Source organism: Paenibacillus sp. E194, from assembly GCF_000935845.1.
Classification (GTDB): domain Bacteria; phylum Bacillota; class Bacilli; order Paenibacillales; family Paenibacillaceae; genus Paenibacillus_B; species Paenibacillus_B alvei_B.
In genome coordinates this window covers 1-51,434 of the sequence record NZ_JMDX01000009.1, presented here as the reverse complement: position 1 = coordinate 51,434, position 51,434 = coordinate 1, and the positions used below count along the sequence as shown (strand labels likewise).

Annotated in this window: 41 protein-coding genes and 5 tRNA genes; 36 read left to right on the top strand and 10 right to left on the bottom strand. The window is 46.2% G+C overall.

Annotation, left to right across the window (positions count from 1 at the left end; genetic code table 11):
- Both AZ66_RS02580 and AZ66_RS02575 read left to right on the top strand, forming a co-directional pair.
- Window positions 1-1,158: alpha/beta hydrolase family protein (locus tag AZ66_RS02580; protein WP_044353473.1), on the top strand; the 1,158-nt coding region annotated here is incomplete at its 5' end.
- Window positions 1,159-1,305: 147 nt separating this feature from the next.
- Entirely contained in the window at window positions 1,306-2,331 is a 1,026-nt protein-coding gene (locus AZ66_RS02575; protein ID WP_044353466.1) for an alpha/beta hydrolase, read from the top strand.
- A gap of 64 nt (window positions 2,332-2,395) precedes the next feature.
- Here AZ66_RS02575 and AZ66_RS02570 read toward each other — a convergent pair whose 3' ends face one another.
- On the bottom strand, window positions 2,396-4,135 hold the full coding sequence (locus tag AZ66_RS02570; RefSeq protein ID WP_052648350.1) for an ABC transporter substrate-binding protein: 1,740 nt from the start codon (window positions 4,133-4,135) through the stop codon (window positions 2,396-2,398).
- Window positions 4,136-4,267: 132 nt separating this feature from the next.
- Here AZ66_RS02570 and AZ66_RS02565 point away from each other — a divergent pair, with 132 nt between their 5' ends.
- From AZ66_RS02565 to AZ66_RS02505, 13 genes are all read left to right on the top strand, one after another.
- A complete protein-coding gene (locus tag AZ66_RS02565) occupies window positions 4,268-4,795 on the top strand; it encodes a GNAT family N-acetyltransferase (RefSeq protein WP_044353464.1) in 528 nt (175 codons plus the stop codon).
- Between the two features lie 160 nt (window positions 4,796-4,955).
- Window positions 4,956-6,752: a flavocytochrome c gene (locus AZ66_RS02560; RefSeq protein WP_044353463.1), complete on the top strand. Its 1,797-nt coding sequence runs from the start codon at window positions 4,956-4,958 to the stop codon at window positions 6,750-6,752.
- A gap of 179 nt (window positions 6,753-6,931) precedes the next feature.
- On the top strand, window positions 6,932-8,758 hold the full coding sequence (locus AZ66_RS02555) for an adenine deaminase (RefSeq protein WP_044353462.1): 1,827 nt from the start codon (window positions 6,932-6,934) through the stop codon (window positions 8,756-8,758).
- A 387-nt stretch (window positions 8,759-9,145) separates the two neighbouring features.
- Entirely contained in the window at window positions 9,146-10,006 is an 861-nt protein-coding gene (locus tag AZ66_RS02550; protein WP_021254307.1) for a MurR/RpiR family transcriptional regulator, read from the top strand.
- Window positions 10,007-10,200: 194 nt separating this feature from the next.
- Window positions 10,201-11,115 (top strand): N-acetylmuramic acid 6-phosphate etherase, encoded by a 915-nt coding sequence (gene murQ / locus AZ66_RS02545; RefSeq protein ID WP_044353461.1) that lies wholly within the window; start codon window positions 10,201-10,203, stop codon window positions 11,113-11,115.
- A gap of 45 nt (window positions 11,116-11,160) precedes the next feature.
- Window positions 11,161-12,576, top strand: a complete 1,416-nt coding sequence (locus tag AZ66_RS02540) for an ABC transporter substrate-binding protein (protein ID WP_044353460.1) — start codon at window positions 11,161-11,163, stop codon at window positions 12,574-12,576.
- Between the two features lie 89 nt (window positions 12,577-12,665).
- Window positions 12,666-13,568, top strand: coding sequence for a carbohydrate ABC transporter permease (locus AZ66_RS02535; protein WP_044353459.1), 903 nt, complete (start codon window positions 12,666-12,668; stop codon window positions 13,566-13,568).
- A 20-nt stretch (window positions 13,569-13,588) separates the two neighbouring features.
- Window positions 13,589-14,449 carry a carbohydrate ABC transporter permease gene (locus tag AZ66_RS02530; RefSeq protein ID WP_021254303.1) on the top strand — a complete coding sequence of 287 codons (861 nt, stop codon included), beginning with the start codon at window positions 13,589-13,591 and terminating at the stop codon, window positions 14,447-14,449.
- A gap of 108 nt (window positions 14,450-14,557) precedes the next feature.
- Window positions 14,558-15,526, top strand: coding sequence for a GNAT family N-acetyltransferase (locus tag AZ66_RS02525; RefSeq protein ID WP_044353457.1), 969 nt, complete (start codon window positions 14,558-14,560; stop codon window positions 15,524-15,526).
- A gap of 2 nt (window positions 15,527-15,528) precedes the next feature.
- Window positions 15,529-16,233, top strand: a complete 705-nt coding sequence (locus tag AZ66_RS02520) for a PIG-L deacetylase family protein (protein WP_044353456.1) — start codon at window positions 15,529-15,531, stop codon at window positions 16,231-16,233.
- 37 nt (window positions 16,234-16,270) lie between these two features.
- The gene (locus AZ66_RS02515) at window positions 16,271-17,413 is read left to right on the top strand and encodes an exo-beta-N-acetylmuramidase NamZ family protein (protein WP_044353455.1); all 1,143 of its coding nucleotides are present in this window, start codon (window positions 16,271-16,273) and stop codon (window positions 17,411-17,413) included.
- A gap of 41 nt (window positions 17,414-17,454) precedes the next feature.
- Complete coding sequence (locus AZ66_RS02510; protein WP_044353454.1) at window positions 17,455-18,375, top strand: N-acetylglucosamine kinase; 921 nt, start codon at window positions 17,455-17,457, stop codon at window positions 18,373-18,375.
- Between the two features lie 417 nt (window positions 18,376-18,792).
- The gene (locus AZ66_RS02505; RefSeq protein ID WP_044353453.1) at window positions 18,793-20,268 is read left to right on the top strand and encodes a serine hydrolase; all 1,476 of its coding nucleotides are present in this window, start codon (window positions 18,793-18,795) and stop codon (window positions 20,266-20,268) included.
- 64 nt (window positions 20,269-20,332) lie between these two features.
- Here AZ66_RS02505 and AZ66_RS02500 read toward each other — a convergent pair whose 3' ends face one another.
- On the bottom strand, window positions 20,333-21,019 hold the full coding sequence (locus tag AZ66_RS02500) for a M50 family metallopeptidase (RefSeq protein WP_331436880.1): 687 nt from the start codon (window positions 21,017-21,019) through the stop codon (window positions 20,333-20,335).
- Window positions 21,020-21,468: 449 nt separating this feature from the next.
- On the opposite strand from AZ66_RS02500, the gene AZ66_RS02495 reads away from it, so the two are divergent.
- From AZ66_RS02495 to AZ66_RS02470, 6 genes are all read left to right on the top strand, one after another.
- Window positions 21,469-25,446 carry an S-layer homology domain-containing protein gene (locus tag AZ66_RS02495; RefSeq protein WP_044353452.1) on the top strand — a complete coding sequence of 1,326 codons (3,978 nt, stop codon included), beginning with the start codon at window positions 21,469-21,471 and terminating at the stop codon, window positions 25,444-25,446.
- A gap of 262 nt (window positions 25,447-25,708) precedes the next feature.
- Entirely contained in the window at window positions 25,709-26,881 is a 1,173-nt protein-coding gene (locus AZ66_RS02490) for a LolA family protein (RefSeq protein WP_044353451.1), read from the top strand.
- A 224-nt stretch (window positions 26,882-27,105) separates the two neighbouring features.
- Window positions 27,106-28,314, top strand: a complete 1,209-nt coding sequence (gene alr, locus AZ66_RS02485) for an alanine racemase (protein WP_331436879.1) — start codon at window positions 27,106-27,108, stop codon at window positions 28,312-28,314.
- A gap of 262 nt (window positions 28,315-28,576) precedes the next feature.
- Complete coding sequence (locus AZ66_RS02480) at window positions 28,577-28,858, top strand: CopG family ribbon-helix-helix protein (RefSeq protein WP_019422582.1); 282 nt, start codon at window positions 28,577-28,579, stop codon at window positions 28,856-28,858.
- 3 nt (window positions 28,859-28,861) lie between these two features.
- The gene (locus AZ66_RS02475; protein WP_019422581.1) at window positions 28,862-29,212 is read left to right on the top strand and encodes a type II toxin-antitoxin system PemK/MazF family toxin; all 351 of its coding nucleotides are present in this window, start codon (window positions 28,862-28,864) and stop codon (window positions 29,210-29,212) included.
- Between the two features lie 295 nt (window positions 29,213-29,507).
- A complete protein-coding gene (locus tag AZ66_RS02470; protein ID WP_442950266.1) occupies window positions 29,508-31,706 on the top strand; it encodes a Tex family protein in 2,199 nt (732 codons plus the stop codon).
- 241 nt (window positions 31,707-31,947) lie between these two features.
- Here the strand turns inward: AZ66_RS02470 and cmpA are convergent, their stop codons facing one another.
- The gene (gene cmpA / locus AZ66_RS31170) at window positions 31,948-32,067 is read right to left on the bottom strand and encodes a cortex morphogenetic protein CmpA (RefSeq protein ID WP_021254410.1); all 120 of its coding nucleotides are present in this window, start codon (window positions 32,065-32,067) and stop codon (window positions 31,948-31,950) included.
- 266 nt (window positions 32,068-32,333) lie between these two features.
- Between cmpA and AZ66_RS02465 the strand changes: the two genes are divergently transcribed.
- The 9 genes from AZ66_RS02465 (at window position 32,334) to AZ66_RS33250 (ending at window position 37,539) form a co-directional block, all read left to right on the top strand.
- A complete protein-coding gene (locus tag AZ66_RS02465) occupies window positions 32,334-32,813 on the top strand; it encodes a SprT family protein (RefSeq protein ID WP_044353447.1) in 480 nt (159 codons plus the stop codon).
- Between the two features lie 93 nt (window positions 32,814-32,906).
- On the top strand, window positions 32,907-33,722 hold the full coding sequence (locus AZ66_RS02460) for a uroporphyrinogen-III synthase (protein ID WP_044353446.1): 816 nt from the start codon (window positions 32,907-32,909) through the stop codon (window positions 33,720-33,722).
- Window positions 33,723-33,815: 93 nt separating this feature from the next.
- Window positions 33,816-33,891 (top strand) — tRNA-Asn (locus AZ66_RS02455).
- A gap of 4 nt (window positions 33,892-33,895) precedes the next feature.
- A tRNA-Ser gene (locus tag AZ66_RS02450) sits at window positions 33,896-33,984 on the top strand.
- A 287-nt stretch (window positions 33,985-34,271) separates the two neighbouring features.
- Window positions 34,272-35,705 (top strand): magnesium transporter, encoded by a 1,434-nt coding sequence (gene mgtE / locus AZ66_RS02440; RefSeq protein WP_044353444.1) that lies wholly within the window; start codon window positions 34,272-34,274, stop codon window positions 35,703-35,705.
- A 196-nt stretch (window positions 35,706-35,901) separates the two neighbouring features.
- Window positions 35,902-35,976, top strand: a tRNA-Glu gene (locus AZ66_RS02435).
- A gap of 51 nt (window positions 35,977-36,027) precedes the next feature.
- Window positions 36,028-36,103 (top strand) — tRNA-Lys (locus AZ66_RS02430).
- A 49-nt stretch (window positions 36,104-36,152) separates the two neighbouring features.
- A tRNA-Leu gene (locus tag AZ66_RS02425) sits at window positions 36,153-36,238 on the top strand.
- A 608-nt stretch (window positions 36,239-36,846) separates the two neighbouring features.
- Window positions 36,847-37,539: a BclA C-terminal domain-containing protein gene (locus AZ66_RS33250; RefSeq protein WP_331436878.1), complete on the top strand. Its 693-nt coding sequence runs from the start codon at window positions 36,847-36,849 to the stop codon at window positions 37,537-37,539.
- 153 nt (window positions 37,540-37,692) lie between these two features.
- Here AZ66_RS33250 and AZ66_RS32335 read toward each other — a convergent pair whose 3' ends face one another.
- Window positions 37,693-37,812 (bottom strand): hypothetical protein, encoded by a 120-nt coding sequence (locus AZ66_RS32335; RefSeq protein ID WP_231586705.1) that lies wholly within the window; start codon window positions 37,810-37,812, stop codon window positions 37,693-37,695.
- A gap of 434 nt (window positions 37,813-38,246) precedes the next feature.
- Here AZ66_RS32335 and AZ66_RS02410 point away from each other — a divergent pair, with 434 nt between their 5' ends.
- On the top strand, window positions 38,247-38,972 hold the full coding sequence (locus AZ66_RS02410; RefSeq protein WP_044353441.1) for a hypothetical protein: 726 nt from the start codon (window positions 38,247-38,249) through the stop codon (window positions 38,970-38,972).
- Window positions 38,973-39,443: 471 nt separating this feature from the next.
- Here the strand turns inward: AZ66_RS02410 and AZ66_RS02405 are convergent, their stop codons facing one another.
- From AZ66_RS02405 to AZ66_RS02380, 6 genes are all read right to left on the bottom strand, one after another.
- Window positions 39,444-40,313: a polysaccharide deacetylase family protein gene (locus AZ66_RS02405; RefSeq protein ID WP_044353440.1), complete on the bottom strand. Its 870-nt coding sequence runs from the start codon at window positions 40,311-40,313 to the stop codon at window positions 39,444-39,446.
- An 88-nt stretch (window positions 40,314-40,401) separates the two neighbouring features.
- Entirely contained in the window at window positions 40,402-40,620 is a 219-nt protein-coding gene (locus tag AZ66_RS02400) for a hypothetical protein (RefSeq protein WP_138187730.1), read from the bottom strand.
- A gap of 94 nt (window positions 40,621-40,714) precedes the next feature.
- The gene (locus tag AZ66_RS02395) at window positions 40,715-41,893 is read right to left on the bottom strand and encodes a hypothetical protein (protein ID WP_044353438.1); all 1,179 of its coding nucleotides are present in this window, start codon (window positions 41,891-41,893) and stop codon (window positions 40,715-40,717) included.
- Between the two features lie 65 nt (window positions 41,894-41,958).
- Window positions 41,959-42,789 carry a carbohydrate ABC transporter permease gene (locus AZ66_RS02390; RefSeq protein ID WP_044353437.1) on the bottom strand — a complete coding sequence of 277 codons (831 nt, stop codon included), beginning with the start codon at window positions 42,787-42,789 and terminating at the stop codon, window positions 41,959-41,961.
- Between the two features lie 9 nt (window positions 42,790-42,798).
- Window positions 42,799-43,746, bottom strand: coding sequence for a carbohydrate ABC transporter permease (locus AZ66_RS02385; RefSeq protein WP_021256400.1), 948 nt, complete (start codon window positions 43,744-43,746; stop codon window positions 42,799-42,801).
- Window positions 43,747-43,883: 137 nt separating this feature from the next.
- The gene (locus tag AZ66_RS02380) at window positions 43,884-45,218 is read right to left on the bottom strand and encodes an ABC transporter substrate-binding protein (RefSeq protein ID WP_044353436.1); all 1,335 of its coding nucleotides are present in this window, start codon (window positions 45,216-45,218) and stop codon (window positions 43,884-43,886) included.
- Between the two features lie 387 nt (window positions 45,219-45,605).
- Between AZ66_RS02380 and AZ66_RS02375 the strand changes: the two genes are divergently transcribed.
- The 5 genes from AZ66_RS02375 (at window position 45,606) to AZ66_RS02355 (ending at window position 51,405) form a co-directional block, all read left to right on the top strand.
- Window positions 45,606-45,926, top strand: coding sequence for a PadR family transcriptional regulator (locus tag AZ66_RS02375; RefSeq protein WP_021256398.1), 321 nt, complete (start codon window positions 45,606-45,608; stop codon window positions 45,924-45,926).
- On the top strand, window positions 45,923-47,281 hold the full coding sequence (locus tag AZ66_RS02370; RefSeq protein ID WP_044353435.1) for a DUF4097 family beta strand repeat-containing protein: 1,359 nt from the start codon (window positions 45,923-45,925) through the stop codon (window positions 47,279-47,281). Before AZ66_RS02375 ends, AZ66_RS02370 begins: the two co-directional genes overlap by 4 nt.
- Before the next feature lie 235 nt (window positions 47,282-47,516).
- Window positions 47,517-49,433, top strand: coding sequence for a heavy metal translocating P-type ATPase (locus tag AZ66_RS02365; RefSeq protein ID WP_044353434.1), 1,917 nt, complete (start codon window positions 47,517-47,519; stop codon window positions 49,431-49,433).
- Between the two features lie 132 nt (window positions 49,434-49,565).
- Window positions 49,566-50,210, top strand: a complete 645-nt coding sequence (locus AZ66_RS02360; RefSeq protein WP_036618993.1) for an SGNH/GDSL hydrolase family protein — start codon at window positions 49,566-49,568, stop codon at window positions 50,208-50,210.
- A 217-nt stretch (window positions 50,211-50,427) separates the two neighbouring features.
- A complete protein-coding gene (locus AZ66_RS02355; protein ID WP_082061413.1) occupies window positions 50,428-51,405 on the top strand; it encodes an AraC family transcriptional regulator in 978 nt (325 codons plus the stop codon).
- Window positions 51,406-51,434 lie beyond the last annotated feature (29 nt).

The following is a 51,434-nucleotide window of genomic DNA, read 5'->3' as shown; positions in this document are numbered from 1 at the left end:
GCCAAACAAATTACGACGATGCTCGGACAGCCAACCCAACTGATTCAAGCCACACAAATTGAAAATGATGTGCACCGCAATGTTACCGTCTCCTTCAAGACTGGCAAGGGTTCTGTATTATCCGTGGTGCTCCGTTATGCCAAAAATGGCTTAGTAGATGATATGTATTTCAACTTTACGCCGCAAGGTCAATATCAAGCCCCATCCTATGATGATAAGGATGCTTATAAGGAAGAGTCGATCGTAATCGGAGAAGGAGAGTTCAAGCTGCCGGGCACATTGACCGTGCCAGCGTCAGGAGACGGGAATTACCCGGTTCTGGTGCTTGTGCATGGATCGGGTGCGAATGATCGAGATGAATCAATCGGCAGCAGCAAGATGTTCCGTGACTTGTCCGTTGGCCTTGCCAAGCAAGGAATCGCAACGATTCGTTATGAGAAGCGGACGCGTGAATATTCGTATCAGTCCAGCGCCGTTCCGCGCTTTACGGTGAAGGAAGAGACGATAGATGATGCCCTTCATGCGGTTGCTTGGGCGTCCCAAGACAAGCGGCTTAACAAGCAGCAGATCTTTGTGCTTGGCCACAGTCAAGGTGGAATGCTCGTACCTAGAATTCTTGCCCAGGATACGGCGAAGGCGGTACGAGGAGCGGTAATTGCAGCAGGACCTTCTGGCCCGCTTGAGGATCTCATGCTGACGCAATTCGAAGGCCAATTGGCTCGCGCGAAGGAAGCGAAGCTTCCAGAGCAGGCAATTGCTCAATTGGAAGCACAAGTAGCAGCTTGGAAGCAGTCCCTTCAAATCATTAAAAATAAAGAGTATACAGTAGACAACTACCCAGCAAATCTGCCAATCGGTACACCTTCTTGGTGGTTTGATTTCCGCGACTATTATGGTGGAGACATTGCGAAGAATCAGCAAGTTCCGATGTTCCTCATCCAAGGGGACAATGATGTCCAAGTGGGCAAGGAACATTTAGATGGCTGGAAGAAGGCGCTGTCGGCTCGTACCAATGTCGCATACAAGCTGTATCCGAAGCTGAACCATGTTTTTGTACCGTATGACAAGCCTTCGACCGGAGAAGAATATATGCTGCCGGGCAATGTACCGCTTGATGTTATTACTGACATGGCGAAATGGATAAAATCTCAATCCTAATGATGGCGTTATATACGTCAATGTAGGATTTGGTTTACAAACAAGAGCGTAAAGGCCTAGGCTGCTAGGCCTTTACGCTCTTTGAGATTTATAAGATATAGATTCAGCGTTATAATGGATCAATAATCAAAAGGGGGGATGGATGCCATGGGACGAACGAAAAAACCACGAAAATTCAGAGTTTGGATTCTAATCTCCCTTGTCCTCATTATTTTGATTCCCTACATATTGGTGAACAGCACACCTGCATTAACGGCGCTGTTTGTAAGAAAACTATTTGAGACTCCAATCGCGACCCAGCCAGCAGGGTATGCTTCGTATAGCAGCCAAGTGCATGTTCAGCATGATTTGACCTATCCATCGAGGTATAAGGACAACCGATTCGATATATACTTGCCGCAATCTTCAAACGCCGAAGAAGCGAAATCATACCCGACTATTATCTGGGTGCATGGCGGTGCGTATGTTGGAGGGGATAAGAAGGATCTTGCGATTTTTTCCACCATGTTAGCAAGTCAAGGCTATGTGGTATTGGCGATGAATTATGAGCGCGCACCAGAAGCCAAATATCCTACACCTATTTTGCAGCTGGACGAATGTTATCAATATGTAAAGGCAAATCCAGATCGCTTCCCGATTGATACGAATCGGCTGTTCTTTGCTGGAGATTCGGCAGGAGCACAGATTGCCAGCAATTATACAGCCATTCAGACAAACTCAGATTTGGCACGTCAAATGGGTATGGAGCAAGCAGTGCCACGAGACACAATCAAGGGAATGCTGCTTTATTGTGGCCCTTTCGATCTTCAACTGTTCCACAGTACGAAGTATTCGCTGCCTGTGCAATTTTTCTTGAATCAAGTTGCTTGGAGCTACATCGGAGAGAAGAATTGGCATGAAGTGGAGAAGGTGAAGTTAGCTTCGGTTGTAAACTTTGTGACGAAGGATTATCCGCCAACCTTTATTACCGATGGCAACAAAAATTCATTTGAGGAGCACGGTAGAGAGCTGGCTGCAAGGCTGGAGGCAGTGAATGTCCCGGTTCATTCGCTCTTTTTCGAACAGGATGAAGCGATTACCGAGCATGAATTTCAATTTAAGTTAGATACCGAGTCTGGAATGAAGGCATTGGAGCAATCCTTGTCATTTTTGAGGCAATACACAAGAAAATAATAAAAAACAGGAGCCAGCATGTACAAAATAAGACAATGCACACTGCGCTCCTGTTGGTTATATATTAATTTTTCAACGGTGGAGTCCATAAATGATACAAGTCAGCAAATCCAAATGAATCATATTGAACATGCTGCAGCATAGGGTGAATGGGGCGCTCGTGCTGCGGATGATGCATGAAACCAATGCAGGCTTCATCAACCACGTATTGGACGATACGATCAATTCGTCTTTCTCTCTCCTCCGTATTTTCATGCTGGAACAAAAATAACTGGCCATCAATCCATTCAAGCTGTTCATCGCTCAAATAACGACGGAAAGCCAATGCCTCGCTGCGGAAAGCAGCAAGCACTGACAGATGCGGATCAAGTGATGACACCTCACCGGACAGGATGATATCCATGTGCGGATCGTTAGTCAAATCATGGACATCGTTAAAGGAGTAGGGATGAAGTTCGATATGGATTCCGATACATAGCGCCCTTTGTTGAATCCATCCTGCTTCCTCCCATGCCTCTGGGATATCCAGCATATATAGCCGTAGCTTTTCGCCGCTATAGGAGCTGGCTGCTAGCCATCTTTTCGCCTCAGTTAGACTTTTCCTATTCAAAGTGCTTTTCCACGGGAAAAAATGAGAGGCAGGGATAAGCCCAGTTCTGCCTAACTCCTTCCACATGGTTTCCATGTCCAGCAATTCGTTCAACGCTTTCCGCAGCATGCGATCCCGCATGGTAGGAGAGTGCTTTGTATTAAACATAGCAAACCGATATCCAAGTTCCGTGGGACGGTCATATGCCGGGTTGAACGGAACTGTTTCAGTGCTAGGGATGTCATATTGGATAAGATGTGCCCGTTCCGGGGGCATTTGCCAACAATGGATCTCATCCATATAAGCGCGCTCGCGAAAATACGAATCAAATGCATGCAGCACAACTCGATTTTGCTGGCAGGATACAATTCGATATGGCCCTGTGCCGATAAAGAAGCTATCCGTATTCTCCCCATCTTCGGGCAGGATGATCATCGGTGTTGACGCCAGATAGCGTCCAAACAAAGGATTCGAGCGATGAAATATAATTCGAGCCACGAGTGGCGAAGGACATTCTATAGATTCGATATCCCGGGCAAGCCAGCGATTGGGACAGGCTGAATGCATGAGCCTCTCCATGCTGAACTTGACGTCCCGACTCGTCAAAGCGCGATGGTGATGGAACCGTACCTGCTTGCGCAAATATATCGTCCATGTTAGCCCCTGCTCTTCGACCTCCCACCCAATTGCTAAATGAGGCACAAGCTCATTCTGATCTGCATCATATCGGAGCAGCGTATCCCCGATTAACGAGGCAAGCATTGAATCATAGGTGATCGATACGAACGCAGGATCAAGATTCGTTACCGGATAGGTCGTAATGGCATGCAACACATCCTTGCCTACTGTTGTAGGCTGCAGTCCAAACTGCTCTTGTATAGGCTTTTGCAAATCACCGATCCACTGCCGTGGAAAAGGGAGCTGAAGCACATGGAGCAGCTGCTCCATGTCCTGTTGCTGAAGACAGAGCTTGATGAAATCAAGCAGATCCTCATAAAAATCCGTAATGAAGCAAATCTCGGATTGATTTCCTCTGCCGCGTCCGGGAATGTAAGTACAATCATACTCAGATACCAGCTTATGTAGCTTTCGTTTTGCATTTTTCCGGCTGCAATGCCATACATTCTCTAGTTCTTGCAGCCGCAGTACTGCGATACGTTCATGTTCACGCTCGTAGAGATATGCGCGCAATGATAAATAATCCAGATGAAGCAATTGACTCACCTCACTAAAAGGGGACATGTAAGCAAGGATTATACCCTTTTTTCCTCTTTTTGCAAGACTGATAATAGGGATAAAGCAATTATTATTAGTTTTCTAACAAGCGAAAAGCAGGGAGGTATTCCTATGTTCACAACACAAAGAATCCGATTGCGCAAAATGACGGAGCAGGATGCACAGGTGTATCATAGCTGGAGAAACGATACAAGGGTGATGGAGACAACGAATCCGCATATGGATGTATATGCCCCTGAGGATACTGATGCTTTTGTTCGGAGTGTTATCCTTGGATCTTCGAGTTCGAAATCGTATATCATTGGTGACGCAGACACGGAAACGCCCATCGGAATCATGTCGCTCATCTCAATCGATTACAAAAATCAAAATGCGGAGCTAATTATTGATATCGGCGAACCGGATTATTGGGGGAAAGGGTACGGTCAGGAAGCATTGCAGATTTTACTGCACTATGCCTTCAACGAGTTGAATTTGCATCGATTGTCCTTGCGGGTGTTCGATTTTAACGAAAGAGCGATTAGACTGTACTCGAAAATAGGCTTCAAGCAAGAGGGAGTAATGAAAGAGGCCTTATTCCGCAACGGAGCTTGGCACGATATTATCCATATGGGACTGCTGCAATCGGAGTACATGTAGCAAAGTCTACTTCGAAAATAATGAAAATAAACGATATACTAGGTGAAAGTGATAACTTTCACTTTTAACATTCAAAATCCATGCTACTATTATCCATGTACGGTACATCTTTCGCATGCGCAGCGGATCACCAGTATATACAAATGAGGGGTATAACAACATGAAGAGCATTCGTAAGGCCGGAACTTGGCTGCTCATTTTATGTCTTATTGTAATGGTAGCAGCTTGTGGCAATGGAAGTAGCAAGGAATCGCAAGGAACCGCACAGCAGGAACAAGGCAAGACCATTACATCTGTCGGGGAAGGTGATGGCAAGCACGGTGCGATCAAGGTAGAGGTTACATTTGACAATAATGAAATTACGGACATTAAGGTACTCGAACAGAAGGAGAACGAAGTTCTGGCCGAGCCTGTATATAAACAATTGAAAGAAAATATGATCAGCACCAATACGGCTGAAGTAGATGCGATCAGCGGCTCCAGCATGACAAGCCATGGCTTCATTGATGCAGTCAAAGATGCTGTATCTAAAGCTGGAATTACACTCATTGCCAAGAAGGCCGATTCCTCCAACAAATCCGAGGAGCCTGCGGAACAAACCTATGACATCATTGTGGTTGGTGCAGGTGGAGCGGGATTCAGTGCGGCAATTGAAGCGAAGAAGGCAGGGGCTTCTGTCGTACTATTGGAGAAGATGCCAACCGTTGGCGGCAACACGTTGATTTCCGGCGGGGAAATGAATGCAGCGAACACATGGGTTCAACAAAAGCTTGGCATTAAAGATGATGTCGAATTGTTTATTAAGGATACACTGAAAGGCGGCGACAACGTCGGTGATCCAGAGATGGTGCGCGCGATGGCCGAAAATGCGACCCAGGCAGCAGAATGGCTGAAGGATGAAATCAAGGTTGAATTTTTGCCGGATCATCTCTTCCAATTCGGTGGACACTCCGTGAAGCGCGCGCTTATTCCACAGGGACATACAGGAGCAGAGCTGATTACGAAGCTGAAGAAGCATTTGGATGGGGCTGGCATTCCGCTGAAGACAGATACGAAAGTGGAAAAGCTGCTCACAGACGGCTCTGGCAAAGTAATCGGCGTAGAAGCAACAGGCGCTAAAGGAAGCAAGCTGACATTCCATGCGAACAAGGGTGTTATCATTGCATCCGGCGGCTTTGGTTCCAATGTAGAGATGCGTAAGAAATATAATCCGGAGTATGACGAGAAATACATGACAACAGATGCTCCTGGCTCTACAGGTGACGGTATCGTGATGGCTCAGGATGCAGGGGCAGCATTAACGAACATGGACAGCATTCAGACGTATCCGGTCTGCGATCCAGTAACAGGTGTTATTTCACTCGTAGCGGATAGCCGCTTCGATGGCGCAATCCTTGTGAACCAAAGCGGTAAGCGGTTTGTTGAAGAGCTTGAACGCCGCGACGTTATTTCCAAGGCAATTTTGGCGCAAGAGGGAAAATACGCTTACCAGCTGTGGAACGAAGATATTGCGAATATTAGCAAAACGCATGAGGTGCACAAGGACGAATACGACGTGCTCGTGAAGGAAAGCATGCTGTATAAAGCGGACACGCTGGAAGACGCTGCAAAGTTCTTCAATATCGATCCGGCTGCATTGAAGGCAACGATTGAGCGGGTCAACGGCTTCGCGAAAGCGGGAGACGATAAGGACTTCCACCATCGTGCTGGCCTGAAGGACATGAGCAAGGGCCCTTATTATATTGAAAAAGCAGTTCCATCCGTTCACCATACGATGGGTGGCGTGGTAATCAACAAGACGACTCAAGTATTGAATGAGAAGGGACAGCCGATCCCAGGCTTGTTCGCAGCAGGTGAAGTAACAGGTGTCATCCACGGCAAGAACCGTCTCGGCGGCAACGCGGTTGCGGATGCCATTACATTCGGCCGTATTGCAGGACAACAGTCAGTGAAATAAAAGTTAGGTAGATGTGTTTATAGTGAAGCCTGATTATTAACAAGCTAATCATAGTAAATGGAAGTAGGCCGCAGCTTTGCTGCGGTCTTTTCTTATAGAGAATATTTTCCTAATCTACTATAATGGGAAGATGGCATCATGTATAACCATATTTTTCTTACAAAGGAGACATCGACACAATGGGATCCGCATCACTCTTTGCAAGACCGCATCTAGCAGAATGCGTGCCTGACCTCGTAGCAACGGCAAGAGGAGATAAGAAAGCGACGCTTGTCATTCAGCATGCCAAGCTGGTCAATGTGACTTCTGGAGAAATATTGGACGATATGTCCATCGGCGTACAAGGTTCAAGGATTGCATTTGTAGGAAAGGATGCAAGCCATCTTATCGGAGACACGACAAAAGTTATTGATGCACAAGGCCGTTATGTAGCGCCCGGTCTGCTTGACGGGCATTGCCATATTGAGAGCAGCCAGATTACGCCAACGCAATTTGCACGAGCTGTATTGCCCAAAGGGACGACAGGCGGTTTTTTCGATGCGCATGAGATTACGAACGTTCTCGGACTTCCGGGATTGAAGCTTATGCTTGATGAAGCGAGAACGACTCCACTCGCAGCATACATGCAGGTCGCTTCCTGTGTGCCTTCTACCGGCCCAGAGCTGGAGACGGCAGGCGCTTCGATTGGCCCGGCCGAGGTAGCGGAGGCCTTTACGTGGGGCCCGGACATGATTGCGCTTGGCGAAGTCATGAACTTCCCGGGCGTCGTATTCGGCGAAGAAAAAATGATTGGGGAAATTCAAGCTGCCTTGCGCGCAGGCAGAGTAGCTGATGGACATTATACATGGCCGGTTCAAGACTGGCGGTTGCCAGCATATGCCGCAAGCGGGATTACGGGTTGCCATGAAAGCGTGAATGCTGAGGATGTTATCGCACGCGTGCGGCTGGGCATGTATGCGAAAATGAGACGCGGTTCCGCATGGCATGACGTTGCGGAGTCCATCAAGGCCCATACTGAGCACAATATCGACTCGCGCCGCATGATACTCGTCACCGATGATCGGAGTCCGGAGTCGTTAGTAGATGAAGGACATATGGACTTCGTTGTACGCCATGCGATTGCGCAGGGAGTGCGTCCTGTGACAGCATTCCAGATGGCAACCATTAACACGGCGGAACGATTTGGCGTGGCGCGGGATGTAGGCTCGATTACGCCGGGTTCGTTCGCGGACATGATTATGCTGGACGGCCATATTTCCGACGTGAATGTAATCATGACGATCGCTGCCGGACAAGTAGTCGCTGAGCATGGCCGTATGGTCGTCGAACTTCCAGAGTTCCATCATCCCGAATCAGCGATTCGATCCGTACACTTGGCTCGTCCGGCAAAGGCAGATGACTTCGTGATTCAAGCACCGATTACGGGCGGTGTTGCAACCGCTCGTTCGATTCAAGTGAGGGAGAATCATGTGGACACGAAGGAATTGCATGTGTCTGTTCAGGTTGAAGACGGAGTCGCATTATTACGAGATCAAGAGGATTTATGTAAATTGGCCGTCATCGAGCGCCACCGCGGTACGGGCAAGCAGGCAGTCGGCTTCGTATCCGGTGTTGGGTTCCAGGAACCGGCTGCATTGGCTTCGACGGTAGCACATGATTGTCATAACGTCATGGTCATCGGCAACTCCGATGAGCTTATGGCGAAAGCAGCGAATGTGGTTGCCGATATGCAGGGCGGTATCGCGCTCGTTACCGAGACGGAGATCGTAACATTGCCGTTGCCCGTTGCCGGCCTTATGTCGAATGCGCCGTTCGAGCAAGTGGCGGAACAGTCGAAGGCAGTTAGCGAAGCCTTGAACAAGGCAGGCTGCACGATGAACTATGCGTTCATGACCTTATCGCTGCTTGCCCTCGTTGTCGTTCCCGAACTCCGCTTGTCGGACATCGGTCTCATCAAAACGACGGAACAAGGTTTTGTTCAGGTGCCATTGTTCGTGGAGCAATAAAAGATAGCATTCATCTTTATAGACAGTGATTTCAGTCAGGCGTCTTTCCAACAGGAAAGCGCCTTTTTCTATATATTCTTTTCTTATGAGATTAACGAATTAGAAAGGTGGGAACTGCATGCGGCGACACTTGCAACTGCTCCTATTATCGTCCAACTATTCTTGCATACGTTACAGGAACGGGCAGATAAAGATAGAACGGTACAAGGCAATGGTTGAAAAACTATTTCCTTTTTATGTAACTACTCCCTGTATAATTTTTGGAAATTTTACAAATGTGCGATGAAAGTCATTGCATTCCGGCAAGATGCAAGCTAGAATAAAATATAATACCAAAATGATAGTTTTGTTTCGAAATAAAATTTCTTGGCGAGTAGGGATAGACAAATGTCGATACATGATAATATTTTAATAAAAATCCGTGATATGAAGGATAGTCTTACGCCAGTAGAACGCATCGTTGCTGAGTATGTACTTGCCAACCTAGAGGAGATACCGCACTTGTCGATCAAGAACTTGGCGCAGCTGACGAAAACCAGTGATGCATCCGTGCTTCGCTTCTGCAAGACGATGGGCTATTCCGGCTACCGCAGCTTTATCGTCAGCATCTCCGCATCAATCGGATCGATGGATGACGAGCAGAAGGATCAGTATACAGACATTCAACCAGGGGATGATTTAGATACGATCATCTCTAATATTTCACGCAACAATAGCAAATCCATCGAGGATACGCTCTGCGTCATTGACCGGAAAGAAATCGGCCGTGCCGTGCAGGTGCTGCGCGAGAGCAATCGGGTTGTGTTCTTCGGTATTGGTGCGTCAGGGCTCGTTGCGATTGATGGGGAGCAGAAGTTCTCGCGCATCAACAAAATGTGCCATGCATATACGGACGGGCATAGTCAGTTAACGGCGGCTACACTGCTCGATAAGGGCGATGTGGCGATTTTTGTCTCGAATTCAGGCGACACGATTGATATTCTGGATTCGTTGGAAATCGCCAAGAAAAATGGCGCCTGTATTATTGCGATAACGAAGTATACGAAAAGCGAGCTGGCGGATAATGCCGATATCGTGCTGAGCATATCCACGCCTGAGGTTACGATTCGCAGCGGTGCGATGGGCTCTCGTATCGCAATGCTAACGGTTATCGATATTCTTTTTGCAGGAGTAGCGAGTGCGGAATATAAGAATGTGAAGAAGTATTTGACGAAAACACATAATATTTTGGCCAGCAAGCATCGTTGATACGAAGAACAGATCAACATGGCAGACATCGGCAGAGCACGTGCGCCGGTGTCTTTTTTTGTTGAAAAACAAAATAAAACACCAATAATTTATTTTATAATAAAATTTTATTTCAAAAACTGTTGACCATGATGGCATTTAGGTCTAAGATGGATATATAAGCAAGTTATACAAAACAGGATAGGAGGATGGCTATGGATGAGTATCTGGCGGGTCTAACGACAGAAGAAATCAATCCAGAGACATTAGTGATAGACGAGTGCACAACCGATCAGATGCTGCGCCTCATGAATGAGCAGGATTCGAAAGTTCCGCAAGCGGTTGCAGCAGAGATCCCGCAAATTGCCAAAGCGGTCGACACCCTGCACAATGCGCTCAAAAATGGCGGTAGAATGTTCTATGTCGGGGCTGGATCTTCCGGCAGACTCGGCGTCCTCGACGCTTCAGAATGTCCACCCACTTTCGGAACTGACCCTTCGCTAGTGCAAGGACATATCGCTGGGGGAGACACTGCACTGAGATGGGCCGTTGAAGGCTGCGAGGATGATGCAGAGGAGGGGATGGCATTAATCGAGAGATGCGGCGTGACGGACAAGGATGTGGTTGTTGGCATTACAGCGAGCGGAAGCGCACAATTCGTAATTGCTGCCTTGAGAAAGGCGCGGGAAATTGGTGCGGCGACGATCGGAGTAGTGAATAACAAGAAATCCAAACTAGAGAGCGTCTGCGATGTATGCATCTCACCTGTTGTAGGGCCGGAAGTCATTATGGGATCGACAAGATTGAAAGCGGGTACAGCCCAGAAGTTGGTACTGAATATGCTGACAACTTGCACGATGGTTAAACTTGGGAAGACCTATAATAACTTGATGGTTGACTTGAAAGCGAGTAATATCAAGTTGCGCGACCGTTCAGTTCGGATTATCCAAGCGGTTACAGGCGTTGATGCGAAGACTGCGACTAGCTATTTAGAAAGCGCTTCCATGAACTGCAAACTAGCCATCATGATGATTAAGACAGGACTTGACGCAGCTGAAGCGGAACGGGCATTAGAGCAGAGTGAAGGTAGTTTGAAAAAAGCAATTGGCACGTTTACAAAAGCGGTATAGAAATCATTCGATATCCTTGAGGGGGGCTTTATCAATGAGAAAAAAATGCGTGTATTAGCGTCCATCTGTGCTTTTACCTTGGCAATTTCCTTGCTGTCGGCTTGCGGAAGTTCCAATGATGCAAAATCCGGAGAACAGGCGAACGGAGGCAAAGGTGGAAAAGATACAATTACAGCTTTGCTGCCACCAGTATCTGGTAAGTTCCAAGATAACTTCAAGCAAATGGAGAAGGAATTTAGCGAGTTGTACCCTGACTTGACGCTGAAGATTGAGCCAGCAAGCTGGGAAGATGTGACGCAGAAGCTTGATACACAAGTTAACGCGGGCAGCCCGCCAGATATTGCATTCATCCCGTCTGCAGGGATTCCAAAGTATATCCAGCAAGGCATGCTAATGGATATGACAGGTGTAGCAACGCCCGAAATGATTGCAGACTATGACAAAATTCCGCTTGAATACATGAAGAGTGGTAACGGACTTTACGGCTTCCCGGCATATATGGAAGTTCATGCCTTGGGCGGTAACAGAGAGTTCTTGGAGAAGGCAGGAATCGATTGGAAGAAAGTTCAGCAAGACGGCTGGACGTTTGATGAGTTCCGTGAGGCTGTGAAGAAGGGCGTCGTGAAGGAAGGCGACAAGACGTCCCGCTATGGCTTTGTATTCGCTACAGCAGGTGTAGCTTCCAAGGATTACTTGGGGATTCTGGTTAAAAATGCAGGCATGCCTGCATTCTTCGATAAAGACATGAAATACGCTTACACAAGCAAGAACTTCCTTGAAGTGTTGAAAGATATTCGTGTACTTATTGATGACGGCTCCATGCCGAAAGAACTTAGCTCTGTAGACGCTGGGAAACGTTGGAATATGTTCCTGACAGGGCAAACGATGATTACAGGTAAAGGTCTTGCTACTTTCGAAAACAATTCAAAAGAAAACAACGAAAAAATCGCGAAAAAAGATGGCAGCGAAGTAAAAGGCAGCATTCCGGTCGAATATACGGTGCTTCCGGTTCCAACCTTCTTGGGTCAGGAGCAGAAATCCGCAGTTGCAGTAGATGGTTATGTAACATTCCGTGGAAAGAATGAGCCAACGGCTGAGCATAAAGCGAACGTAGTAAAAGCTGCGTACTTCCTTGCAAGCGGTAAAGTAGCAGCAACAACGAACAATGATCTCTTTGCAGCACACATTACGGAATCGGCTAGAAAAGAAGCAGAAAAAATGCCAATCGAAAGAGACGAGTTCAATGAAAAGGCTGTAGAAAAATTGCTTAGCCATGCAACTCCTGCACGTCCAGACATCCCAGCAGATCTGGCTGCAAAAGCAATTAAATTGGAAACAGAAGTGATAGTACCTAAGCTGCAAGCATTGATCGCAAATGAAATTACACCAGAGAAAATGTACGATGCTGTGAAAGAGGCAGCCATTGCAGCGTTCGGTGAAGACGGAATTGTGAAGGACTAAGAAGAAGTCAGCTTCGGATAGCCGTATGATACGACGTACGGCTATCCGGAAATGTTTATGACATTGCGTATTGAAAGGGGTTTCGCATTATGGCCCAATTAGCTAAGCCGTTGAAGAAACGGAAAATTAGAGGAGATTCCGGTTGGGGATATGCGTTTATCGCGGTTGCATTGGTTGTATTCGCAGTCTTTACCGCATATCCGGTAGTAAGTGCCTTTATTATTAGTTTTCAGGATTATAAACCGCTAGGATCTACATGGGTAGGATTCGATAACTATATTTCTTCCTTTAAAGATCCGCTCTTTTGGAAGTCAATTAAGAATACGGTTGTGTATACGGTACTTACGGTTCCCGTTGCATTGATGATCTCGTTTGCGGTCGCCATTCTCATCTTGCCGCTCAGCAAGAAGCTGCAGACGACGTTCAAGGCTGTTTACTATTTGCCTGCTGTTGCATCAGGCGTTGCCATGTCCGTTGTATGGCTGTGGATCTTCGATCCAATGGAATCCGGGATTATGAACCAGCTATTGGGGCTGTTCGGCATCAGCAATTTGAACTGGCTCGGATCAAGCGCGACTTCAATGTTCTCCTTGGTTCTGATGTCCTGGCTGGCAAGCCATGGTACAAGCATCATTATTTATTTGGCAGCATTGCTCGGTATTGATGATAGTTATTATGAGGCAGCAGAATTGGATGGCGCTTCTTTCCTGAAGAAGCTGTGGTACATTGTCATTCCTTGCTTGAAGCCAACTACGCTGTTCTTGTTGGTAACGGGTGTTATCGGCTCTTTCCAAGTATTCCAGAACGCTTATCTGATGACAGGCGGCGGCCCAGACAACTCGACAACAATGGTCGGATTGCTCATCTTTGACAACGCATTCAAATACTTTGAATTCGGTAAAGCTGCAGCGCAATCTCTCGTGTTGGCTGGAATTATCGCTATTATATCGTTCGCTCAGTTCAAATTTATGGGTAAAGACGTGGAGTACTAAGGAAAGGGGAGAAGCCAACGATGTCACTTTACAATCCGCATAATGGAAATCCGGCGGCTAAACATACGAGAAACGCTGCCATCATATTCATACTTTTACTATTTGCTTTGGCAACGATCTTCCCTATTTATTTTATGCTTATTTCTTCCTTTGGGGATCCCGTCGAAGCTGGGGCGATGAGCTATTCGCTCTTTCCATCCAAAATATCTTTTGAATCGTATAAGTTCTTCTTTGATTACAGTGAATACTCACTGCGCTGGTTATTGAACTCATTATTTGTGGCGGCTGTTGTTACGGTATCAAACGTGTTCTTTGCAAGTATGGCTGGCTATGCCTTCTCCAAAATTAAGTTCAAAGGCAGAACAGCATTGTTTACATTGCTTCTCGTTGCGATGATGATTCCGTATCAGGTAACACAAGTGCCGTTGTACATCTTAATCGTTAACATTTTCCAAATTCAAAATACGTACAGCGCTTTGATTTTACCTGGTCTCGTTACTGTATATAATATCTTCCTTTCGAAGCAGTTCATGAGCAGTATTCCGAATGAGGTACTGGAATGTGCAAAGATTGAAGGCTGCAACCAGTTCCAAGTGTATTTCAAGATCATTTTGCCTTTGTCTAAAACAGTACTCGCGGTAATGGCGATCCTGACGTTTATGGATAGCTGGAATACGTTCTTCTGGCCATTCTTGGTTACCAATACGATGGATATGCAGACGATTCAGGTAGGCCTCAAAAACTTCAGATTTGCCAACACGACTTACTTTGCGCCGATGATGGCAGGGGCTACAATCTCAGCGTTGCCTATGTTTATTCTCTTCTTCAGCTTGCAGAAGTACTTCTTGCAAGGGGTAACCGTAGGTGCGGTGAAAGGCTAATGTTCAAAAAAGGTCGCCAACCTTTTTGAACTGGATTATAGTCCTGCAATCTAATCCTGAACCTTCATCGCTGCGATGAAGGTTTAATGTTTAATTGGAGGTCCTGCGATGCTTGTCAAATGGGACAACAAATATAGGGAAGACGTTATCGCATTATGGAATGAAGAGGCAGTTCGCGATGGATATAAAGAGATTACAGTAGCCAGTTTCCATGACATATTTTGTTCTAACCCATACTTCGATTCGGAGAACACATTCGTTCTACTTGATGATGAAGGCGGTGTGCAGGGCTTCGCTTGCGGCTGTACAGGAGATGATCTGCCGCTAGGTCACGATGCTGGCTATATTACGTGCATTATCTTGTCTCGGAATTACCGTACAGACGAGTACTATTCACAGATGCTGGATGCAGTTGAGGGACGTTTCCGTGAGCTTGGGAAGAAGCAGGCAGATATCCTGTTCTTCAATCCAATGATGCTCCCTTGGTATATTCCGAATACACCGCAGCATGAGCATAACAATGCGCCTGGGGTGCCTGTCGGAAGTGAACTCTATCATTACCTGCTGCAGCATGGCTACTTCGAGCGAGCGGTTCAACAAGCGATGTATCTGCCATTGGCTAGCTTCGAAGTTCCGGAGCAGATCACGAACAAAGAATTGGCAGCGGCAGCAGATGGCTACGCGGTGGAGTTGTACGAACTTAATCGTCATCGTGGGATTGAGTCGATGCTTGAGGAACTGCACAACCCATTTTGGACCAGGGAGATTAAGCAAGCAGCTGCTGACAGTGTTCCCGTAGTGATTGCAGCCTATCAAGGAGAAGCAGTTGGCTTCGCAGGGCCGGTCATTCGTCAGCAGAGCGGTAGGGGATATTTTGCAGGCATTGGCGTGAGCCCGCAACATGAGGGACATGGACTTGGAACCATTTTGTTTTTCAAGCTTTGCGAAGCATTTCGCAGCATGGGAACGGAATATATGTCGTTGTTTACAGGCAGTACCAACCCTGCGCTTCGCATTTACGAGAAGGCAGGTTTCCAGACAGTCAAATCATTTTCGATCATGAGGAAGGAGTTGTAGGTATGAGCGAGCAGCGTCGAACGATTCTAGCAATTGGTGGACATGTGGGGGATATGGAGCTGACGGCTGGCGGTGTATTGGCAAGTCACGCACTTAAGGGCGACCGTATTGTCACTTTGGCTTTGACAGCAGGAGAACGTGGGGTTCCAGCCGGACAAGATATGGCGGAATATCGCGAGCAGAAGGTGAACGAAGCGAAGGCATTCGCGGAAATGCTCGGCGGTGAAGCGATCGTATTCGAAATCCGAGACGGGGAACTGAAGGATAATGAAGAAATGCGCTTGAGAGTTTGCGATGTCATTCGTCAGGTGCGTCCGAACATCATTATTACGCATTTCAAGAACAGCATGCACAAGGATCATATGATGACCCATCGCATTGTCAATGATGCACGCTTCTTCGCTGGGCTGGCATCGTTCGAGCGAGAACTCCCTGCATTCTTCGCTTCTACACTCTATTATGCAGAAAATTGGGAGGATGCAGTCGACTACAAGCCTTATGTGTACGTGGACTTCTCGCAAGAAGCTTACGACTTGTGGGTGAAGGCAGTGTCCTTACATTGGTTCGTAACGGGCAGCAAGTCATTCCCATATCTCGAATACTACAAGCACCTGGCTCGGGTCCGCGGTATTGAGGCACGGAAGCAATATGCGGAAACGTTCATGGTTCCAGCAGAGACAATGTGTGTTCGAAAATCGGAATTGTAAAAGTGGCAAGTGAACGCGCACTTAGAGGGAGGCACCTATGATCCGCAACGGTATTGATTGCATTGGAGAATATACGGAGCTATTCAAAGGCAAGAGAATTGGACTCATTACGTCGCCGACCGGATTGAACAATCAATTCGAATCGACGATTCAAATTATGCATGACAACTTCAATCTTGTGGCGATGTTCTCACCAGAGCATGGCGTTCGTGGGGACTTAGCTGCCGGGGCACAGGTTGAGACGTACACCGATCCGTTTACAGACGTTCCTGTGTACAGCTTGTATCGCAAGGATTCCAAGCGACTCAGTCAAGAAATGCTGGATGAAGTGGACATGGTTGTATACGATATTCAAGATGTTGGCGCACGCTATTATACGTTTATTTATACGATGCTGTACGCGTTGGAAGATTGCGCGAAGGCAGGCAAGGAATTCGTTGTTCTGGATCGGATTAACCCACTTGATGGCATGACGGTTGAAGGGAATATCTTAAAACCAGGGTATCAATCCTTCGTCGGCAACTATCCATTAGCGGTACGGTATGGTTTGACCGCGGGCGAGGTCGCTCTGATGGCGAACGAACAAATGGGTTGGAACTGCAAGCTTCATGTCGTACGCTGTGATGGCTGGGAGCGGTCGATGCAGTTCACAGATACAGAGCGTCCTTGGGTTATGCCGTCTCTGGGATTGCCGCGTTATGATTCAGCACTGTTGTACCCCGGGACTTGTGTATTCGAGGGAACGAATATATCGGAAGGAAGAGGAACGACAGCGCCATTCGAAATGATCGGTGCACCGTTCATTGAGGCAGAGAAGCTGGCAGACGAGATGAATCGTCAGAAGCTGCCGGGCATTATATTCCGTCCAGTATACTTCAAGCCATCCTTCTCGAAGTTCGAAGGAGAGCAATGCGGCGGGGTGCAGATCCATGTGCTCGACAATCGCGCGGTGCAGCCGTTTGAAGCGGGAGTTAAGCTTATGTTCACTATTAAGCGCAATTATGAGCAGTTCGCCTTCTTGCCGCCAGTGAAGGAGAATTCCAGACCGTTCATCGATTTACTCTGCGGAGACAAGTTGTATCGTGAGGAATCTCTTGATGTAGAAGCGATGCTGGAGCAATTCCGTGAAGAGAGCAGGGAATTCAGAACCATGAAGCAGCAGTATCATTTGTATAAATAGAAATCTTCCTTTACAAGGAAGATGAAGGATGTGAGCTTACGTTGACATACGTAGCGGGCTTAGACGGCGGCGGTACGAAGACGGCAGTAACAATAGCGGACGAAAGTGGAGCAGCCATGCATACCTTCACATCTGGTGCCATTAATATCAATGGTCAGGATGAAGCGAGTGTGCGCACAAGCTTGCAAGAAATATTTGAGACGATCGCCAGCGTATGCGGCGGGTTGGGCAACTGTGCGCAGGTGTGCATTGGTGCAGCCGGAGTCAGCAACCCGACAGTCGTAACAAGGCTGGAAGCCATTGTCCGAGATTGCGGATATGAAGGTGGGCTGATCATTACCGGTGATCAAGAGACAGCCTTGTACGGCGCCCATGATCGTGAATATGGCATCATTCTTATTGCAGGCACAGGCTCCATTTGTTATGGGAGAAATGAAGCGGGTCAGTCTCATCGCGCAGGCGGATATGGCCATCTCATCGATGATGAGGGCAGTGGTTATAGTATTGGGCGTGACTTGTTGTCCATCGTTGTACGGGCACACGACGGACGCATACCGGCATCGCCGATTACAGATATGGTTATGGAACAGCTGGGGATTGAGTCTATGCAGCAATTGATTCGATTCGTATACGACAAGCAGACGAATAAGAAGGATATTGCAGCTCTTGCACCGATATTATCGCGGGCATGTGTGCTTGGCGATTCTGCGGCTCTGGAGATTGCTCACAAGGCGGCAAGTTCGCTCTGTGAACTTGTTATCCCGGTTGTAGAGAAGCTGTCTCTGCAGTCAGGAAAAGTTGCCATGGCGGGAAGCGTACTGCTGAAGAACAGCAATGTGCGGGATGCCTTCATAGCCATGCTCAAGGAACACTATCCCAATATGGACTGCATTACACCGAAGAAAGATGCTGCGCACGGCGCAGTCATCATGGCATTATCTAAGCTTGCAGCCTGCTCCTAGGAGGGTGAGCTTATTAGAAAAACATATGTAATCAATTTTCAAGATCGCGGTGGATCGTATCTTCTATGAAGAGCAGATACGAGTCGGCCGCGATTTTTATTTTGGCAAGAAAGTAATGTTTACGTAAGAAATAAGAAACTGTTGTATCAATCATAACGAATGGATTGGTTGATTGATATATTCCAACACAGGGGAGATACGCGTGCTAATTGGGGTATCTTCACAGGGGTGCTCGCTGTCACTTCCGGAATTGGTGCCTTGATTACTAGGAAGCGATCGTCGGAGAGTTTGGAATATAATAACTGTCGGCAATGGGTGGAACCCATTACAATATGCAATAAGGATAAGCCTGTTCAACATCATGAGTGGCAGCAAGTAGGACAAGGCTGCATTGATGCTAAAGAGGAGTGTACATCCATGGTTCACACAAAGAAGGCAACAGAGCTCTTGTTAGGCTTAGATACACTAATTGTAGAGCAATTGGAGATATGGAAAGTACCCGGTTTATCGCTCGCAATTGTGAAGGACGGAGAGATAATCTTGGCGGAAGGATTCGGTTATCGGGATGTGGAACGCAAGCTACCTGTTACACCAAATACGATGTTTGCCATTGGCTCTTGTTCGAAAGCATTTACTGCAATGGTAGCCGCTCAGCTTGTAGATGATGAGAAGCTTGAATGGGATACACCTGTGCGCACGTATCTCCCTGACTTTGATATGTACGATTCGATGGCAGCGGAGCGAATTACGATGCGAGACATGTTGTGTCATCGTACCGGCTTGCCGCGGCATGATAATATGTGGTACGGCTCTTTCTTGACTCGCGAGGAGATAATCAAGCGAATCAAATACCTCGAGCCTAATGTCGATTTCAGGTCAACTTGGCAGTATAACAATATTATGTATACGGCTGCTGGATATATAGCAGGGCATGTAGCGGAGTGTACTTGGGAACAGCTTGTTCAAGAGCGAATATTGGATCCATTGGAAATGAAGGAGAGCGGCTTTTCCGTGAATGAGTTGAAGTTGCATGATAATGCGGGAGTTCCCTACATCGAACAGGAGGGGCAGCTTCGAGAAGTTGAGTATCGCAATTTCGATGCGATTGGACCTGCTGGTTCTATTAATAGTACAGTCATGGACATGAGTAATTGGTTGATTGCTAATCTTGAAAATGGAGCTTTCAAAGGGAAGCGTATTATTTCAGAGAAGAATCTTGTGACCTTACATTCTCCACAAATGTCTTGCCCACCCATGTTGCTCGGAAAGAAGGAGTTTCCATTAAGCTGTTATGGATTGGGTTGGGGATTCGAATCATATCGTGGATACCGCATGCTTCAGCATGGGGGTGGCATCGACGGATTTACTTCGCACATCTCTTTCCTACCCGATGAAAGGATCGGCATTGTTCTGCTGACGAACAGACAAGGTACCATGCTTCCTACATCTTTAGCATTGACTGTCTATGATAGGCTTTTGAATCTTGATCCTATTGAATGGTGCGAACAACTCCGTGGGGATATTCAGAAATGGGAAGCACAACGAAAACAAATGGCAGCCGAAAGCGCTGCATCAAGAGGAGAGGCCGTGTTGGTTTCTTCAACCACACTCCAGAGGTATGAAGGACACTATGAGCATCCGGGATATGGAATCGTAAAGGTTCAAGTCGTTGAGAATGGACTTCAGGCTGATTTTCATTTAGGCTGTTTTCGAATGAGTCAGACTGGGGAGCATGTATTCACGATACATTCAGAAATGTTGGGGGTAACAGCGAATATAAAATTTGCTGCCGACGAGGAAGGGAATATAATTCTGCTAAGTGCTCCGCTCAATACAGAACCCGGTGCAAAAGATATTACATTCAGACGAACAAAAAACTCATCGATTACATAAAGAAAGGAGCTTCCCAGCATGGTTGATACAATCATACTGGGAAGCTCCTTTACGATTAGAAGGGTCACATTTTTCCTCTTCGTGTGCCATGGAACAAGATGCCCATTGATACTCTTGCGCACCATAGCGATATAGCGGTAAACAGCAGCGCCCACACGATGGCTGGAATATAGGTAACATGACTGAGATTCGCAGCATCTCCTGCCCCACGTGGCATGTTCATGGACAAGTAGACAAGATATGCGGAACTTATGACCGATTCCACGAGACAAATGAACGCAGATAGTAAATAGTAACCGCTCCGAAGCCACGGAGGTGCGAACTTCCAGATGAGGCCTGTCAGTACGACGAAGCCAGCGCACCACATCATCCCGTAACCATTACGGACAAATAGAATCAAGCTGATGAGCGCTAAGGACGCGATAGCGATCAGTCCAGCGGCTTCTTGCTTGCGAGCATGCAAATAGAACAGCAGTACAGCAAATAACGAAGCGCCGATGTAACCAGCAAGGGAGATCGGAATGGCCTTCCACGTCGACGTATAGGCAGAATAAGTAACGCCGCTCTGATTACTGAATAAATGAATGTACATCACTTTGCCTGAGAGTACTAGGGTCATAAGGGCATGAGACAGCTCGTGAATTAACGTATCCACATTGCGAAAGAAGCTTGAGAACGGGATGAACCGCGTCAAGCAAGCGGTAGCTACAATAAATAAGATAACTTTTGTCCAAGAACGGATGACAATCACTTCCTTCTATGTTGACATTCTGAAAAGAAAAAATGATCATGAACACTTGTATTTCCAATTACATACTATTCTACAGCCAACGGTACAATACTTGCTACCTTTCATTTTGGATTTCAATTATGTCTTATTTATGAATATGCATATAGAACTAGTGAAAAGCGTAAATGATAGTTCAATAGTATGATACTATATTATTACAATTGTATGTTCCAATCTATTTCAAGAAAGTGAGAAGCTCTTTCATTCTATAAAATATGAATACATGATCATTATTTTAATAATGCTATGTGCTCTATTTATTTTAGATTATCTCTACGGTACGCTGCTTTGCTGAAGATTGTGAACCCACAGTTGTGAAATTGTTCTCATTGAATGAAATAGGATATGTAACATATATTTTGGTTGTTTCAAAGAGAATAGTACATATATCAACTAGGGAGAGTAAAAACGTGAGTAAACCAACGAAGAAAGTAATGTGCATTATGCTAGCGTTGATAATGACGCTATCGTTAATCATGCCAGTGTCTGCAGCTTCATTTAAAGATACTCAAGGGCATTGGAGTCAAGCTTCCATCGACAGATGGAATGAATACGGAGTGATAACTGGAGATAGAGAATCATTTAGACCAGATGCTCCCGTTACAAGAGCTGAATTTGCAAGCATCTTAAATAATGTGATGAAGTACATTGAAAAAGAAGAGAATCGTTTTACTGATATAGAGCTTGCAAAATGGTATTCGGATTCGATGATAAAGTTACATACGGCAGGTGTAATGGAAGGGGAGAACGGCAAAGCATTCCCCCAAAGAAATGTAACGCGCCAAGAAGCGGCTGTGTTGATCACTAAGGCTTTTAAAATCGAAAAAAAGGATATGGAACATATAGCATTTACAGACGAAATGAACATAGCGGATTGGGCTAAGTCATCGGTTCAGGCGCTTGTAGCTAAAAAAGTCATCAACGGTATGCCAGATGGTTCTTTCAGACCACAAACCCATCTGACTAGAGCAGAAGCGGTAACCATTCTTGATCATTTGATGCAGAAGTTGATTGTGAAGCCAGGCGAGTATTCGAATGACGTAGCAGGGAATTTGGTCGTCAATTCGGCAGATGTTGTATTAAAAAACATGAAGATATCCGGAGATCTCTATATCGCGCAGGGGGTAGGCGAAGGAGAGGTTACTCTAAATGATGTAGAAATAGCAGGAACTGTCTATGTATTCGGTGGCGGAGAACACTCCATTATTTTTAATAATGTTGATGTAAAAGGTGCTTTAGTAGTTAATCGCTATCATGGAAAGGTACGTATACTGGCAACCGGTAGCACTTCCGTATCCGTTACCACATTAGAAACCGGAGCGATCCTGGTAACGAAAGAACTTACTGGTGGCGGTTTCGAGGTTGTTGAAATACCGGCTGATGTTGTTGCAGGCCACCAAATTGTTCTCGACGGGAACTTCAATAAGATCGTAAATCAATCTGAAACGGCTCAAATTACCGCTAACGGGAAAATTAAAGATTTAGTAGCTGAGGCCAATACGAACATAAAAGGCAAAGTGGATGTCAGCAAGGTAACATCCGCGAGCGGTATAAATGCAACGATTAACGATAAAGCAATTCAGGTGTCTGATAAAAAAGAAAATGCAAACAATGAGAATAAGTCCAGTAAGGAAAGTCATTCAAATGATCGAGATAATTCTAATTCAAATGGTGGTAATACCGACAATCACAATGTATCTGTAAGCGGCATCTCCATTAATGAAAAAAATGTATCATTAACTACAGGGGAATCCCGGCAACTAACAGCAACTGTCGTACCGAGTAACGCCACAAATCGCAAAGTCATGTGGCAAGTGGAAGATGGAAGTACAGATGTTGTCACAATTGATGGCACTGGCCTTATAATTGCAATCTCAGAAGGAACAAAAACGATTAAAGCCATAACAGAAGACGGCGGGAAAATAGATCAAATCTCTGTAATAGTCACACATCCTTCGTTATCTTTCTCAGTTGCCAAGTATGAAGGACAGGTAATTGATCCAAGCGCACTGATCGATCAAGCGATAATTTCAAACAGTTCTTATATTTCAATTAAGGAAGTCAAGAAATCGGTTTATAAAAAGAACCATTATGAAGCGATGATCGTTGCTGATAAGGCTATGGCACAATCAAAGGATCCGGCAGGTAACTATACGTATATTACCGTTACTCTAAAGGATAATCAGGGTGCTGTCATCAGAGATACAGCGGGAATTTCGGTAACAGGCTCAACTTACGCACCGGTATTCGGCAGCGAACTATCGGAACCGTATAAGGAAGGTAGCTTCGTTCTCAAAATAGATGCCGGACAACCAGAAGCGATTAAACGTATTAATTTGAATGTTACATCGAACGGATATGCGGACACCACGTTATCCATTATTTATATCCCTGAGGGAACGGCATATCTTACAGGAATTGAACCAGTAACCGGAGATATTAAAATCGGCTCTCAAATTACGGCAGGTAAGGTGCATTACGAAGGTGTTCCCGTTAATAGCTCTCTATTGTACAAATGGCTACGAGCCGATAGTGAAGATGGAACATACGCGGAAATCATCGGGCGCACAGATCCTGTATACACGTTGACGGAAGAAGATAGTGGAAAATACATTCGGGTAGAAGTTTCTGCGGATCAAACAGCAGTTGGAGGCAAGGCAATAAGCGCTCCGTTTGGGCCGGTTGAAATATTGCTGGATGCAAACGCAGTATTTGCTGCTATAGAGGCATCCTTTATAGCGAAAAATAAGGATCAGAATAATATCATTGCTAACTTAAACTTGATGAATTCCATGAGTGAGTTCCCAGGTGCGGTTATTTCATGGAAATCCAGTGATGAATCCATTATTTCGCATGATGGAATTGTTACAAGGGACGATAAAGACGATCGTTTCATTACGTTGACGGCTACGCTTAGCGGCAGTGCTTCAGGGACGAGAGAGTACAAAGTAATCGTCAGAGCAAAAGGAACTGACCATGTAGATCTTTCGGGCTTTATCGATCCGTATTTTGCGGATGGTTATCCGCAAGCTTATGTGAAGGATGGCAAGATTTCTGTTCGATTTAAGTTAAATGCGCCTGCAGAAGTGTATATGGTCGTTAATAGTTTGAATGGCCATATTGAACCTGATGTGCAAGCTGTCATGTTGGGGTCTACGGGGAAGAATGGCAGAGTTATTGATGTTGATGAATGGCCATATTTCAAAATAGATAGTTCCCAAGTAAATCAAGCTATAGAATTTGATACAAAGGCAACATTAGCACGTTCTTCCGTCAGAGGCGCACGTGTAGATTTTGTAATTGTGGATCGCAGCAAAGGTTACCAATCTAGTACAGTGACAAGTATTGTATTTGATCCGGAAACAATGGATGCTCTTGATACTCGAGCACCATTTGAAAGTGGGACGTTTATTAATAAATCTTTGGATTCCATATTTATTTATTATGATGAACCTCTGGATTTGTCGAGCACTCCAAGCAGTACAGATTTCAAGTTGAATTACGGCACGATTAATAGGGTTTCATTATATAACTATAATAAAGCAGGTTTTGCTTCTTCCTACGTTAAGCTGGATGTATCTGGAGTACCAGAAGTAGAAAAATATAATGTGAGACTTTCTTATAAGGGGAAGGCCATTCAAGATATTTCCGATGCAAGAAACCAAGCCCGACAATATGAAGCAAGTGAAGTGAAATATATCGAGGAAAAGATTGAACAGGCAACGATTAGCTCGGATAGAAAGTCGATGAGTCTTACCATATTACCTGGTTGGAATACTGACCTATCGAAAGACTCATATGATGTATCAAGATTTATGATAGATGTAGAAGGTCACGGAAGTTTCAATCCTATTTCTGTACGATATCGTGGTGTGCTTACTGGTTTGAGAGCTGATCTGAAATTTGATAAACCATTACCTAACGGAGTAGCTACTATGAAATTTAATACTTCTTCTTTTAAAAATTGGGCGATGGATGAGTTTTTCGGGGAAATTGTGTCCCAACATATCAAAGAAATACCGGAACCAGAAATTCCTTCTGCAACGTACAGTTCAAGTGAAGGAGTACTTAAAGTAGCTTACGCTACTGACTTCGAGTTGAATCGTAGTTTAACGTCAGCTGGACTCGTGATTAAAGTAGATGGACTAGAGTATCCACTTAGAGGAAACATTGTTGGAAATTATAATCCAAGTGAGAAAAATGTATTTAGCATCAGATTAAACGAGAAGTATTCTTGGGTATATAAGAATGCTGTAGATAATGGACTGGACGTACAAATTAAATATTCTAAGTTGAATGGAAGTCCTGATGATTCACACTACATTTCTGATGCAGCAGGAGCACCTGTTCCTGATTTTACTTACGTTCCAGTAACCAAGTTGCCTTAACTAAATAGGCAGAAACGAAAAACCATCTCTAGCTAAAAAGCGAAAGATGGTTTTTTGTTGAAGGAAAATATCATTTGCCTAGAGATTAAACCTTTACTTCCATGCTCAAAAAGTTGAATTTACAACTAACGCCCTTGAGAAAATTCATTTTAAGTGCTTGTCATGCTAGTCTGCATAATCGGCCAAGTTCCTACATAGACATGTTATCAGTGATGAGGAGTACACCGAATCGAAGAATATTGATGTCAGAGGGGATGATCTCATGCGTCGGATCACATGGGTGTTGGCCATCGTGATGAGCGTAGCAATCCTAGTAGCTGGATGCGGCAAAAAGGATGCGACCGCGGTGGTTCAAGATCTGGACAAGGTAATGAGTAAATTGGAAAGCTATGCAGGCATCGGCACGATGACACTGCACTCGGGTCAACAGCCGCTTGAATACCGGGTTGAGGTATGGTATCAGAACCCGTCGTACTACCGGATTGAGCTGAAGAATGAGAAGAAGGATATTACGCAAATTGTGCTTCGCAACAAGGAAGGCGTATTCGTCCTGACACCAAGCTTGAATAAAATCTTCCGCTTCCAGAGTGATTGGCCAGAGAACCAAGGACAAGTGTACTTGTATCAAACGTTAGTACGAAGCATCCTGTCTGACAACGCTCGTCAGTTCACAGCAGATGGTGAAGACTATGTATTTGAAGTGGCGGCTAATTATCAGACTGACTCTTTGGTTCGTCAGAAAATATGGTTGAACAAGGATAGCTATGCACCGAAGCAAGTACAAGTGAGTGATTCAGATTCCAAGGTCATTGTGGAAATGAAGTTCAATCAATTCGACTTCGGCAAGAAGTTCGAGCAGGATTCCTTCGATATGCAGCGCAATATGACGAGTATGAAGAACGCCGCGCTTCCAAACACGACTGTCGAGGTAGATAAGCTTCCAACAGGCGAAACGAAGGAAACGAATGCTCAAGTGGACAATTCGGAGCATCCAGACAGTACAGAGCCATCATCGGGTACGACAGAAGGAACAGGTTCGGAGACGACAGGCTCTGATGCTGGAGCAAATGATCGCAGCAATGATGAAGCTGAGCTTGGGCCATTTGGAATTATTGAGCCATCCTACTTGCCAGAGGGGGTAGCGAAGAAGGATGAGCCGGCAATTCCAGACAGCAAGGAGCATGCTGTAGTGATTCGCTATACAGGAACGTATAACTTCACCCTTATGGAATCCCGTCCGAAGGATATGGAGACAGGGCTGCCAGTTGGGGAAGGATTGAATCTTGGCTTCACGGTCGGACAGTTGTCGGGCGAGGAACAAAAGGCGCTTACCTGGATGTATGATGGCGTCAAATATCGCATCGTCAGCGCAGACCTCCCGACCGCTGAGATGGTGAAGATTGCACAATCATTAGTTGACCAGCCAGGAAAATAAGATCAAATCTCTAATCACGCGATCCGTATTCATGTACAGGGAATTCGGATCGCGTTTATGCATGTCAGCTTGTTCAAGAGAAGAAACGGATGATTCTGACTAGCTATGCGGTTATTTCCTTAGAAAAGGGTGGTAATCACGGTCTCCGTTGGTTGACAGTCTTCCTGACGGCAAGTAACATAGAATACTGACGATTGAACGGGAGAGACGAGGAGACGGAGAAGGTGGTTGACTTGGATACGTATTTTCGCCCGACGCGCGCAGAGATTTCATTAGATGCATTGCGCCGGAACTTGCAAGCATTTCGCAGCACAATGACAGCTTCGACGAAGCTGAGTGTATGTGTAAAGGCAAATGCATATGGACATGGTTCGATAGAAGTGTCTCGCGCGGCAGAACAATTTGGTGTTGATTATTTGAATGTAGCGTTCTTGGAGGAAGCAATCCAACTTCGCCACGCAGGCATCCATACGCCAATATTGATACTCGGATATACGCCGCCCGAAGCAATAGAAGCGGCATTTCGATATGATATTACATTGAATATATTTTCAGAAGAATGCGTGCAGGCGCTGGAGCAGCAGGCTTCTCAATGGTCTGCCAATCACGCCGGTCGCATATTGAAGGTTCACGTCAAGATTGATTCGGGTATGGGGCGCCTAGGGATTCGCAGTCCAGAGGATGCGGTGCGCACGATTAACCGTTTAAGAGCGATTCAAGGAGTCGAGGTAGAGGGACTGTTCACTCACTTCGCGACAGCAGATGAGACGGATAAGTCGTATGCGCAAGTGCAGCGTGATCGTTTCCTAACGGTTGTTAATGTCCTGAAGGAACATGGGATTACGATCCCGATCGTCCATACCAGCAACAGTGCGGCCGCGATTGACATGCCGAGTTGGGGCGATCAGATGGTGCGTGTTGGCATCAGTCTGTATGGACTGTATCCATCCGCTGAAGTCAATCAGCAGAGCATTGCACTGGAGCCGGTTCTTAGCTTAAAGAGTGCGGTTAGCCACAGCAAGCCGCTTCCTGCTAATGAAGGCGTTAGCTATGGGGTCAATTACCATACAGGAGATGGTGAATGGATAGCTACGATGCCGGTAGGCTACGCAGACGGCTATTCACGCCTGCTGCAGCGTAAAGCCTCGATGCTCATTCGAGGACAACGTGTACCGGTAGTAGGGAATATTTGTATGGATCAGTGCATGCTGTCATTGCTGCCATTAGGTGAGGCTGCTAGCACTATTGGAGCAGGTGAGGAAGTTGTGCTTATTGGCCGTCAAGGCGAGGGATGCATTACAGCAGCCGAGGTAGCAGAATGGTTAGGCACGATACATTATGAGGTCACATGCATGATCTCCAACCGTGTACCGCGCGTATATATCGACAACGGGCAAGTCGTAAAGGTGTCGAATCCGCTCCTGCTTGGATAAATAATGCAGGTTGCAGTGCCGCGTATCCAATAATTCGGCATTTGGAACCATTTACCGCGAAACTTTTTGCGGAACTTGAAGGATTTTGGTGTCCCAAGGGCGAATGAAATGGAGAGGCTCTCTGGGGATGTTGTTGAGACGAACTTGTTCATGATGCAACATACTTCGTCTGCATTGGGCATATATATTCTTTTGTATAAATTTTCTACGGAATCGACATAATGGTAACTAGGCAGGAAAGGTTTTGGGGGTGCGAGGACAGGTGGCAAATATTCAGAACACCAAACGGATCATGATCAGCTTGCCCGACCAATTATTACAAGAAGTGGACGGCATCGTCGCTATGGAGAAATCCAATCGGAGCGAGTTCATCCGACAAGCGATGAAATTATATTTGAACGAGCGCAAGAAACGGCACATTCGTGAATCGATGCAGCGTGGCTATATGGAAATGGCGAAAATCAATCTCACAATGGCATCGGAGGCTTTTTATGCGGAAGAAGATGCGGATGGCACTCTCGGCCGTTTGGTTAGTGGGGTGTAAACATTGATTGTGAAGCGCGGCGACGTATTTTTTGCGGATTTATCGCCCGTCGTTGGTTCGGAACAGGGAGGGGTTCGACCTGTCCTCGTCATACAGAACGATATTGGCAACCGATTCAGTCCAACGGTGATCGTTGCGGCGATTACAGCCCAGATCCAGAAGGCGAAATTGCCGACCCATGTCGAAATCGATGCGGAAACCCACGGCTTTGACCGTGATTCGGTCATATTGCTAGAACAGATTCGTACGATCGATAAGCAGCGTTTGACGGATAAGATAACGCACTTGGATGAGGAAACGATGCGCAAGGTTGATGAAGGCTTGCAAATTAGTGTGGGCTTGATTGACTTCTAGATACGATATTGAGAATGAGAAGAACGGGGATTGCCTCGTTCTTTTTTGCTATGAGCAGAAATAGGGATACAGCTCTATCCCTTTGTGAATCGGGTCATAACGATTTGTGACCTTTGCGCTGGAAAATAAGGCTCAATTTTGCGAAAATAGAGAGAGCAGAATGATAAGGCATCAATCTAAGAAAACCGTAAATGTCGGACAAGTGCCGGCGATATCTAATATCTCGAATTCTTCGATGAGGGTTCGGGTTGCAGAGAGGATGTAACGAATGGCAGGACAAGAATCCGTTATCGATATGACAGCATTGGAACCCTTGCTAGAACAGATGGCTGCGGAACAGCCAAAACGACTGCGCAAGCAGCTTATAAGCGAATTATCACTGAATCCGAAGCAGGTAGATGCAACTATCAGCTTATTGGATGAGGGCAATACGATTCCATTTATCGCGCGATATCGTAAGGAAATGACTGGAGAGCTGGATGAGAACCAGTTGCGCGCACTCGAAGAGCGGCTTGCTTATGTACGCGGGCTGGAGGATCGCAAACGTGAGGTGCTTCGTCTGATTGCGGAGCAGGGCAAGCTGACAGCGGATCTGCAGCAAGCAGTTGTAGGAGCTTCGAAGCTGCAAGAGGTAGAGGATTTGTACCGTCCCTATCGCCAAAAGCGGAAAACGCGGGCAAGCGTGGCGAAGGAGCGGGGGCTTGAGCCGCTGGCAAACTGGATCCTGACGTTCCCGAAGCAAGGCAGCGCGTTAGCGGAAGCCGCTTCATACGTAAATGAAGAAGTGGGCGTTGCAACCGCTGAGGATGCGGTGCAGGGTGCGCTTGATATTATAGCGGAGATGGTGGGTGACGAGCCTGCTATACGAGCCTGGGTTCGTAAGTTTACATTTGATCAGGGCATAATTCGTACCGAAGCGAAGGACAAAGAGCAGGAATCGGTATATGAGATGTACTATGTGTACACGGAACCGGTTCGCAGGCTGCCTTCTCACCGGATATTGGCGATTAACCGCGGTGAGCGTGAAGACATCCTGAAAGTTGCGTTAGATGTGCCTGTAGAACAGGTACATGCTTATATGGAGCGGAAAGTGATTCAACGCGACTCTGTCGTCACTTCCTTATTGAAGGCGACGATTGAAGATGCATATAAGCGATTAATTGCACCGTCGATTGAGCGGGATGTACGCAATGAGCTAACTGACAAGGCTGAGGAGCAAGCAATCCAAGTATTCGCACAGAACTTGCGAAGTCTTCTATTACAGCCGCCAGTAAAGGGGAAGACCGTATTAGGTGTCGACCCTGCTTTCCGGACAGGCTGCAAGCTGTGCGTGGTCGATGATACAGGCAAGCTGCTGGAAGTAGCAGTAACGTATCCAACAGCCCCTCACCATAAGGTGGCAGAGGCTGAGCAGACGTTCAGCAGACTCGCAGACAAGTATGGGGTTGAGTTGGTCGTAATCGGCAACGGAACCGCTTCTCGCGAGACCGAGCAATTTGTTGCAGATTGGTTGAAGTCCCGTCCAGGCGGTGGAGCTGGCATCCAATATGTAATCGTCAATGAGGCTGGCGCTAGTGTCTATTCGGCTTCTAAGCTAGCCCAAGAGGAGTTTCCTTCTCTGGATGTTGCAGAGCGCAGTGCAGTATCGATTGCTCGTCGGATGCAGGATCCATTAGCGGAGTTGGTTAAAATTGAACCTAAGGCTATTGGAGTTGGCCAGTATCAGCATGATGTGGCTCCTAAGCGGCTGGAGGAGAGCTTGGGCGCCGTTGTGGAATCGGCAGTTAACCATGTTGGTGTAGATTTGAACACGGCTTCTCCGTCCTTGTTGTCTTATGTATCAGGCATCAATGCAACCTTGGCTAAGAACATCGTGAAGTACAGGGAAGAGAACGGGAAATTTACGGTTCGCAAGCAACTGCAGAAGGTGCCACGTCTGGGACCGAAGGCATTTGAGCAATGTGTAGGATTTCTTCGTATTCCAGATGGGGATCTTCCTCTTGATAAGACGCCGATTCACCCAGAGTCGTATGGAGTTGTCGATCGGCTGTTCGCGCTCATGGGACTTCGTGCGGAGGATATTGGGACAACTGCGTTAACACAGGCACTGAGCGGGGCGAATATAAATGAGCTGGCTGAGAAGTTAGAGGTAGGCACACCTACACTGAAGGATATTATCGACAGCTTGCTGCGTCCGGGCCGCGACCCGCGCGAGGAGTTAGCGCCGCCTATATTCCGTACAGATGTCCTTCAAATTGAGGATTTGAAACCTGGTATGGAGCTGAAGGGGACGGTTCGCAACGTTATTGACTTCGGTGCATTTGTTGATATCGGCATTAAGAATGACGGCCTTGTGCATATTTCTCAGCTTAGCGACCGTTTTGTGAAGCATCCGCTTGATGTTGTCTCTGTTGGTGATAATGTAACGGTATGGGTACTGCAAGTGGATATGAAGAAGGGGCGCGTCGGTCTTACAATGAAGGCTCCGAAGTAATAGAGGGGTAAAAGCGATAGAACGAAAGCAGTAAAACAATATATGTAATACATGCAATCGTAAAATAGAAACATGACGGTAGCATAATTGCAACATGACGAAAGTCCCCCGATGAGGAAATCGGCCGGTCTCACACCTTGTTATGAGACGCCGTTCGTTCATCGGGGGTTTTTGCCTATATGCGATGATGATCTAAGGCCTGACTTTCTGCTTGTGCAAGTTGCGCAGCGTGCGGAGCCATTTACGTATGCGCACGCGGCTTCGAACGGTAAAAAAACCAACACTCATTTAATAGCTTAATTTGACGGCGATCCTTCTTATTGAAGGCGCGCATTAGCTGATTGCATAACCATTGCGGCATGAGTATCCCTCCTTCGGCGGGGACGAGAGAATCGTCGTTGTAACGCTATCATATGGGCGTTGGCCGCATTTGGTGCAGGTCCGCAATCGTCTCTGCAAGTATCTCTACAGGTATCACTGCAAGTTTCTCATAGGAATTCATGCTCCATTCTTGTTGTTGTAGGGAACAACCTTTCCCGATACAATGTAGGCATACCCCGAAGGCAACTTATCTCGAACAGGATTAGAAATAGCAGACTGAGACGAAGAGGCGAAAGGGGGATGAAGATGTCAGATGAACAGCTGCAAGCATGGATCGAACAGGTTTCGCTCCGTGATTTCGGGAAGCCTTTTCGGCATAAGGCACGTTATAATTCGCGACTGAAGTCAACAGGAGGACGCTACTTGCTGCGCTCGCATGACATTGAAATCAATCCGAAGCAGCTGGAGCAGAATGGTCTGGAAGAAGTTGAACGTATTATTAAGCATGAGCTCTGTCACTACCATCTGCACTTGGAAAGGAAAGGGTACAAGCATCGAGATACAGATTTCAGACAGCTGCTGCAAGCAGTTGGAGGATCTAGATATTGCAAATCGCTGCCGGATGTTGCCCGCAACCGTCAAATGCCTTATCGATACCGCTTGGAATGTGTACAGTGCGGACAAGCTTATATGCGCAAACGCAAGGTGGATGTTCGTAAGTATGCATGTGGTCGTTGTCACGGAAAATTGAAGATGCTGCAGATGACCGAGCAGGTGGAGAAATAATGTTCTGCCATACGTACAGCAATGATGTTCAGCATATAGCATTACTCGTACTGGTAGGGAACTAATTAAACAATAGCTGAGGGAGGTCTTGTCATGCCAAAATGCGAGGGAAAGGTTATTGCAATTACAGGTCCACGCAAAGCAGAGGAGATGTCATTGCTTGTTGCGAAGCAGGGAGGATTGCCGCTAGTAAGGCCAACTCAAGGGACGATGTTCGAGCATTTTGACCATCTGGCTGCCGAAGTGGACAAGCTAATAGACAAGCCTGTGCAGTGGGCTGTCTGGACGACAGGAATAGGGCTTGAGAAGCTGTTGGAGGCAGCGCGTGAAGCGGGAAGAGAAGAGGTATTGCTAGTGAAGCTGAAGCAGATACGGCATGCAGCACGAGGCTACAAAACCGTTAATGCATTGAAGCGGCTTGGCATCGTCCCGGATATTCGAGATGATGACGGCTCGACGGTTGGTCTGGTAAGGGCTATGGCGTCTTATAATGCTGAACAATGGCGCGGCTCATTAGTTGCGCTGCAATTGCATGGAGATCCAGCCCCAACCCTGAACGCATTTCTCGCTGATGCAGGTGCGCAATCTATAGAGCTGATGCCCTACCGGCATACCCCGCCCGATGAGGCCGTACTGGAGCAGTTCACTTCAGAGCTGTTGTCGGGACAGATAGATGCAGTTGCCGTAACGGCTGCTCCACAACTTCGATTCCTATTTGCTTATGCGAAGGAAAGAGGAATGGCAGATAAGCTGGTCCAGATCTTCCAAGAGCGAACACTGCTTGCGGCGGTGGGCAAAGTTACAGCTGCAGCGGCGATAGATGAAGGGATAAAGCGGATGTTAGTTCCAGATGAGGAGCGAATGGGGGCGTTAATCGTTGCCTTGTCTCGCTGGTTTGAAGCGAACTGATTGACTGATTGACTGCTTGTCTGCTATTGTTGCATTTATTTTTTGAAAAGTGTTGACACTCTATCGGATTCATGATAAATTAGTACTTGTCATTCCCTGATAGCTCAGTTGGTAGAGCACTCGACTGTTAATCGAGTTGTCACAGGTTCGAGTCCTGTTCGGGGAGCCATTATGGAGAGGTACCCAAGAGGCCGAAGGGGGCGCTTTGCTAAAGCGTTAGGGTGTAACAGCCGCGAGGGTTCGAATCCCTCTCTCTCCGCCACAATGGTACAGACAAGATCCCGCAAGGGATTTTTTTGTTGTTCTATACATATTACATATTGCATCATCGCCGAAATGGATAAAGCAAGGGTAACTGTGAGGGATCGCGGTTATTCCTTGCTTTTTTTCATACACTATGAAGGTATTCAGTGTGAACAGATGATGGTCATTCTGTTTCGCCAATTGTTCAGTGCGTTTAATGAATGTAATGGTGGGTTTCATAATATCGGCTTGAAGTAGCAGCGGAGTACACCATATACGGATTGTTATCCGTGGGGGGTGAGCGTAATGGGAAGTAAACGTGATAAACAGAAGCAAGCATGGAACGAGAAAAAGACAACGAAAGCAGACTCGAACAAGGATAAGGACACGGTATCGTACGATACTGATGAGATCATAGATGAAGCAGAACGCATTTTGCAGGGTTCTGTTGATGAAGTGAAGTATGCGCTCCGCTATTGGCATCCTTATGATTTAGCGGTCGTATATCGTCATGTAAATTTGTCGCAGCGCTCTCGGTTGCTTGAGGTGCTGGAAGTAGGTCAGCTAACGGAGATGATCCGTGAGTTGAATCCGGATCTTCAACTGGAGTCGTTCCAGATGCTTGGCCGCAATCGTGCGGCAGAAGTTTTGAACCGGATGGACAATGATGACTTGGCTGATATGATGGCAGCGGTTAGCGTGGAAGAGAAGGAGTTCTTGCTTTCGCTCATGGAGCGGGAGGAGAGCGACACAGTACGCCGCCTGATGACTTATGAACCGGAGACCGCGGGCGGATTGATGACGAACCGCTATGTCTGGTTCTATGAGCGTTATACAGTGCGGGAAGCGGTTGAGAAAGTGAAGGCGTTCGCTGAAATGACGAAGAACGTCCACTATCTGTATGTAGTCAATGAACAGAAGCGGCTGGTCGGTACGTTGACTTACCGTGAATTGGTGCTGGCTCCGGAGACAGATACCATCCAATCGCTTATGAATGAGAAGGTCATTTCCGTTACCGTCGATACGGATCAAGAGGAAGTGGCCCGACTGTTTGAACAATACGATTTCTTGTCCATGCCTGTTGTTGATCCAGATGACAAGCTTCTAGGGATCGTAACCGTTGATGATGTCATTGACGTCTTGCGGGAAGAAGCGCATGAGGACATTAATAAGTTGTCGGCAACGGATAAGACGATTGACTTTCGAACGAACCCTTTCACAGCAGCCCGCAGACGTTTGCCATGGTTGATTATGCTTCTATTCCTTGGGCTTGTGTCGGGAAGCATTATTAGTTGGTTTGAGGGGACGCTGCAGCAGGTTGTTGCGCTGACCTTCTTCATGCCGATGATTGCAGGGATGACAGGAAACACAGGCACGCAGTCGCTTGCTGTGGTAATACGAGGACTAGCGTCAGAGCATTTAGACAAGGGAACAGTCACGAGGCTCCTGTGGCGAGAATTGTTCGTAGGTCTGATCATCGGTACGGTGTGCGGTACCGCAGTTGCCCTTGTAGCGGGGATATGGCAGGGAAGCTTAGCGCTGGGGCTGGTAGTGGGCTGCTCTCTCTTCCTGACGGTTATCATCGGTACAATGGCAGGTACAGTGATTCCTATTTTGCTGTATAGGCTTAACGCCGATCCAGCAGTAGCATCTGGGCCGCTCATTACAACATTGAATGATATCTTTTCACTGACGGTTTATTTCGGTACAGCCACCTTGTTCTTGTCGTATTTAATTTGAGGAGACGGGCATATTATAAGAGCAATAATTCGTACCGAATAGGTTGTAGAGAATAGCTGTCGGACAAGGCAAAAACGATTCATAAATATGGTAAAAAAGTTTTTTGAAAAAAGGCTTGTCAACGGTCGTATCGTTTGATATACTCTTAATTGTCGCCGAGAGGTGATGAGAAAAAAGTAAGAAACGACAACGATATGGCCCGTTGGTCAAGGGGTTAAGACACCTCCCTTTCACGGAGGTAACAGGGGTTCGAATCCCCTACGGGTCACCACTTCAATCCTTTGTTGGAGTGACATGGCGAACAGCAATGTTCTTGCACCATGAGCCATTAGCTCAGTTGGTAGAGCACCTGACTTTTAATCAGGGTGTCGAAGGTTCGAGTCCTTCATGGCTCACCAGTTTTATTCCTCGGTTGAGATGTCAATAGACATCCTTCCCAAAATACGTGCGGTAGTGGTGGAATGGCAGACACGCTATCTTGAGGGGGTAGTGGGCGTACGCCCGTGGAGGTTCGAGTCCTCTCTACCGCACCAAATTAACTAATGACAACTCCTTGCGCAGCAAGGAGTTTTTTAGTGTTTTCAATCATGTTCGGCTGACATCGCATCACTTGCGATTATATTTTTGTGAGGACGTCTTGGGGACAATAAATTGTATGAAGATTTCAATGAAGAGTGGTTGTTTAAATTGCAAGGCATAGATGATCGGGAATACGAAAAGAAGTATTTATATTTGAATCTACCATGATAGATGTTTAAAACTACTGTATGCATTCAGAAGTGAATAAAACTGTTTAGTACAAGAGTCGTTGGGAGTTTAAAATCTCACGACTCTTATTTATATTATGGCGAAAGCTGGACGATCAGATCATTTAAATGCATAGTAAGCTTACAGGTTGTGATGGGGAAGAGCATAATATAGTAATGAGAGTGTAAATCTATTTGTTTTGGATATAAGCCAAGTCATATTGAGAAAGACTTCAATACTATGGAATATGTAAGAACTAATAGAGTAAATCTCTTGAGAGATGGTGAGCTGACGGCGTTCGAAAAGGAGTATGTTTATGGACAATCATTATCGTTTTTAAAACGGTTATCCATTTTCATCATGGCTTGCAAAAGCATCTGGAATCATTGTGCCCGTGTTGCCTAAAGGGGAAACAGGAGCAACTGGAGCGACTGGCTCAACAGGTCAGGTCGGAGCCACAGGAAGTACAGGCCCTACTGGATGGAGTCACACAGGGGAAACGGGAACTACAGGGGCAACGGGAGTGACTGGAGCTACAGGGACCTCAGGTATAACTGGCTCGACTGGAATAGGAGCGACAGGGGTAACTAGCGTAACGGGGACAACAGGTGATACGGGCTCTACGGGGGCAACGGGTATTACCGGAGCCACAGGGGCTACTGGAGCAACGGGGACGAGCACTACCGCGGCATCCTCGTATGCTGCCAATACAACCGGAGCATCCATCGCGGTCGTCTTGCTAGGTACGCTCGTTCCACTCCCAAGCGCCCAGAACATTGGACCTGGAATAAGCGTGAATGGCTCGAACGATACCTTTACTGTATCTACGGCGGGAAGATATTACATCTCGTATCAGCTCAACTTAACCGGGGGCTTGTTGTTGGGATCTAGACTGCTTATCAACGGAGTAGCAAATGTAGCCTCTACGATAACACCTGTTCTTACGGTATCCACCTTTAACAATGACGTCATTCTAACATTGGCTGCGAATACAACAATATCGCTCCAATTGTTCGGACTTCTAGGAACAGCTACGCTTATTAACAATGCTGCTGGTGCGGCTCTAACCATCATTCACTTAGGCTAGAAATGTAACTAGAGATGGAGCGGTAATCGGTATGAAATCTGACTACAAAAAGAGCTGTTGAGGACTGGATCTCACAGCTCTTTTTGCGTTATTCCTGTGATAAGTAAATGCACCACTGAAATCTATTCTTATCCTCATCCGTAATAGGGCGCATCACGTTACGCGACAGGGATTTCTGTAAGCGAGCACACCAGATGGGAAATCCTTCGTCACATCACTCCAAGCACCAATAATACAATTATCACCGATAGATACTCCGGGAAGAATGGACACAGTGGCACATCGCCATACATTATTGCCGATGGTAACCGGGTATGCATGCTCCGCCCCTTCATTGCGAAGCTCTGGATGGAATGCATGTTATTCACTACTTTCTCTTCAACTGGATTGTACATGTTGATTCTAATGAAAAAGGCCTTCCTTAGCACGAAAAACATATCTATCATTCCATTGAGGAGATCGAATGGAGCTCAACTTTTAACAATAACGAACGATTACAAGCAAAACGAAACGGCCTCAGTCTGATGGAATTCAGAGCTAAGGCCACAATTATTGAAGCGATTATTGGCAAATACAGTTATTATTTGAAACAACACAAATTAACATTAAATGTGAAATTTAATAATAAAATAAATATATTGCAAGTTTTTGATAATTGTAATAAAGTATATTCGCAGGAAAAAATAGTTAAATAGGAGGGATTTAAAATGAAAGGTGTAATCAAGTTAATAAGCACTTTAACAACGTCTTTGTTGCTTTTTGTTACATTATGGTCAGTTCCAGCATCCGCGGATGGGACGGGTCCAATCATTGGTCCGACAGATCAACCAGTTGCATATTTGTGTGAAGATGCAGACTATCAAGGTTTTTGCTTGGGTCTAATCCCGGGCCAGCATATTTATAGACTTGATGAAATTGGGGGTTTCCCACCCATCATTAACTTCAATGACAAGGCTTCCTCAATCAAGATTGTAGATATTCGATACAGTGTAACTGTTTACGAACACTTAGCTTATAATGGACGTAGCACTACTTATTCGGCGTTCAGTGATCGTGACATGGATGACGATGATATTGGGAACGATGAAGCTTCTTCTTTGATAGTTTCTGGAAAAGTTTATGAACCTTATCCGGAACCTCCTTATGGAGTTTATTTGTACGATAACTACGGAATGAGTGGCGACCAGATCAAGTTAAACTCAAGTGCGAACACGATCCCTCTTAATGACGTTATTTCATCCATTCGTATCTTCGGCCCCTACGATATAACGATATTCGAACATGCAGACTTTACTGGAAGAAGTTTGAGTTTTAGTGGTAAATCTTCTGATTATGGTGGTAGTTATGATCGACAGGGCACCACGATTCCCGATTTGGTTCCCTACGGATTTAACGATATTACATCAAGCATATTAATCACAAAGCGCAACTAAATTCAAGTTCTTCATGTCCTCTCAATGATTATCAAATTGCAATTCATTTACTCTTCTCCCAAATCTCCTTAGTCACAACATTATGTAGAATACAGTCATCTTTTTGCTCGTTCTGTAGCACTTTCTAACCGAATAAAGTCCAAGCAGTCTAAAGCTCAAGGGATTGGATTCTATTCCCAATTAATTCAACTTGCTTGTGAAATGATGAAGCAAACACCTACATCTTCTAAACGGACATCCTTTTTTTATGGCTCACAAAGATATCTGGAATCATTATACCTGAGTTGCCTAAAATAGATCGGTATGTGATTGGACTACAAAAAGAGCCGTTAAGGATGGGATCCCACGGCTCTTTTTGCGTTATTCCTGTGATAAGTCTTTGTACCACTGGAATCTATTTTTGACCTCATCCGTAATAGGACGAATTACGCGACAGGGATTTCTGTAATGGCTGCTAGACGTCTTTACGGGCTATTTTCGATATGCCGGCTTGCTCAGCAGCTTGTCGAGCGTTACCATCTCAATGCTTTGGCGATTCAGCTCTTCAATGATGCGAGGAAGCGCCTTGATGGTACCGTTTAAGTCATGATTTTTGCCGCCGGCAGCATGCTGGAGCACGATAGCGCCAGGAGTCAGATGGGACATAATGTTAGCTTCGATTTGCTCTGCGGTGAGCCCTTTCCAATCTAGAGAATCAACATTCCAGTTCACGATCAGCATGTGTTGTGAGGCAAGCCATTTAATTTGCTCTTCACTTATATTGCCATATGGCGGTCGAATAAAGTTGATTGTACGTCCCGTAGCAGCCTGGAGAATATTCTGTGTGCGAAGAATCTCATTATGGAAGGCCTCATTAGAGAGCTTCGGCAGATTCGCATGATCATAGGAATGATTGCCGACGATATGGCCTTCCTCTAGTATGCGTTTCATGATCTCTGGATATTTCTCCGCTCGATTGCCGACAACGAAGAATGTTGCCTTTACCCCATAGTTACGCAGCACATCAAGAACCTGCGGGGTAAAATGATTGTCGGGGCCATCATCGAATGTCAGGGCAACCCTCCGTTGGTCAGACGGGCCCTGCATGATGAAATGGGAGCGGTACTTCCTGCGCAGTTCGGATAAGGTGAGCGGCTTAGGGCTCCGGACATCGCTCTCATTGCCGCCGACGAAGGAAGGAGCTTCCTTCGTTGCGACACGCGCTTGCCGTTGTTGAATCGAATATCCTTCATGCGATTTTTGGGTGGAAGGGGGCTGAGGGGACGGGCTTGTCGTGCTGCAACCCGATGCATATATGCTTAGCATGATACATAATCCGAGCAGAACTAGACGTGTAATCATTGCGGAACCTCCTGAACCGATGCTCATCAAATCAAGTATGTACATAGGGTTCGAAGGAAGGTCGTAAATTATCCATCCGACACGGATTTTATTCGTATAGCGCATCCTTTAATTTGGTAGACATATGGTTATGACCACCATTTTGTTTCCTTGCGGAACTCAGTGCTTTGCGCAGGCGATCATTCTCTGCTTGAAGTTCCTTAATTTCTTCAACCATCTCTTTGATCAAAGGGGAGCAGTCCTTGTTATGGGCTTCAATAAGTGCTGCAGCTCTATGCTGCAAATCCTGCCATTGTTGTTCATTCATCATCATAAGACTCCTATTCCATAGCGTACATTTTCTATCTATTTATTATAAGGCAAAAAGAAAGAGCCGTCACATGACGGCTCTGCGAGATGATTTATTTATGTTTCCACATTTGCTCGACTTGCTTCATATCCAGGATGTGCATACGATCCATTGCATAGCTTCCTGTCATTGCAATCCCTTCAGAGGCAGACTCATAATTGATATATAAGGAGTCATTTACAACGGCTACTTCTTCAGCCATCGGTGGCCCATCAATCTTTTGCTTGAGCTCAGCTTTATCCAAGAACCATAGCGGAACTTCTTTGTTGCTGATCGTTACCTTCTGGTGAGGCGCTTGCCCACGAGGATCGGTGAAGAACAGCATCGTGCTATTGCTGTTGCGACCATAGGAATCACTCAATACCCAGTGGCCATTCCAGAACGATACGCCTTGAATTCGATTCGGAATCGAGAGGAACTGCTCAGGTACTAGCTTATCGCCGGAATTTTTCAATTGTACAGGTAATCCGGTATTCGGATCTACCGAGAACCCCTCAATCCAAGCACGATATTGGTCGCCATCACGGTTGGTCATATGATGGGAGGTATCTGTTGGATAGCTTGTGCCATGTGCAAATTCGCCAACCCATAGTTTGCCGTTCTCGAAGGCAATGAAGGATGCGTTCGTATTGACCTTGAATTGTCCGTCGAAAATAAGCTGACCGCCATCTTCCGTCTGCTTCATCTTATCGATGGATACATATCTGGCCTTGCTGCCGGAAGCAACGAACACATAACCATTCGTGATGGCAACACCGCCGGCGTGACCCGTATATGGATCTCCTACAGCATCATACAGCTCTAAGGACTTCAGCAGCTGACCTGTTTTGGCATCCATAATGGCAATAACGCTAACACCGGCGTCGCGATAGCCTGACATGACAAGCCATCCCTGTTCCGCAGAGTAGGCAAGGCCCTGCGGGATAACAAGCTCGTGCAGACCAGGAATAATAGGTCCATCCTGTGCAATGCTGAGCAGCGGCTTGAACTCGTTCTTGTCAATGCGAAGCTTCGGATTCACCTCTTGTTGCGTCAGTTTGCCAGCAGCCACTGCCGCAGCCGCACTTGGAGTTGTGTTGGATACTTGTGTGACTGGTGCAGCAGCTTGATTCGATCCTGCCGGCTCTTCTTCACCATTGGCACAGGCAACGGCAGATGACAAGAGAATAGAGGAGAGCAGCAGTGCTTGCACATTTTTTCGGCAACGTGAAGAAGTAGACTGAGAATTCATTACATAGCCTCCTTAAGATAGATGAGGTGGTGCATATATAAGAGAAGTCTCATGCAGTTTTCTTATTATTTAAAAGTTGAATTCGCGAGTGCTGAGACGATATGCTTCTGTGCAAAAGCAAACACAATGACGATCGGCAGAATAACCATCACACTTGCAGCGCTAAGCATATGGAACGTAAGTGCTTCGTCGCCTGCTACTGCATCGCGCATCATCGCAACTGCAACCGTCAATACACGCATGCTGTCCGAATTCGTCATAATGAGCGGCCAGAAGTACGAGTTCCAGCTGCCGATAAAGGTGAGCACGATCAGTGTCGCAATCGTCGGCATCGCCATCGGAACGAGAATGCGATACAGCTGATGGAACCGGCCAGCACCGTCGACTCGAGCAGCCTCCAGCACATCATTGTTAAGCGACTTGAAAGCTTGACGAAGCAGGAAGATGCCGTAAGCAGACGCACCATGCGGAACGATCAACGCCAAGAAAGTGTTGAGCCAGCCAATCTTGGACATCATCACATATACAGGAACGAAGGTTACTTGTTCCGGAACGATCAACGCAGCAAGCACGAGAACGAACCATTTATCGCGTCCCCAGAAATTTCCCTTCGCGAAGGCGAAGGCAGCCCAGATGGCAACATTAATCTGCAGAACCATAATCCCCAGCGTCTGCACGGCGGTATTGAAGAAATAACGGCCGAACGGTGAAGCCTGGAATGCATCAATATAGTTCTGGAAGCGGAACGATTCTGGCCAGAAGGATGGAATCGCGAGCCGCAGCTCGAACGGTGTTTTTAAAGAAGTGACAACGAGCCAATAGGTTGGAAAGAACATCACTAATGTAATGAGGATGGCTACTGCCAACCGGATGGATGAAAATAAGGATTTTGACATCCGCTAAGCCTACCCTTCGTAATGAACTCTTTTTTTCGAAATCCACAACTGGATTACGGTTAAGGCGATAATAATGATGAAGAAAATAACGACCAGTGCGGATGCGCGGCCTGTCCGGAATTCGGAGAAGGCCATCTGATAGATCCAGAACACCATCGCCTTCGTTGCATTCAGCGGTCCGCCGTTCGTCATAATATTGATCGACTGGAATACTTGCATCGATCCGATGAAGTTCGTGATGACAAGGAACAATGTCATTGGAGACAACAATGGGATCGTAATATTGCAGAATTGATTCCAACGAGAAGCACCATCGATGCTAGAAGCCTCATAGTATTCAACTGGGATGCTGCGCAAGCCGGCAATGAACAGCAGCATTGCGAAGCCGACGCCTTTCCATAGGGATACTGTAATAAGAGCGCCGAGCGCCGTGTTCGGATTCGTCATCCAGTTGATCTTATCGAATCCTGCCAAGTCCAATAGGTAGTTGGCAAGGCCGTATTCACCGTTAAATATCCACAAGAAGATCATGGCTGCGACGACCATAGAGATGTAGTATGGCATGAAGATGATCGAACGCAAGAAATTATAAAACTTGGATTTAGAGTTGAACAAAAGTGCGAGTAGAAGCCCGATAACAATCGTAAAGAACACGTCGAAAATCGTGTATTTGAACGTAATCGTAAGTACCTTCCAGAAGTCTTCACTGGATAACAGCTTCGTATAGTTATCCGCCCCGATAAATTTCATCACTGGCCGCGACATATTCCAGTTCGTTGTACTAATGAAGATCGAGAATACCAGTGGAACATACGTAAAAATAAGCAGGAACAACAGTGCCGGCAGCGCGAAGCTGAAATCCTTCAACTTCTCGGAGAAGCGGTACCATGACCAAGGCCGCTTGTACTTCACAGCTTCTGCCGGCGTATCATTCGAAATTCCGGAATTACCATTCATCTGTTTAATCGCCCTCTCCTTTAGAACAATGATAAAGAAAGGTCAAGCCAAAGCCGCATGCCCTGTTCCCGTGTGGTTCTAGGGGAGACGACCTTGCTTGACCACAGATGTACAACGCGCAATACGTTAGTTGCTATCTAGTTGCTATCTTCGAGTACTTTGTTAATTTCCACAGCTGCTTCTGTCATCAATTTCACTGGGTCGCCTTTTTCCAGAACCATCTTGCCCATTGCTTCGATGTAGTGGTTGCTGAACTCAGGGTACAACGGATGCTGCATGCGTGCTTGCACTTGGTCGAAGTTGTCAAGCACGGCTTTGTATTGTGGCCAACGCTGCATGTATGCTTTACCTTCTTCTGTATCAATAGCCGACTTGTGAGTAGGGAGGTAGCCTACTTTTTCTGCCCACTTCAAGTTGTTTTCTTTGCCTGTCATAAATTGAATGAACTTCCAAGCTGCCTCTTTTTGATTGTCCTTAGCGCCTTTCATCATGACGATGCCAGCGCCGCCGATGTTGGAGATGCGTGTTTTGTCACCCGGCAAGAAGGAAACGCCAACTTCGAACTTCGCATTTTCCACGTATGTTTTGATCATTGCGGAAGTGTGCTCGACCATACCAATTTTTCCCTCAAGGAACATTTGACGCATTGTACCGGAAGCGCCTTTGCCATAACCGATGTGCATGCTGCCTTCATCAACCCAACGCTTGAAGTTCTCGATGTAGCGCAAGCTTTCAGGTGTATCGATTGCTGCTTTTGTCATGTCTTCGTTCAGAACAGAACCGCCGCCGTTAATCATCCAAGGATCGTAGTACCAGTTATCCCAGCCTGGGACGGAAAATGCATAGCGAACTGTTTTTCCGTCTTTCTTCTCAGTAACTTTTTTATTGTAGTCTTCGATTTCTGCCCAAGTTTGCGGAGGCTGAACGCCGAGCTTATCAAGCAATGTTTTGTTGTAGACCATAACACTCGTACTTACGATTAGCGGGAATCCGAATTGACGGCCTTCATACGCATATGCTTTCAGCATGCCTTCCGAGAAGTCGGAAGTATCAACCTTGTCGCGCTCTACATAAGGTGTTAAATCTTCGAAAATACCATCACGAGAGAAGATAGGCAAGGAAGATACTTCAACGTTCGTTACCGCTGGAACATCGCCGGCAGCTACAGCCGCAAGCAGCTTCTTATGTAGGTCTTCATATCCGCCCTGGTATACAGGCTCAACAGTAATGTAAGGATATTTCTTCTGGAATTCCCCGATCATATAGTTCAAGCCCTCAGTCTGAGCTTCTGCATGGGAGTGCCAATATTGAATTTTAACAGGTGTCTTATCTTCCTCCTTCACAGCAGGCGCGCTTGCACCCGATTCACTGCTTTGGCCTTCTCCAGAAGATGAACCGCTCGAACAACCAATAACGGATATAAATAGTAGAGAGATGACAGTAAGCAGGGTAAACCAACGTTTTGCTTTCATAATTACACTCCTTAGTAGAATTAAAATAACAACTTCCCGTAGTGATACATCTTGTTAGCTAACTAATCAATCTTTAGCGAAATTCGTCGAATCTGTGCACATGCCTCATTGTAAATGCCAATATTAAACATAGCGTTAAGCAGAAGATAAGGAATTGTAAATAAATTTATTGTTTGTTTATGGGAACCTTGTGGAAAAAGCTTATCTCATCTTATGTGAATACGTTTTCAATCATTACTATAGAAAGTCATGATTCGTAAATTTCTATTAAAGCTAAATCGCTTTAATTATTAATAGATTGTGTATAAAAAGGTATCTTGCAATACACAGTAGTGGGTGATACAATGTAGGAAATTACCAATGACAAGGGAAGGTGGTGGAGATGTCGTGAATGTTCAATTTAAAAAGGGAGTTCTGGAGCTGTGTGTACTTGTACTTACCTATGAACAAGATCGATACGGGTATGAGCTTGTTCATCGCATCTCAGAGAAGTTCCAGGTCGCAGAGGGAACGATGTATCCACTGCTTCGCAGATTGACACAGGAAGGGTACTTTTCAACTTATTTGAAGGAGTCTCCGGAGGGGCCTCCGCGCAAGTATTACAAGCTGACAGATACGGGCAAGACCTACATGCATGAAATGCTGAAGGAATGGAGTCTATTCTCCAAAGGTGTAGATGAGATGATTAAGGAGGTAATGTCAAAATGAGCATGCAGAAGTTAGAATTTCTCGTAAAATTAGAACGGGAGCTGGGGGAGATTCCTTCGGCTGAGCGTGCGGAGATCATGTCGGACTTTGAGGCTCACTTCCAAGATGCGATGCAGACTGGCAAGACCGAAGAGGATATTCTGAATGCACTGGGCAGTGTACAGACCATTGCGAGCGAAATTCTTGAACAGCATCGTCAGCAAGCTTCACTTGAAGGACAGACTGGCGAGGATACACGCACTAATGGTGAGGGAGAACGCAGTGATGGATATTCGGTAAGTGAAAAAACGCATGCTGAGGAATCATCTCACCAATTCTCTGCTTCTTCATGTAGTCAAGAAGATCGCAGTCAATCGAATTTATATATTCACACACTCCGCATACATACTAGTGAGGTGGATGTCGCCATTGAGTCGTATGAAGGAGACCGTATCGGCTATCGCATCGAATCGGATGAGCCAGAGAAGTTCGATATTCGTGATTATATAGACGGAGATACTTACACAATATCGGCTCGAATGAGATACAATGCGAAGCGCTTTTTCTCCTTTATCAATTTACGGTATGGCGACCATAAGTTGTATATCCGTGTGCCTAGCAGCTACCAGGGAGATATTCAAGTGGCATCTGAATCAGGAGATATTGACATGCAGCATGTTCGTGCAGACCAATTACAAATGGAATTGTCATCAGGAGATGGAGTGATTCGGCAAGGGGCATTTCAGGATGTACGAATAACAAGCAAATCCGGAGATATCCGTATGGAATACAGCTCGGCCGAACGAATAAGTATGGAGGCATCTTCAGGTGACGTGGACATCAGCCGCATTAACACGCACACAATGGCGGTTAGGACATCATCCGGAGATGTAGATATTGAGCAGCTTCATGCTGAAGAGCTGCGTGCAGAAGTCACGTCAGGTGATCTTAGTCTCAGCGACGGTGTCGGACTTAATTGGTACTTGTCCTCTTCTTCAGGAGATATTGAAGCAGAGCGAATTCGGGCTAATATGGATATCGTTAGCCACTCTGGAGAAGTTGAAATCGACGAATTGAACGGAGCACTCCTGTTGAAGTCGAGTAGCGGGGACGTGGAGTGCACATTTGGTCGTGATATTGGCCCTTCGGTGATTGAAAGTAAATCCGGGGATATCGACGTTCGAATCTCATCGTGGGCGGCGAATGTTCAGATTGAGGCGATGGCAGATCACGGAGACTTGTCCGTGAAGCTTCCGCAAGTACGGACAGAGACGGAACGTCGGGATTACTATCGCGGAAGTATTGGAGTGGATGGACCTGTAGTTCGGATTGCATCTGTAAGTGGCGATATCGAGCTTCGGGAGACAAGAGCCTGACGGATATAGGTGCGCCTCATTTCAACGTTTATTTTTCTGCTTGCAGATATTCACATTTCTTGAACTGTTGATTATAATAAATACAGTAATGTTGCCTCAATTCAAAAAAAATGACCATAGTGAAAATTAATCTCATTCTCAATACACATGCTGCTTCCAACACGGAAGCAGCATGATGCATTTTTAGGGGATTAACAACGATAGTCATTTTCATTTGAAGAGAGGATGAAGTGAAATGAACAATACCATTTCGATGACAACATCATGGAAGCAATGGCTTGGCGAACATAAAGAATCTTGCGCAGCAGCTGGAAGCCTGCTGTTTCTGCTGCTAGCCATGTTCAGCAATCAGCTTGCTGAACAATGGGCACTAGCGTGCTATGTACTGTCTTACGTGTGTGGAGGATGGCTTAAGTTGAAGGAAGGCCTTGTTACGCTGCTTCGCGACAGGGATTTGGATGTTAACCTGCTCATGATTGCTGCCGCACTTGGTGCTGCTTCGATCGGATACTGGTCAGAAGGTGCAGTGCTCATTTTCATTTTTGCATTGAGTGGCGCACTTGAAACGTTTACGATGAACCGCAGCTCGCGAGATATCTCTGCGCTGATGGATTTGAAGCCGGAGCAAGCGCTCGTTATTCGAAATGGGATTGAAATGTTACTGCCTGTAGAGCAGTTGATAATAGGGGATCTTGTGCTTGTAAAGCCAGGTGAGCGTATACCAGCAGATGGAACGGTTCAGGATGGCCAATCCTCTGTCAATCAATCCTCGATCACAGGAGAGAGCATTCCTGTAGATAAGGTCATGGGAGATGACGTATACGCTGGAACGGTGAATGGGCAAGGAGCTTTGTATATTACTGTATCGAGATCAAGTGACTCGTCTCTCTTTGCGAAGATCATTCGCCTCGTTCAAGAAGCTCAGAGTGAGATGCCCAAGTCGCAGCGGATGATAGAGAAATTTGAACATATATACGCAAGGCTAATTATTGCTGCAACCTTGGCGCTTGCAGTTCTTCCACCACTGCTGCTTCAAGAAGCATGGTCGGATGCCTTTTATCGGGCAATGGTATTTCTCGTTGTGGCCTCACCATGCGCATTGGTTGCCTCTATCATGCCAGCAACGCTGTCTGCTATCTCGAACAGCGCACGAAAAGGCGTTTTGTTCAAGGGAGGCGCATATTTGGATCTTATCTCGCACGTAAAGGCAATTGCCTTTGACAAGACTGGAACGCTCACCTCCGGCAAGCTGGAGGTTACGGACGTCATTCCGTATGAATCAATGGATAAACGGGAGCTTCTATCTGCTGCCGGAGCGTTGGAGAAGCTGTCCACACATCCGATCGCTAAGGCAATTGTTGCTGAAGCGGAGCGTAACCAAGAACATACAGAAGCCACTGAGAGTTTGCTGCGCCCTACTCAATTCCAAGCACATGCCGGGCAAGGTATTGAAGCTGAATGGGAAGGGAAGCAATGGAGAATCGGCAAGCCGTCATATATTTGTTCTGAGCAAGGGATGGATGAGATGATTCGCGATCAGATCGAATCATTGCAATGCAAAGGCAAGACGGTGATTGTGGTGGAGAGATCCAAGCGTGTTGTCGGTGTGATCGCGCTGCAGGATCGCATTCGCCCAGAGGCGATTGAAATGGTGAAGCAACTGAAGCGGCAGGGCATAGAGGTGGCGATGTTGACAGGCGATCAGAAGCAGACGGCAAGTTCTATTGCTTCCCAAGCAGGAATTGACTTGGTGTTCTCCGAACTGCTGCCGGAAGATAAGCTCAACATTATTAAGAAGCTTAAGGAGCAATATGGTCAGGTGGCGATGGTAGGCGATGGCGTCAATGATGCGCCTGCACTAGCCAGTGCAACTGTCGGGATTGCTATGGGGGCGGCAGGCAGTGACGCAGCTTTGGAGACCGCCGACGTTGTCTTGATGAACGATGATCTGGCCAACATCGGGCATGCGATCGTGCTGGGGAGAAGAACACGGTCGATTGTAAAGCAGAACATCATATTCGCTGTAGCGGTCATTACGGGGTTAATTGCAACTAACTTCATACTCGGGATTCCTCTCCCGCTTGGAGTCGTCGGACACGAGGGGAGTACGATTCTTGTCATCCTGAATGGGCTTCGACTACTGCGATCCTAACATAAAATTTGAATGTTTGCCCATGTGGGCAGGAATTGATGATCTCCCTATTGAATTAGGTATGTGGAAAAAAACTCCTAAGAAAGGTTATGTTTTGGATGTTATTTCCATAATGTGTAGGGAGGTCATTGTATTATGCTGCAGCATGGGGATAAGATCGTTATCATTGGAGATTCCATAACGGATTGTGAGCGGGCTAGACCGTATGGAGAAGGATTATTCGGAGCCAATGGCAAAGGATACGTATCCATGTTCGATGCACTAGTTCAGACGGAGCGTCCTGAGATGGGAATTCGCATCGTGAATATGGGCATTAGTGGGAATACAGTGGTTGATTTAGAGCGTAGATGGGAGACAGATGTCGAACAATTGGAGCCGGACGGACTTGTTATTTGTATTGGAATTAATGATGTCTGGCGTCAATACGATATGCCCTTCGTGTCGGAGCAGCATGTAGGTTCGGATCAATATTATGACACCTTGAATCGTCTCGTTGAACGATCTAAGCCGAATGTACGCTGGATTGCGTTAATGACACCTTATTATATTGAGCCGAACCAAGAAGATGCGATGCGCCGAACGATGAATGAATACGGTCGAATTGTTAAGGAGATCGCGAATGAGCATGGTACATTATTTGTAGATACACAGCAGGTCATGGATAAGCTGCTGGAGCATTTCTATCCGGCTACACTGGCATGGGATCGCGTTCATCCGAGCACGGTTGGACATATGGCTCTAGCCAAAGCTCTGTATCAGGCATGTTTTTCGGAGTAATCCTCATGGCGACAGGAAGCGTACATGATTCTCCAGGTAAGGTCATCGGGTCTTCCTGTCGTATTTTCCTTCATAGACAATCTGCATATAAACTTCCACATCGTGAATTGACATCGTTATCCATGCATGCTGAAAAGAGGGTAAACCACCAATGATGCAAACGCTTACATTAAGTGCTTTCCAAATTCGGTATTTCTAGCGAATAGGAGGGGAATTGATGTCTGTAATAGGTAGTCAGCCCGCAATGAAGAACATGTGGATTGGCAGAAACATTGAGGAATTCTCATCGAAGGGTGTCGTATTTTTCCACTCGAAGTATGAATTTCCAGAGGATCTCCCTTGCAAATTGTATCGGATCGACCAGACACACGGCAATTTGCATGAGCATACTCATGATTACTTTCAAATTTGGTATGTCGTGAAGGGAGGATTCATGCATTCTTATTTCGGGAGACGTCACAAAATGCTCGCGGGAAGTGTATGCATCGTGCCTCCGTTCGCGGTACACGGTGTGGAATGGATTGCAGGACGACAGACGGAAGTCATTGGCTGCGAGTTTTTACCGAATTATATCAATGAGCGCTTTACCCAGCCTGTGCTCCAGAGTAACTTCATGGATTATCAGTACTTGCATCCTGTGTTAAGTGAAGGGGGAAGGAAGCCAACGGTAATGTCCCTCTCGGGTGAAGAAGAACGGCATGTGCGGACGATTCTGGAGGAGATGCAGAGGGAATTCCGGATGAAGACACCACATTACGGACTTGTTTTAAAAGCGAATTTACTGAAGCTCCTTGTTCTGCTAAGCCGGGGAAGTGAAGATCATGACACGAGAACAGTCGTGCAGGTAAAGAAGGAGGGAGATCGTATAAATAAGCACCGAGAGGCTGTTCAAGTCTCTCTTGATTATGTGCATAAGCATTTTCATGAGGATATTCGTCTGGAGCAAATTTGCCGGCTTGCATCACTATCCAAGACCTATTTCTGTGATGTATTTAAATCCTATACAGGCAAGTCATTTAATGAATATTTGAATGATTTCCGCATGCGTCAGGCAAGTGAGATGCTGCTGACAAGAGATACTACAGTAGCAGAGGTATGTCGGGCAGTCGGATTTCGGGACTTAACGCATTTTTCAAGGATGTTCAAACGGTGGACAGGAATCCCTCCTTCTCATTATCGCAAGAAGAGCCGCTAAATATAACGAATACTTATGATTCATATACA

Bases quoted from the DNA above. Each gene is read 5' to 3' on its own strand.
- AZ66_RS02505 (WP_044353453.1), top strand. From the start codon at position 18,793: ATGGTTCACACAAAGAAGGCAACAGAGCTCTTGTTAGGCTTAGATACA.
- AZ66_RS02550 (WP_021254307.1), top strand. From the start codon at position 9,146: ATGTCGATACATGATAATATTTTAATAAAAATCCGTGATATGAAGGAT.
- AZ66_RS02385 (WP_021256400.1), bottom strand. From the start codon at position 43,746: ATGAATGGTAATTCCGGAATTTCGAATGATACGCCGGCAGAAGCTGTG.
- AZ66_RS02565 (WP_044353464.1), top strand. From the start codon at position 4,268: ATGTTCACAACACAAAGAATCCGATTGCGCAAAATGACGGAGCAGGAT.
- AZ66_RS02365 (WP_044353434.1), top strand. From the start codon at position 47,517: ATGAACAATACCATTTCGATGACAACATCATGGAAGCAATGGCTTGGC.
- AZ66_RS02465 (WP_044353447.1), top strand. From the start codon at position 32,334: ATGTCAGATGAACAGCTGCAAGCATGGATCGAACAGGTTTCGCTCCGT.
- AZ66_RS02395 (WP_044353438.1), bottom strand. From the start codon at position 41,893: ATGAATTCTCAGTCTACTTCTTCACGTTGCCGAAAAAATGTGCAAGCA.
- AZ66_RS02530 (WP_021254303.1), top strand. From the start codon at position 13,589: ATGTCACTTTACAATCCGCATAATGGAAATCCGGCGGCTAAACATACG.
- AZ66_RS02355 (WP_082061413.1), top strand. From the start codon at position 50,428: ATGTCTGTAATAGGTAGTCAGCCCGCAATGAAGAACATGTGGATTGGC.
- AZ66_RS02520 (WP_044353456.1), top strand. From the start codon at position 15,529: ATGAGCGAGCAGCGTCGAACGATTCTAGCAATTGGTGGACATGTGGGG.
- AZ66_RS02470 (WP_442950266.1), top strand. From the start codon at position 29,508: ATGACAGCATTGGAACCCTTGCTAGAACAGATGGCTGCGGAACAGCCA.
- AZ66_RS02370 (WP_044353435.1), top strand. From the start codon at position 45,923: ATGAGCATGCAGAAGTTAGAATTTCTCGTAAAATTAGAACGGGAGCTG.
- AZ66_RS02405 (WP_044353440.1), bottom strand. From the start codon at position 40,313: ATGATTACACGTCTAGTTCTGCTCGGATTATGTATCATGCTAAGCATA.
- AZ66_RS02575 (WP_044353466.1), top strand. From the start codon at position 1,306: ATGGGACGAACGAAAAAACCACGAAAATTCAGAGTTTGGATTCTAATC.
- AZ66_RS02560 (WP_044353463.1), top strand. From the start codon at position 4,956: ATGAAGAGCATTCGTAAGGCCGGAACTTGGCTGCTCATTTTATGTCTT.
- mgtE (WP_044353444.1), top strand. From the start codon at position 34,272: ATGGGAAGTAAACGTGATAAACAGAAGCAAGCATGGAACGAGAAAAAG.
- AZ66_RS02525 (WP_044353457.1), top strand. From the start codon at position 14,558: ATGCTTGTCAAATGGGACAACAAATATAGGGAAGACGTTATCGCATTA.
- AZ66_RS02535 (WP_044353459.1), top strand. From the start codon at position 12,666: ATGGCCCAATTAGCTAAGCCGTTGAAGAAACGGAAAATTAGAGGAGAT.
- AZ66_RS02515 (WP_044353455.1), top strand. From the start codon at position 16,271: ATGATCCGCAACGGTATTGATTGCATTGGAGAATATACGGAGCTATTC.
- AZ66_RS02380 (WP_044353436.1), bottom strand. From the start codon at position 45,218: ATGAAAGCAAAACGTTGGTTTACCCTGCTTACTGTCATCTCTCTACTA.
- cmpA (WP_021254410.1), bottom strand. From the start codon at position 32,067: ATGCCGCAATGGTTATGCAATCAGCTAATGCGCGCCTTCAATAAGAAG.
- murQ (WP_044353461.1), top strand. From the start codon at position 10,201: ATGGATGAGTATCTGGCGGGTCTAACGACAGAAGAAATCAATCCAGAG.
- AZ66_RS02400 (WP_138187730.1), bottom strand. From the start codon at position 40,620: ATGAATGAACAACAATGGCAGGATTTGCAGCATAGAGCTGCAGCACTT.
- AZ66_RS02390 (WP_044353437.1), bottom strand. From the start codon at position 42,789: ATGTCAAAATCCTTATTTTCATCCATCCGGTTGGCAGTAGCCATCCTC.
- AZ66_RS02410 (WP_044353441.1), top strand. From the start codon at position 38,247: ATGAAAGGTGTAATCAAGTTAATAAGCACTTTAACAACGTCTTTGTTG.
- AZ66_RS02490 (WP_044353451.1), top strand. From the start codon at position 25,709: ATGCGTCGGATCACATGGGTGTTGGCCATCGTGATGAGCGTAGCAATC.
- AZ66_RS02555 (WP_044353462.1), top strand. From the start codon at position 6,932: ATGGGATCCGCATCACTCTTTGCAAGACCGCATCTAGCAGAATGCGTG.
- AZ66_RS02460 (WP_044353446.1), top strand. From the start codon at position 32,907: ATGCCAAAATGCGAGGGAAAGGTTATTGCAATTACAGGTCCACGCAAA.
- AZ66_RS02540 (WP_044353460.1), top strand. From the start codon at position 11,161: ATGCGTGTATTAGCGTCCATCTGTGCTTTTACCTTGGCAATTTCCTTG.